This is a genomic window from Nesterenkonia sp. NBAIMH1, from assembly GCF_007922635.1.
Classification (GTDB): Bacteria; Actinomycetota; Actinomycetes; order Actinomycetales; family Micrococcaceae; genus Nesterenkonia; species Nesterenkonia pannonica.
In genome coordinates this window covers 1,363,752-1,420,348 of the sequence record NZ_CP042335.1, presented here as the reverse complement: position 1 = coordinate 1,420,348, position 56,597 = coordinate 1,363,752, and the positions used below count along the sequence as shown (strand labels likewise).

General features: G+C 65.9%; 54 protein-coding genes and 2 tRNA genes (2 of these 56 cut by a window edge). 29 read left to right on the top strand and 27 right to left on the bottom strand.

The features are described from left to right. From FS388_RS06685 to FS388_RS06645, 9 genes are all read right to left on the bottom strand, one after another. Window positions 1–36, bottom strand: partial view of an ATP-grasp domain-containing protein gene (locus FS388_RS06685; RefSeq protein ID WP_168198631.1) — the 5' end (the start) only. The gene continues 963 nt to the left of window position 1, outside the view; the window shows 36 of its 999 coding nt (coding positions 1–36); its start codon is at window positions 34–36; its stop codon lies beyond the left edge, outside the window. 167 nt (window positions 37–203) lie between these two features. Continuing rightward, a complete protein-coding gene (locus FS388_RS06680) occupies window positions 204–809 on the bottom strand; it encodes a metallophosphoesterase family protein (protein WP_146340713.1) in 606 nt (201 codons plus the stop codon). A 201-nt stretch (window positions 810–1,010) separates the two neighbouring features. Then, entirely contained in the window at window positions 1,011–1,952 is a 942-nt protein-coding gene (gene mutM / locus FS388_RS06675) for a bifunctional DNA-formamidopyrimidine glycosylase/DNA-(apurinic or apyrimidinic site) lyase (RefSeq protein WP_146340712.1), read from the bottom strand. An 85-nt stretch (window positions 1,953–2,037) separates the two neighbouring features. Next, the gene (locus FS388_RS06670; protein ID WP_146340711.1) at window positions 2,038–2,574 is read right to left on the bottom strand and encodes a YceI family protein; all 537 of its coding nucleotides are present in this window, start codon (window positions 2,572–2,574) and stop codon (window positions 2,038–2,040) included. Window positions 2,575–2,731: 157 nt separating this feature from the next. After that, window positions 2,732–3,763, bottom strand: a complete 1,032-nt coding sequence (locus FS388_RS06665; RefSeq protein ID WP_146340710.1) for a LacI family DNA-binding transcriptional regulator — start codon at window positions 3,761–3,763, stop codon at window positions 2,732–2,734. A 5-nt stretch (window positions 3,764–3,768) separates the two neighbouring features. Next, window positions 3,769–5,217: a GH1 family beta-glucosidase gene (locus FS388_RS06660; protein WP_146340709.1), complete on the bottom strand. Its 1,449-nt coding sequence runs from the start codon at window positions 5,215–5,217 to the stop codon at window positions 3,769–3,771. Further along, a complete protein-coding gene (locus tag FS388_RS06655; RefSeq protein WP_146340708.1) occupies window positions 5,214–6,125 on the bottom strand; it encodes a carbohydrate ABC transporter permease in 912 nt (303 codons plus the stop codon). Before FS388_RS06655 ends, FS388_RS06660 begins: the two co-directional genes overlap by 4 nt. After that, window positions 6,122–7,093, bottom strand: coding sequence for a carbohydrate ABC transporter permease (locus FS388_RS06650; protein WP_146340707.1), 972 nt, complete (start codon window positions 7,091–7,093; stop codon window positions 6,122–6,124). The genes FS388_RS06655 and FS388_RS06650 overlap by 4 nt, the downstream gene beginning before the upstream one ends. A gap of 4 nt (window positions 7,094–7,097) precedes the next feature. Then, window positions 7,098–8,405, bottom strand: a complete 1,308-nt coding sequence (locus FS388_RS06645) for an ABC transporter substrate-binding protein (protein WP_246836136.1) — start codon at window positions 8,403–8,405, stop codon at window positions 7,098–7,100. A gap of 259 nt (window positions 8,406–8,664) precedes the next feature. On the opposite strand from FS388_RS06645, the gene FS388_RS06640 reads away from it, so the two are divergent. The 9 genes from FS388_RS06640 to FS388_RS06600 are packed head-to-tail and all read left to right on the top strand — an operon-like array spanning window position 8,665 to window position 20,429. Next, on the top strand, window positions 8,665–9,438 hold the full coding sequence (locus FS388_RS06640) for a DUF3662 and FHA domain-containing protein (RefSeq protein ID WP_146340706.1): 774 nt from the start codon (window positions 8,665–8,667) through the stop codon (window positions 9,436–9,438). A 13-nt stretch (window positions 9,439–9,451) separates the two neighbouring features. Beyond that, window positions 9,452–9,946 (top strand): FHA domain-containing protein, encoded by a 495-nt coding sequence (locus tag FS388_RS06635; RefSeq protein ID WP_146340705.1) that lies wholly within the window; start codon window positions 9,452–9,454, stop codon window positions 9,944–9,946. Then, entirely contained in the window at window positions 9,946–11,517 is a 1,572-nt protein-coding gene (locus FS388_RS06630; RefSeq protein WP_146340704.1) for a PP2C family serine/threonine-protein phosphatase, read from the top strand. The genes FS388_RS06635 and FS388_RS06630 overlap by 1 nt, the downstream gene beginning before the upstream one ends. Next, the gene (locus FS388_RS06625) at window positions 11,517–12,965 is read left to right on the top strand and encodes an FtsW/RodA/SpoVE family cell cycle protein (protein ID WP_146340703.1); all 1,449 of its coding nucleotides are present in this window, start codon (window positions 11,517–11,519) and stop codon (window positions 12,963–12,965) included. Before FS388_RS06630 ends, FS388_RS06625 begins: the two co-directional genes overlap by 1 nt. Then, window positions 12,962–14,419 carry a penicillin-binding transpeptidase domain-containing protein gene (locus tag FS388_RS06620; protein ID WP_146340702.1) on the top strand — a complete coding sequence of 486 codons (1,458 nt, stop codon included), beginning with the start codon at window positions 12,962–12,964 and terminating at the stop codon, window positions 14,417–14,419. The genes FS388_RS06625 and FS388_RS06620 overlap by 4 nt, the downstream gene beginning before the upstream one ends. Then, a complete protein-coding gene (locus tag FS388_RS06615) occupies window positions 14,416–16,143 on the top strand; it encodes a protein kinase (protein ID WP_146340701.1) in 1,728 nt (575 codons plus the stop codon). Before FS388_RS06620 ends, FS388_RS06615 begins: the two co-directional genes overlap by 4 nt. 33 nt (window positions 16,144–16,176) lie before the next feature. Next, window positions 16,177–18,369 carry a protein kinase gene (locus tag FS388_RS06610; RefSeq protein WP_146340700.1) on the top strand — a complete coding sequence of 731 codons (2,193 nt, stop codon included), beginning with the start codon at window positions 16,177–16,179 and terminating at the stop codon, window positions 18,367–18,369. 6 nt (window positions 18,370–18,375) lie between these two features. Next, a complete protein-coding gene (locus tag FS388_RS06605) occupies window positions 18,376–19,704 on the top strand; it encodes a Mur ligase family protein (protein WP_246836135.1) in 1,329 nt (442 codons plus the stop codon). Continuing rightward, a complete protein-coding gene (locus tag FS388_RS06600; RefSeq protein WP_146340699.1) occupies window positions 19,701–20,429 on the top strand; it encodes a type 1 glutamine amidotransferase in 729 nt (242 codons plus the stop codon). Before FS388_RS06605 ends, FS388_RS06600 begins: the two co-directional genes overlap by 4 nt. A gap of 4 nt (window positions 20,430–20,433) precedes the next feature. Here the strand turns inward: FS388_RS06600 and FS388_RS13250 are convergent, their stop codons facing one another. Then, window positions 20,434–20,763 carry a cell division protein CrgA gene (locus FS388_RS13250; protein WP_246836134.1) on the bottom strand — a complete coding sequence of 110 codons (330 nt, stop codon included), beginning with the start codon at window positions 20,761–20,763 and terminating at the stop codon, window positions 20,434–20,436. A gap of 76 nt (window positions 20,764–20,839) precedes the next feature. On the opposite strand from FS388_RS13250, the gene FS388_RS06590 reads away from it, so the two are divergent. Genes FS388_RS06590 through FS388_RS06585 form a run of 3 tightly spaced genes read left to right on the top strand, consistent with a single transcriptional unit; the run spans window position 20,840 to window position 22,472 of the window. Continuing rightward, window positions 20,840–21,679, top strand: a complete 840-nt coding sequence (locus tag FS388_RS06590; RefSeq protein WP_168198630.1) for a class E sortase — start codon at window positions 20,840–20,842, stop codon at window positions 21,677–21,679. Next, window positions 21,679–21,846 (top strand): hypothetical protein, encoded by a 168-nt coding sequence (locus FS388_RS13050; protein WP_168198629.1) that lies wholly within the window; start codon window positions 21,679–21,681, stop codon window positions 21,844–21,846. Before FS388_RS06590 ends, FS388_RS13050 begins: the two co-directional genes overlap by 1 nt. Then, on the top strand, window positions 21,837–22,472 hold the full coding sequence (locus FS388_RS06585) for an aminodeoxychorismate/anthranilate synthase component II (protein WP_146341903.1): 636 nt from the start codon (window positions 21,837–21,839) through the stop codon (window positions 22,470–22,472). The genes FS388_RS13050 and FS388_RS06585 overlap by 10 nt, the downstream gene beginning before the upstream one ends. Before the next feature lie 81 nt (window positions 22,473–22,553). Here the strand turns inward: FS388_RS06585 and FS388_RS06580 are convergent, their stop codons facing one another. Then, window positions 22,554–23,330 (bottom strand): hypothetical protein, encoded by a 777-nt coding sequence (locus FS388_RS06580; RefSeq protein WP_146340697.1) that lies wholly within the window; start codon window positions 23,328–23,330, stop codon window positions 22,554–22,556. A 147-nt stretch (window positions 23,331–23,477) separates the two neighbouring features. Between FS388_RS06580 and FS388_RS06575 the strand changes: the two genes are divergently transcribed. The 3 genes from FS388_RS06575 (at window position 23,478) to FS388_RS06565 (ending at window position 26,213) form a co-directional block, all read left to right on the top strand. Next, window positions 23,478–24,011, top strand: coding sequence for a peptidylprolyl isomerase (locus FS388_RS06575; protein WP_146340696.1), 534 nt, complete (start codon window positions 23,478–23,480; stop codon window positions 24,009–24,011). A gap of 170 nt (window positions 24,012–24,181) precedes the next feature. Then, complete coding sequence (locus FS388_RS06570) at window positions 24,182–24,925, top strand: rhomboid family intramembrane serine protease (RefSeq protein ID WP_146340695.1); 744 nt, start codon at window positions 24,182–24,184, stop codon at window positions 24,923–24,925. Window positions 24,926–24,980: 55 nt separating this feature from the next. Continuing rightward, entirely contained in the window at window positions 24,981–26,213 is a 1,233-nt protein-coding gene (locus FS388_RS06565) for a pirin family protein (protein ID WP_146340694.1), read from the top strand. Between the two features lie 143 nt (window positions 26,214–26,356). Here FS388_RS06565 and FS388_RS06560 read toward each other — a convergent pair whose 3' ends face one another. Further along, window positions 26,357–27,862, bottom strand: coding sequence for an acetyl-CoA hydrolase/transferase family protein (locus FS388_RS06560; RefSeq protein WP_146340693.1), 1,506 nt, complete (start codon window positions 27,860–27,862; stop codon window positions 26,357–26,359). A gap of 169 nt (window positions 27,863–28,031) precedes the next feature. Next, entirely contained in the window at window positions 28,032–29,153 is a 1,122-nt protein-coding gene (locus FS388_RS06555) for a DNA alkylation repair protein (protein ID WP_146340692.1), read from the bottom strand. 51 nt (window positions 29,154–29,204) lie between these two features. On the opposite strand from FS388_RS06555, the gene FS388_RS06550 reads away from it, so the two are divergent. Then, on the top strand, window positions 29,205–29,603 hold the full coding sequence (locus FS388_RS06550; protein ID WP_146340691.1) for a GNAT family N-acetyltransferase: 399 nt from the start codon (window positions 29,205–29,207) through the stop codon (window positions 29,601–29,603). A 16-nt stretch (window positions 29,604–29,619) separates the two neighbouring features. On the opposite strand, the gene FS388_RS06545 is transcribed toward FS388_RS06550, so the two are convergent. Further along, window positions 29,620–29,991: a DUF1801 domain-containing protein gene (locus tag FS388_RS06545; RefSeq protein WP_146340690.1), complete on the bottom strand. Its 372-nt coding sequence runs from the start codon at window positions 29,989–29,991 to the stop codon at window positions 29,620–29,622. A gap of 375 nt (window positions 29,992–30,366) precedes the next feature. Here FS388_RS06545 and FS388_RS06540 point away from each other — a divergent pair, with 375 nt between their 5' ends. Beyond that, the gene (locus FS388_RS06540) at window positions 30,367–31,890 is read left to right on the top strand and encodes a SulP family inorganic anion transporter (RefSeq protein ID WP_146340689.1); all 1,524 of its coding nucleotides are present in this window, start codon (window positions 30,367–30,369) and stop codon (window positions 31,888–31,890) included. Here the strand turns inward: FS388_RS06540 and FS388_RS06535 are convergent, their stop codons facing one another. Continuing rightward, complete coding sequence (locus FS388_RS06535) at window positions 31,891–32,397, bottom strand: CinA family protein (protein WP_146340688.1); 507 nt, start codon at window positions 32,395–32,397, stop codon at window positions 31,891–31,893. Window positions 32,398–32,587: 190 nt separating this feature from the next. Between FS388_RS06535 and FS388_RS06530 the strand changes: the two genes are divergently transcribed. The 9 genes from FS388_RS06530 (at window position 32,588) to FS388_RS06495 (ending at window position 42,050) form a co-directional block, all read left to right on the top strand. Continuing rightward, window positions 32,588–34,372, top strand: coding sequence for a bifunctional sugar phosphate isomerase/epimerase/4-hydroxyphenylpyruvate dioxygenase family protein (locus FS388_RS06530; protein ID WP_146340687.1), 1,785 nt, complete (start codon window positions 32,588–32,590; stop codon window positions 34,370–34,372). 114 nt (window positions 34,373–34,486) lie between these two features. Further along, window positions 34,487–35,065 (top strand): TRAP transporter small permease, encoded by a 579-nt coding sequence (locus tag FS388_RS06525; protein ID WP_146340686.1) that lies wholly within the window; start codon window positions 34,487–34,489, stop codon window positions 35,063–35,065. After that, a complete protein-coding gene (locus FS388_RS06520) occupies window positions 35,062–36,336 on the top strand; it encodes a TRAP transporter large permease (RefSeq protein WP_146340685.1) in 1,275 nt (424 codons plus the stop codon). Before FS388_RS06525 ends, FS388_RS06520 begins: the two co-directional genes overlap by 4 nt. Further along, the gene (locus FS388_RS06515) at window positions 36,333–37,235 is read left to right on the top strand and encodes a shikimate dehydrogenase (protein WP_146340684.1); all 903 of its coding nucleotides are present in this window, start codon (window positions 36,333–36,335) and stop codon (window positions 37,233–37,235) included. The genes FS388_RS06520 and FS388_RS06515 overlap by 4 nt, the downstream gene beginning before the upstream one ends. A gap of 17 nt (window positions 37,236–37,252) precedes the next feature. Next, window positions 37,253–38,293: a DctP family TRAP transporter solute-binding subunit gene (locus FS388_RS06510; protein WP_146340683.1), complete on the top strand. Its 1,041-nt coding sequence runs from the start codon at window positions 37,253–37,255 to the stop codon at window positions 38,291–38,293. A 78-nt stretch (window positions 38,294–38,371) separates the two neighbouring features. Further along, window positions 38,372–39,004, top strand: coding sequence for a TetR/AcrR family transcriptional regulator (locus FS388_RS06505; RefSeq protein ID WP_146340682.1), 633 nt, complete (start codon window positions 38,372–38,374; stop codon window positions 39,002–39,004). A gap of 259 nt (window positions 39,005–39,263) precedes the next feature. After that, on the top strand, window positions 39,264–40,976 hold the full coding sequence (locus FS388_RS06500; RefSeq protein ID WP_146340681.1) for a sodium:solute symporter family protein: 1,713 nt from the start codon (window positions 39,264–39,266) through the stop codon (window positions 40,974–40,976). Between the two features lie 2 nt (window positions 40,977–40,978). Beyond that, window positions 40,979–41,110, top strand: a complete 132-nt coding sequence (locus FS388_RS13135; RefSeq protein ID WP_210410160.1) for a putative transporter small subunit — start codon at window positions 40,979–40,981, stop codon at window positions 41,108–41,110. A gap of 133 nt (window positions 41,111–41,243) precedes the next feature. After that, entirely contained in the window at window positions 41,244–42,050 is an 807-nt protein-coding gene (locus tag FS388_RS06495) for a tryptophan-rich sensory protein (RefSeq protein WP_146340680.1), read from the top strand. Window positions 42,051–42,084: 34 nt separating this feature from the next. Here FS388_RS06495 and FS388_RS06490 read toward each other — a convergent pair whose 3' ends face one another. After that, a complete protein-coding gene (locus tag FS388_RS06490) occupies window positions 42,085–43,008 on the bottom strand; it encodes an EamA family transporter (RefSeq protein WP_146340679.1) in 924 nt (307 codons plus the stop codon). A 71-nt stretch (window positions 43,009–43,079) separates the two neighbouring features. Between FS388_RS06490 and FS388_RS06485 the strand changes: the two genes are divergently transcribed. Further along, window positions 43,080–44,009, top strand: a complete 930-nt coding sequence (locus FS388_RS06485; RefSeq protein WP_146340678.1) for a LysR family transcriptional regulator — start codon at window positions 43,080–43,082, stop codon at window positions 44,007–44,009. 114 nt (window positions 44,010–44,123) lie between these two features. Here the strand turns inward: FS388_RS06485 and FS388_RS06480 are convergent, their stop codons facing one another. Further along, a complete protein-coding gene (locus tag FS388_RS06480; protein ID WP_146340677.1) occupies window positions 44,124–44,561 on the bottom strand; it encodes a hypothetical protein in 438 nt (145 codons plus the stop codon). Between the two features lie 702 nt (window positions 44,562–45,263). On the opposite strand from FS388_RS06480, the gene FS388_RS13440 reads away from it, so the two are divergent. Together FS388_RS13440 and FS388_RS06470 are read left to right on the top strand one after the other, a co-directional pair. Continuing rightward, window positions 45,264–45,878, top strand: coding sequence for a CGNR zinc finger domain-containing protein (locus FS388_RS13440; protein WP_146340676.1), 615 nt, complete (start codon window positions 45,264–45,266; stop codon window positions 45,876–45,878). Then, complete coding sequence (locus FS388_RS06470; RefSeq protein ID WP_146340675.1) at window positions 45,875–46,270, top strand: RidA family protein; 396 nt, start codon at window positions 45,875–45,877, stop codon at window positions 46,268–46,270. The genes FS388_RS13440 and FS388_RS06470 overlap by 4 nt, the downstream gene beginning before the upstream one ends. A 350-nt stretch (window positions 46,271–46,620) precedes the next feature. On the opposite strand, the gene FS388_RS06460 is transcribed toward FS388_RS06470, so the two are convergent. The 10 genes from FS388_RS06460 to dnaA all read right to left on the bottom strand — a co-directional run. Next, window positions 46,621–46,693: transfer RNA gene (locus FS388_RS06460), tRNA-Ala, on the bottom strand. 29 nt (window positions 46,694–46,722) lie between these two features. Further along, window positions 46,723–46,833 carry a DLW-39 family protein gene (locus FS388_RS13130; RefSeq protein ID WP_246836133.1) on the bottom strand — a complete coding sequence of 37 codons (111 nt, stop codon included), beginning with the start codon at window positions 46,831–46,833 and terminating at the stop codon, window positions 46,723–46,725. 16 nt (window positions 46,834–46,849) lie between these two features. Further along, window positions 46,850–46,923 (bottom strand) — tRNA-Ile (locus tag FS388_RS06455). Window positions 46,924–47,015: 92 nt separating this feature from the next. Continuing rightward, window positions 47,016–47,645 carry a DUF3566 domain-containing protein gene (locus FS388_RS06450; RefSeq protein ID WP_146340674.1) on the bottom strand — a complete coding sequence of 210 codons (630 nt, stop codon included), beginning with the start codon at window positions 47,643–47,645 and terminating at the stop codon, window positions 47,016–47,018. A gap of 60 nt (window positions 47,646–47,705) precedes the next feature. Continuing rightward, window positions 47,706–50,318 (bottom strand): DNA gyrase subunit A, encoded by a 2,613-nt coding sequence (gene gyrA, locus FS388_RS06445; protein WP_146340673.1) that lies wholly within the window; start codon window positions 50,316–50,318, stop codon window positions 47,706–47,708. 45 nt (window positions 50,319–50,363) lie between these two features. Further along, window positions 50,364–52,454 carry a DNA topoisomerase (ATP-hydrolyzing) subunit B gene (gyrB, locus tag FS388_RS06440; RefSeq protein ID WP_146340672.1) on the bottom strand — a complete coding sequence of 697 codons (2,091 nt, stop codon included), beginning with the start codon at window positions 52,452–52,454 and terminating at the stop codon, window positions 50,364–50,366. Window positions 52,455–52,664: 210 nt separating this feature from the next. Continuing rightward, window positions 52,665–53,267, bottom strand: coding sequence for a DUF721 domain-containing protein (locus FS388_RS06435; RefSeq protein ID WP_146340671.1), 603 nt, complete (start codon window positions 53,265–53,267; stop codon window positions 52,665–52,667). Next, a complete protein-coding gene (recF, locus tag FS388_RS06430; RefSeq protein WP_146340670.1) occupies window positions 53,260–54,432 on the bottom strand; it encodes a DNA replication/repair protein RecF in 1,173 nt (390 codons plus the stop codon). The genes FS388_RS06435 and recF overlap by 8 nt, the downstream gene beginning before the upstream one ends. A gap of 14 nt (window positions 54,433–54,446) precedes the next feature. After that, window positions 54,447–55,574, bottom strand: coding sequence for a DNA polymerase III subunit beta (dnaN, locus tag FS388_RS06425; protein ID WP_146340669.1), 1,128 nt, complete (start codon window positions 55,572–55,574; stop codon window positions 54,447–54,449). Window positions 55,575–56,176: 602 nt separating this feature from the next. Further along, a protein-coding gene (gene dnaA / locus FS388_RS06420) for a chromosomal replication initiator protein DnaA (RefSeq protein WP_146340668.1) crosses the window boundary here: on the bottom strand, window positions 56,177–56,597 show its 3' portion. It continues 1,112 nt past the right edge of the window; the window shows 421 of its 1,533 coding nt (coding positions 1,113–1,533); its start codon lies off the right edge, out of view — the gene reads right to left on this strand; it ends in the stop codon at window positions 56,177–56,179.

Here is a 56,597-nt window from a genome sequence, read left to right as displayed (position 1 = left end):
GCTGCTGGGGCCGCTGGTGATGTTCAGCTGCTCCAAGTGCTTACGTGTCTCCGATAAATTCACCAAGCACCCTTTCGCCCTGTCCGCTGCCGTATGCAGGTTCTGCGCCGGCAGAGACCCCCAGATTCGCCCTACAGTCTAGACGGCTCTGCGCCCCGAGCCCTGCGGCAGCGGCGCGCAGCGGTGCGCACCATTGGGCGGTGTCACTCCTGCTCACGGATGAAGCGGTGAAGATCCTCCGCGGAAATCGGCTGGAAATCCCACATATCCACCCCCACGTTCACCTGCAGCGTTCCGCCCGGCGAACGGCTCACCGTCCAGTCATCGTGCACGTGCCCGCAGATCAGCGTCTGACCCAGATCACGCAGCCGGAACTGGGCATGACGGTCCTCCTCCGAGTGCGAATCCCCCGCATAGGGGAAGTGATTCAGCAGCACCGGCAGGCCACCCTCACCGGGCGTCACTTCGGGCAGCGTCGTCTGCGCCTGGGAGACCACCGCGTCGAACCCCGCATCCAGGTACCGGCGCACGTTCAGGTGGCCGTCCCGCTCCACCGGTGAGCACAGATCATGGTTTCCCGAGATCAGATACTTGGTGCCATTCATCCGGGACAAGTAGCCCAAGCCCTGTGCGCGGTCCTTCATGGCGTAGTCCCCCAGCACCCACACCTCATCACCCGGGCCCACCGTGCTGTTCCACCGGTCGATCATCGCCTCGTCCATCTCTGCCACATCCTCGAACGGACGGTCGCAGTACTTAATGATGTTTGCGTGCCCAAAATGGTGATCCGAGGTGAAGAACGTGGTCATGCACCCAGGCTACCGAGGGGCACTGGACCTCATTCATTAGCACTTAGAGTCCATACCAAGTGTCGAGACGTGCGCGGAACCTGCACTACTTCTGGAACACGTTCTACGCTACCTTTTGAACACTCCAAAGAGGTTTCGCGCGACTCTCTGACCTGCGCGTTTCCGTGTTTGCACACGTTTCGTTACCGCGTTTGCACACGCTCACCAGCGAGCGTTTTGAGGCACTGGCTGACAGGTCGGGCAGAAGTAGCTGCTGCGGCCCATGAACTTCTCCCTGCGGATCGGGGTCATGCACCGCGGGCAGCGTCTGCCCTCCTGGCCGTAGGCGCTCAGCGAGCGGTCGAAGTATCCGCTCGCGCCGTTCACATTCACGTACAGGGCGTCGAAGCTGGTGCCGCCGGCGGCGAGCGCGTCCCCCATCACGTCCTGCAGGCTCGTCAGCAGCAGGGACGCCTGGGCGCGGGTCATCGTCTCCGTGCGACGGGCGTAGTGGAGCCGCGAGCGCCACAGGGCCTCGTCGGCGTAGATGTTGCCCACCCCCGAGACCATCGCCTGGTCCAGCAGGGCGCGCTTCAGGCCCGTACGCCGCCCCCGCAGGATGCGGAAAAACCGTTCGGCCGTCATCGCCGCCTCCAACGGGTCAGGGGCGATGTGTGCCGCCGCCGCCGGCACCCGCCGACTCTCCACGTCGTCGACTCCGTGCACCACAGAGTCCGGCACCAGCGGGCTGATCTGCATTCCTCCGAAGATCCGCTGATCCACGAAGCGCAGCTGATCAGCAACCGCCCCCTCAGCCTCCGTCCGCTGCGTCCCCGCACCGAGGTGCAGGGTGACCTTCAGGTGCTTCTCCAAGGGCGCATCGGCGGCCTCCATCAGCACCTGGCCGCTCATTCCTAGGTGGATCATCAGCGCACGGCCCGGCACCTCATCGGGCCCGCCGGCCAGAGGGATCCAGAGGAACTTGCCTCGCCGCTCCGGTGCGAGGAGCGTTCGTCCGATCAGCTCCCGACGGAAATGCTCAGGGCCCTCCGCATATCGGCGCAGACTCCGGGCGTCATGGATCTCTGCGCCCGTGACGGTGCGACCAGCCGCCCACGACTCCACACCCCGTCGGACCACTTCTACTTCAGGCAGCTCAGGCACCCGCAAAGCCTACCGAGACACACTGAGGGCCCGGGCACTGCCGGTTCGGCAGCACCCGGGCCCTCAGTGGGGAAAGGGGTAAGAATCAGCCCTGGTGGACGAAGGCGACCTCGATGTCGAGGGTGACCTTGTCGCCGACCAGCACGCCGCCGGCCTCAAGCGCGGCGTTCCAGTTCAGGCCGAAGTCGTTGCGGGAGATGACGGCGGATGCGGAGAAGCCGGCGCGGGTGGCGCCGAACGGGTCCACAGCCTGGCCGCCGAACTCGACCTCGAAGGTCACCTCGCGGGAGACGCCGCGAATGGTGAGGTCACCGGTCATGTCGAAGGTGTCGCCGGCGGGGCGGATGCCCTTGGTGACGAAGGTCAGCTCGGGGTACTGCTCAGCGTTCAGGAAGTCCTCGCCACGGACGTGGGCGTCGCGGTCCTCGTTCTTCGAGTTGAAGGACTCGGCGCGCACGTGAGCGTCGACCTCGAAGGTGCCCTCCTGAGCAACCTCGAGGGTGCCGGTGGCCTCCTGGAACACGGCGCGCACCTTCGAGATGCCGGCGTGACGCACGGTCAGGCCGATCTCGGAGTGGGCTGCGTCCAAGCTCCAGGTGCCGGGGGTAAGTGTGATGGCCATGATGATCTCCTCAGGTCTGCGTGATTCGGACTCGCGGTCCGCTCAAAGTGCCAGCACGCGCCGTAGACGACACGCACTGTCGAACTTAGACAACTAAGCTGTGCACCATCTTATTTCAAATTTGAAGATCTGTCACTCCCTTTCTCCCGCACCCCGCTCACCCCGACTCGCGAAGCACCAGATTCGTCGACAGCAGCCTCGACTCCGCCGTCTTCCCCGCCATCAGATCGGACAGCATCTCCACCGCATTGTGCGCCAGGCCCGCAGCGCGCCCCTCCACCGTCGTCAGCGGCGGGCGCGCGAGCCGGGCCACCTCAGAATCGTCATAGCCGATCACCGCGACCTGCTCCGGCACGCTCACCCCACGGATCTGGAGCTCCTGAAGAGCAGGCACCGCCATCAGGTCGCTGGCTACGAAGATCGCATCAAGGCCCGGGTCCCGCTCCAGCAGACGCACGGCACACTCCCCGCCCGATGCCGCCGTGAAGTCTCCGACCTCCACCAGATCATCCTCAAGCCCCGCCTCAGCCATCGCCCGCCGAAACCCCTCCAGACGGTCCGAGGCCGCAGCCATGTCCTGCGGACCGGCAATCGTCGCGATGCGGCGCCGCCCACCGTCCACCAGACGCCTGACCGCCATCTCGGCCCCCCGGACGTTGTCCACATCCACATAGGGCAGCCCCACATCCCCGGCGTACGGCCGTCCGATGTACACCGACGGGAGCCTCGTCTCACGCAGGACCTCAGAGATCCCGTCGTCGAGGTGGTGCGAGACGATGATCGCCCCATCCGTGTATCCGCCGCGCAGATACCGCTCGATCTTCTCCCGCTTGCCCGGAGGGGCGACCGCCAGGAGGACCTGCACCGGCGAATCCGCCAGCTTCGTATAGACCGCACCCAGAATCGCGGAGAAGAACGGGTCCGTGAAGATCCGGTCCTCGGCCTCCGGCACCACCACCGCGATCGAATCGGCCTCCCGCCGGACCAGGGACCGCGCCGCACGATTCGGCCGGTACCCAAGGCTGAGAATCGCTGCCTCCACCGACTCCCGAGCAGGCAGACCCACCCGAGGGTCCTGATTGACCACCCGGGAGGCCGTGGCTCGAGAGACCCCGGCCTGCCGGGCCACATCCTCCAGCGTGGGCTGCCTGGATGCCTGCCCGGCAGACTGGGTGTGAGTGCTTGGCATGCTTCCTAGTTCACCACACCGCTGGAGGCTACTCCCGAGTACCAGCGCGCGGACGCCTTGGGGGTCCGCTGCTGCGTCTCATAGTCCACACGGACGATCCCGAACCGCTTCTCGTAGCCCAGCGCCCACTCGAAATTGTCCAGCAGAGACCACACGAAGTATCCCCGCACATCAGCGCCGGCTTCGACGGCCTCATGCACTGCGCCCAAGTGCCGCCGGATGTAGTCGACACGGTCAGCGTCGTCCACATACCCGTCGGCGTCCGCGACGTCGTCGAACGCCGCCCCGTTCTCCGTGACATACATGGCCACACCCGCAGGCCCGGTGTACTCACGGTGCAGGCGCACCAGCAGATCGCGCAGCGCCTCCGGGAAGATCTCCCAGCCCATCGCCGTCTGCGGCAGACCGCGACGCACCGGCCGCACATGCTCGGATCCCACATTCGGGCTCGGCTGCCCGCCGACCCTCGCCTGCGCCGCCGCAGCCGAGGCCTCCTCAGGCTCCGGGCCGGTCAGGAGCTCACCGGTGTAGAAGTTCACGCCGAGCACATCAATGGGCGCCGAGATGATCTCCAGATCGCCCTGCTGCACCAGCCCCTCCGGCCACAGCCCCTCCTGGTCCCGCAGCACATCCTCTGGGTAGGCGCCGTGCAGGATGGGCTCGATGAAGAACCGGTTGAAGGACCCGTCCAGACGACGAGCCGCATCCGCATCGCCGCGGCTCTGCTCATCGGCGGGACGGTAGTCGGTGAAGTTCAGCGTCAGGCCCAGCTCCAGCCCCTCGTCCCGCTCGCGCAGGGCCCGGACCGCCAGCCCATGGGCCAGCAGCAGGTGGTGGGCCGCCACCAGCGCATCAGGGCCGTGGGTCCGGCCCGGGGCGTGCACCCCCGCGGCGTATCCGAGGAACGCGGCGCACCACGGCTCATTGAGCGTCGTCCAATGCCGCACCCGGTCCCCCAGTGCCTCATGCAGGACCCGCGCATACTCCTCGAACGCGTAGGCCGTCTGCCTGTTCGTCCACCCGCCCTCATCCTCCAGCGCCTGCGGAAGATCCCAGTGGAACTGAGTCAGCCACGGCATGATCCCTGCTGCCAGCAGCTCATCGACCAGGTCCGAGTAGAACTTCAGCCCCTCCGGGTTCACCGTCCGCCCGTCAGGCATCACCCGGGACCAGGAGACGGAGAACCGGTAGACCTGCAGGTTCAGGGACTTCATCAGCGCCACATCGTCGCGGTAGCGGCGGTAGTGGTCGCAGGCGTCGTCCCCCGTGTGGCCGCCGATGACCTTGCCCGGCGTCTTGGAGAATGTGTCCCAGATCGAGGGGCCGCGGCCTCCGGCGTCGTGCGAGCCCTCCACCTGGTATGAGGCGGTGGCCGACCCCCATAGGAAGGACGCGGGGAAGGTGACCTCGCCCGCAGGTGAGACCGCGTCGAGGGGTTGGGTTGAGGTGGTCATGCTTTCACAGCTCCTTGCATAATTCCGGACACGAGCTGGCGACCCGTGAAGGCGAAGAGGATGAGCAGCGGCACCGTCGCCAGGGTGGCGCCCGTGAGGACCAGCGAATAGTCCACGAAGTGGGCCGCCTGCAGCTGCTGCAGGGCCACCGGAAGCGTGGGGTTCTGAGGCCCCAGCACGATGAACGGCCAGAAGAAGTTCGTCCAGTTCAGGACGAACGTGAAGAGGAACAGCATCGCCGCGGCAGGACGCGCCGCCGGCAGGCACACATGGATGAACGTCCTGATCATGGAGCAGCCGTCCATAGTGGCCGCCTCGATCAGCTCATCCGGGATGGCCTGGCGCAGGTACTGGGTCATCCAGAACACCCCGAACGCCGTCACCAGCGCCGGCACGATCACAGCCATCAGCTCACCCGTCCACCCCAGGGCAGCCATCACCTGGTAGAGCGGAACGACGCCGAGCTGCGTGGGCACAGCCATGGTCGCGATCACGAACACCAGCAGAGGGCCCGACCCGCGGAACTTCAGCTTCGCGAACGCGTAGCCCGCCAGCGTGGAGAACAGCACCACGGACAGCGCCGTCGTCGTGGAGACGATGATGGAGTTCGCCGTGGCACGCCAGAACGGAACCGTGTCCATGACCGTGGCCGCGTTGCTGAAGAAGTTGCCGCCGAACCACCCGGGGAAGCTCGTCTCCGCCAAGATCGTGGAGTGGTGCGAGCCGATGAGCACGCTCCACCACAGCGGAAACAGGCTGCCCAGGATCACCGCGGTCAGGCACCCGTAGACGATGAAGCCGGGCCGCCGCTGCGCTCCGCCGGGAGACGAACGGCGCCGCCGTCCCAGGGTGCGTCTCGCGTCGGCCTCCCGGTCCACCGGAGCAATAGGGGCTGCGTCAGTCGTCATGGGGATCCTCTCCTTAAGAGACGCTTCAGCAGCGACGGTCGCGCTGCCCTCCCCGCCTCGCCGTCAGCGATGCGGCGGGTGATGGTGAAGTTGATGATGCCGATCGCCACGATCAGCAGGAACAGCAGCACCGCCACGGCGCTGGCCGTCCCGAAGTCGGAGCGGGTCCAGCCCAGCTCATACAGATACAAGGTCATGGTCCGCCACTGACCGTCGGTGCCTCCGCGGCCGTACTGGTCGTACATGCGCGGCTCATCGAAGATCTGCAGGCCCCCGATGGTGGAGGTGATCACCACGAAGATGATCGTGGGCCGCAGCATCGGCACGGTGACCGACAGGAACTGACGGACCTTGCCCGCGCCGTCGAGCTCCGCCTGCTCGTACAGGTCCCGCGGGATCGCCTGCATCGCGGCCAGGAAGATCAGCGCGTTGTACCCGGTCCAGCGGAAGTTGACCATGCTCGCGATGGCCAGATGGCTGGGCAGCACATCCGACTGCCAGCCGATGGACCCCAGCCCGATCGCCTCCAGCACCGAGTTCACTAGGCCGAAGCGCTGGCTGAACAGGTTCGAAAAGATCAGGGCCACCGCCACCGGGGTGACCACATAGGGCAGCAGCACGCCCATCCGCCAGAACGTCCGGGCCCGGAGGTGCGTATCCAGCATGTAGGCGATGATGATCGCCAGCACCACCTGCGGCCCGGTGGAGAGGACGAAGATGCTCAGGGTGTTGCGCAGCGACACCCAGAACGCCGACTGCCCCAGCACCTGGACGAAGTTCTCCAGCCCGATGAACTCGCCCTGGCCCATGATGAGGTCCCAGTCGTGCATGGCGACCCAGCCGGTGTAGACCAGGGGGAAGAGCCCCACCACCGCGAAGAGGATGAAGAACGGACTGATGTAGAGGTACGGAGAGTACTTCCGGTCCCAGGCCGAGACCCGGGACCGGAGCGGAGCAGGCGCACTCATCCGACTACTTCATCGCCTCGATGTCGTTGACGAACTTGTCCCACGACGACTCGGGGTCGTCGATGCCGTCGACGTCGACGCGGCCCAGGGCATCCTGGATGGCCACGTTGATCAGCAGGTAGTTGGGGCCCTTGTACGGCTGGACCTCGATGGCCTCGGCCCGGTTCGCCAGGATCTGGCCCACCGGGGCGTCGTTGAAGAACTCGTCCTCATCCTCCTGAATCTCCTCGGACTCCAGGGCCTCGACGGTGGACGGGAACGCCCCGATCGCGTCGAAGGCCTTCACCTGCTGCTCGGGGGCCGTCAGCCACGCGGCAAGCTCCTTGGCGGCCTCAATGTTCTCCCCCTGGGTGGGGACCGTCAGGTAGGAGCCTCCCCAGTTGCCTCCGCCGCCGGGGAAGACGTCGGCGACGTCCCAGCCCTCCACACCCGCAGCATTGCCCTCGATGACGCCGAGCATCCAGCCCGGGCAGAGCATGGTGGCGAAGCCGTCGCGCTGGAAGGCGTCGGACCAGTCGCCCGACCACTGGGAGAGCCCGGCGGAGAGCTCATCCTCCACACTGGCCTCGAGGAGCTGGTCATAGAGGCTCCGGACCTCATCGTTGGTGTCGGCGATGATCTCCCCGTCCTCGGTCTCGTAGGGGACCTCGACCTGGTTGATCATTCCCTGCCAGACGTTGTCCGAGCCGGAGAACCAGGGGACGTCCGTGGCCTCCACGAACTCCTGGCCCACCTCGAAGTACGTGTCCCAGTCGCCGTCGATGAGCTCAGCGACCTCGTCACGATCCGTGGGGAGGCCGGCCTCCTCGAACAGGTCCGAGCGGTAGCAGAGCGCCTGCGGGCCGCTGTCGGTGCCGTATCCGATGAGCCGGCCGTCGTCGTCCTGGCCCTCCTCGTACTTCCAGTCCAGCCACCGGTCCTCCAGCTCGGGGTCGCCGAGGTCCTCGAACCGGTCGGCGTACTGCTTGAACTCCACCAGCCAGTCCAGCTCGACGGCCTCAATGTCGCTGGCGCCCGAATCGGCGCCGAGGGAGTTCCGCAGAGAGTCGCGGGCGTTCTCCGCGGTGTCGACCTTGTTGTGCTCGATCCGTATGCCGGTCTCCTCCTCGTATTCGTCGAAGAGATCCTCGTAGCCGAATTCGTTGAATGTGGTGACGCTCAGGCTCTCGGGAGCTTCTGCCTCCTCGGGCTGGCTCTCGGCGGCGTCCCCTCCGCAGGCGCTGAGGCCCAGGGCCAGGACGGCCAAAGCCCCGGTCAGGCGGACGGGAGTCCCATAGCGGGACAAGGGGTGAACAGCTTCTGTGGTGCTCACGATCTCTCCTTAGATCTCAGGGAGGCGATATCAGCAGCCTCGATGCTGCGAGAGCGCTCTCACGATGTGATGAGAGTAGCATTTTTGTGGCGTCCGTCACACCCTTGGCGCAAACACTTCAGGCGACGTCAAGCCCGGGCTGATGGTCTCTTGGGGCGAATGACACCCCGGGACGTAGAATGTTCCGCGACACTGCCCGCAGTGCGCCGTTCTTCTCCACAGCATCTCGGCGTACGCATGACACCCGAAGGAGGCAGCTGTGGGATTGCTCGACTCACTGGAGCGCGGCATCGAAAAAGCCGTCCGCAGCGCCTTCTCGCCGCATGGAGGGAGCCTCGGCCCCGTGGAGATCGCAACAGCCGTCCGCCGGCACATGGACCGCGAGTCCACCCAAGCACCCAACGGCGCCACCCTGGTGCCGAACCTCTACAAGATCCGCCTCTCCGAAACCGACTTCCAAGAGGCCAAGAAGTACGGCTCCGCCCTGGCGGAGGAGCTGTGCCAGGAGATCATCCGCCACGCAGACTCCCAGAGCTATACGCTCTTGGGTTCGGTCAGGGCGACGTTCGTGAAGAACACCGAGCTCAAGCGCGGCCAGATGAGCATCGAGACCACCACCGACGCCGGAGCAGCCCCGGAAGCTCCCGCAGCGCCGAAGGCCGCGGCTCAGCCGACACCAGCCGCAGGCCCCGAGGCCACCGCCGCCCTGCCCACCAGCATGGCTGCTGCCGGAGCCCAGGCCGCCACGACCACAGCCATCCTCGAGCACGCCGGAAACACCTACCCCCTGGGGGAGGACACCATCATCGGGCGCTCCTCCTCAGCGGACATCACCATCACCGACACCGGGGTCTCCCGCCAGCACCTCGAGATCTTCGAGCACGAAGGCCGCTGGTACGCCCGCGACCTTGGCTCCACCAACGGCTCCTCCGTCGAAGGTCAGAAGCTGAGCCCCTCCACCGGCGACGCCGAGCTCTACGACCAGGCCACCATCGCCATGGGCAACGCCCGCCTCAGATTCCGTCTGGGGTGACCCGGAGAAGCCTATGAGCGAACTTGCCATCACCGTCCTGCAGTTCGGCCTGCTGCTGCTGCTGTGGATCCTGATCCTCTCCATCATCGCCGCCCAGGGCCGCGACATGATGGTCTCCCGCCGCACCCGCGGCGGCGCCGCAAACGCTGCAGCCCCAGCCGGGCAGGCAGCCGGTGCCGAGCAGGCCACCGTCCAGCAGGCGCCGGCCCAGCGGCCCAAGCCGCGGCGGCTCGTCGTCTCCGAGGGCCCGCACGTGGGCACCGAAGTCACCCTGGGCTCCTCACCCGTCATGCTCGGCCGCGCCCAGGAGTGCACCGTCGTCCTCGAGGACGACTACTCCTCCGGACGCCACGCACGCCTGTTCCCGCAGGGGTCCCGCTGGTTCATCGAGGACCTGGGATCCACCAACGGCACCTGGCTCGGCGACGAGCAGCTCACCCGCGCCTCCACCGTGGAGCCGGGGGACCGGATCCGCATCGGCAAGACCGTTCTGGAGCTGAGAACCTAGTGGCGCTGGTGTTCCGCTTCGCCGCACGCTCCGACGAGGGCGTGGTGCGCTCCAAGAACGACGACTCCGGATACGCCGGACGGTTCTTCGCCGTGGTGGCCGACGGGATGGGCGGCCATGCAGGCGGCGACGTCGCCTCCGCCTCCACGGTGCTGGACCTCGCGCACCTGGATACGCGCGGCTTCGCGGAGCCCGAGACCGTCCTTCCCGATGAGATCCAGACTGCCAACGCGTTCCTCTCCAAGCTCGTGCAGACCAACCCCAAGCTCACCGGGATGGGAACGACCATCACCGCGCTGCTGATCACCGACAACCGGCTGCAGTTCGCCCACGTGGGAGACTCCCGTGCCTACCGGCTGAAGAAGGGCCGCTTCCGGCAGATCAGCAAGGACCACACCTTCGTGCAGCGGCTGGTCGACGAAGGCCGCCTGGACCCGGAGGCCGCCGAGTATCACCCGCACAAGAACGTGCTGATGCGGGTGCTCGGCGACGTCGACGCCTCCCCCGAGCTGGACATCACCAGCTTCCCCCTCGAGGCCGGCGAGCGCTGGCTGCTGTGCTCGGACGGCCTCAACGCCATCGTGTCCGACCGGCTCATCGAGCAGAAGCTGCGGTCCACCCTGTCGCTGGAGCAGATCGTCGACGACCTCACCAAGCTCACCCTCGACGGCGGCGCCCCGGACAACGTCACGGTCCTGGCCCTGGAGGTGGTGGACGCCGATGAGGCCGACCTCGCCGACTCCGACTCCCTCCCCCTCTCCGAGGAGGCCGTGGCTGCGGCCGAGAGCCCCCACGAGTGGAAGGTCGATGCGCGGCAGACCATGGAGATGGAGCTCATCCCCGTGGTGAACAAAGAGGCCCTCACCGGCCACGACTACGACGACGCGGAGCTCTCCCCCCTGTCAGCCTCGATGGTCCGCTCCACCATCGGCGTCCGCCCGCACGTGCTCGTGGGTGCCGCGACCACCGCCACCGAGACCGGAACGATCACGCTGGTGCCCCGCAACGTCGACGAGCACCCGGTGCCCGTCCTGACGGGCCAGCCGCTCAAGCCGGTGCGGCACACCTACTCCGAGATGCTCGCCGGCTACGACCCGAACCAGACCGCGCCTATGACCCGAGCCTCCGACGACTCAGCGCCCGTGGACCCCGAGGACACTGACGAGCCCTCAGAGTCCGAGGGGGACTTCGGCCTGGAGCTGGACGACGAGGAGGTCGACTCCATCGCCCAGGCCCGGCGGCGCCACTCCTGGTTCCTTCCCGTCTTCGTGGCGCTGGTGACACTGCTCATCGGGATGATCGCCTTCATCGGCTACGTCTGGACGCAGCAGCAGTACTACGTGGGAGAGGACGACGGGGAGGTCGCCATCTACAACGGCGTCTCCCAGCAGCTGGGGCCCATCAGCCTCTCGGAGGTCAATGAGCATTCCGGCATCCCGCTGCAGGAGCTCAGCTTCTATGAGCGCGAGCGCCTGCGCTCCGGCATTCCGGCCGACGACCGACGCCACGCCGAGCAGATCGTCGAGACCCTGCGCGCCGACGCCGACCTGCCCGAGGACGGTGAGCAGTGATGCCCGCCCCGACTGAGACCTACCGGCCCCGCCGCAACATCGAGCTGCTCCTGCTGCTGATCGCACTGATCATCGGCGTCGGCGCACAGCTGCTCGTCGGCCTGAGCATGGACCAGAGCCTGGAGGACACCCACTACTGGGTGACCGGCGGCCTGTACGCGGCCATGGCCCTCGGCTTCCACGTGGTGCTGAGGCTCCGCGCCAAGTACGCCGACCCGTTCATCCTGCCGATCGTGGTGACGCTCAACGGGCTGGGGATCGCGATGATCCACCGGCTGGACCTCACACCGAACTACGCCGACGTGGCCACCCGCCAGCTGGGCTGGACCGCAGTGTCCATGCTCGCTGCGGTGCTGCTGCTGTGGTTCCTCAAAGACCACCGCAGACTGCGCCAAGTCACCTACATCTCGCTGCTCGCCAGTGTCGTGCTGCTGATGATGCCGATGCTGCCGGGCATCGGCATGGAGCTCAACGGCGCCAGAGTCTGGGTGAACCTGGGCATCGCCACCTTCCAGCCCGGCGAGCTGGCGAAGGTCACCCTCGCCATCTTCTTCGCCGGATTCCTGGCCAACAACCGTGACCTCATCCTGCTGGCGGGCAAGAAGATCGGGCCCCTGAGCCTGCCGCGGGTGCGGGATCTCGCACCGCTGTTCATCGCATGGCTGGCCGCCCTGGGCGTGCTGATCATGCAGAACGACCTCGGCACCGCTCTGATGTTCTTCGGGCTCTTCGTCGCGGTGATCTATGTGGCCACCTCGCGCATCTCCTGGATCCTGATCGGCGGCGGCTTCATCGTCGCCGGTGCGGCCCTGGCATTCATGTACGTGCCCCACGCCCAGCAGCGGCTGCAGATCTGGCTCGACCCCTTCAACCAGGAGATCTACGAGAGGCAGTACGGCGGCTCGCACCAGGTGGTCCAGGGCCTCTTCGGGCTGGCGAACGGCGGACTGACCGGCACAGGGCTCGGCTCCGGCTCGCCACAGATGGCACCCCTGGCCAACTCGGACATGATTCCGGCAGCCTTCGGCGAGGAGCTGGGCTTCATCGGCCTCGCCGCCATGCTGATGCTCTACCTGCTGCTCTTCAGCCGGTACATGCGCGCCGGCATCGGCACCCGCGACTCCTTCGGCAAGCTGCTCGCCGTGGGCCTCGCCGTGGTCCTGGTGCTGCAGGTCTTCGTCGTGGTCGGAGGCATCACCCGAGTGATCCCCATGTCCGGCCTGGTCTCGCCGTTCCTGGCAGCCGGCGGCTCAGCCCTGCTGGCCAACTGGCTCATCGTCGCTCTGATGCTCCTCATCAGCCACTCGGCGCGCCGGCCCGTCGTACTGGGCAGCATGGTCAACACCTCCGGTGAGGGCGCCTCCGGGACCGAGCACCCCCTGAAGTGGCGCGACACCGGCGAAACCCAGCCGGCCCGCGACGCCCAGGCCGCAGGAGGTGACCGATGAACCGCGCGATCCGCCACACCTGGATGGTCTCCATCGCCATGTTCATGACTCTCCTGGTGGCCCTGAGCCTGATCCAGGTGGTCCTCACCGAAGACCTCAACTCCCACCCGAACAACGCCCGGCAGACCATCCAGCAGGCCGGCGCACCCCGCGGACCCATCACCGTGGAGGGAACTCCGATCGTGGAATCGGTGGAGTCCGAGAACTCCGTGTACGACTACCAGCGGGTGTACAACGAGCCGGAGCTCTACGCCGGCATCACCGGCTTCTACTCGACGAGCGAAGGCGCCCCCGCCGGCATCGAGCAGGCCGAGAACGACTTCCTCACCGGGCAGTCCGACTCCCAGTTCATCGACCGAGTGACCACCCTGTTCACCGGCGACACCATGCACGGAGCCCAGGTGGAGCTGACTCTCGACCACTCGATGCAGCAGGCCGCCTACAACCTCATCCCCAACGATGCCCGCGGCTCCATCGTGGTCACAGAGATCGAGACCGGCGACGTGAAGGCGATGGCCTCGAAGCCCAGCTATGACCCGAACGAGCTGGCTGTGCACTCCAACTCCCAGTACACGGAGAACCGCTCGCGCATCATCGACCAGGCCGGCGTGGACCCCTACAGCTTCCGGCCCCTCAACTCACCGATCTTCCCCGGCTCGTCCTTCAAGCTCGTCACCGCAGCCGCCATGCTCGAATCGGGCGACTACGCGCCGGACGACGAGCTCGACAACCCGCCGGAGATCGACCTGCCGGACTCGTCCAACACGCTGCCCAACTTCCGGGACGGCGGCTGCGGGGCCCAGTCCCAGGCTGAGCTGAACTGGATCTTCGCGAACTCGTGCAACACGCCGTTCGCCGAGGCCGCCATGGACATCGGCCAGGGGAGCATGCTCGAGACGGCTGAGGCCTTCGGCTTCAACCAGCCCCTGCGCATTCCCAACCACGTCACCGCCTCGAACTTCCCGCAGGACGACATCGAGGATGCCTTCCTGGCACTGAGCTCCATCGGCCAGGACAACGTGACCGCCACCCCTCTGCAGATGAACATGGCAGCCGCCGCCGTCGCGAACGACGGAGCCATGATGCGCCCGCAGCTGGTCGACACCATCCGGGGCTCCGACCTCCAGATCCTCTCCCAGCCCGCTTCGGAGGTGTTGAATGATGCCATGAGCTCCTCCACCGCCGCAGACATCGCTGACATGATGGTGGAGACCGCCGAAACAGGCACCGGAGCAGCCGCATCCGCGCAGACCAGCCATGACATCGCCGTCAAGACCGGCACCGCGGAGACGGGGGAGGACGGCGAAGTGCACTCCTGGATCACCGGGTTCGCGCCGGCCGATGAGCCGCAGTACGCGATCACGGTGGCCTATGAGCGCACCAGCTACAGCGCCGGCTCCTCACTCACAGCAGGGAACTTCGCAGCGATGGTGGAAGAGGTGATGAGCCAGTGAGGCCAGCAGTCGGCATCACCATGGGGGGCCGTTACAAGCTCACCGAACGGATCGCCATCGGCGGTATGGGCGAGGTCTGGAAGGCCGACGACGAGATCCTCGGCCGCACCGTCGCCATCAAGATCCTCAAGGAGGAGTACACCGGCGACGAGGCGTTCCTGCGCCGCTTCCGTGCCGAGGCGCGTCACACGGCCCTGCTCAATCACCCCGGCATCGCCGACATCTACGACTACGGCGAGCAGGCCGGCTCCGGCTACCTGGTGATGGAGCTGGTTCCCGGCCGGCCGCTGAGCCTCATCCTCGAGAAGGAGAAGACCCTCCCCTGGGAGAAGACGCTCTCGATCCTCGCCCAGACCGGCCGCGCCCTCCAGGTCGCGCACGATCAGGGCCTGGTGCACCGGGATGTGAAGCCCGGCAACCTGCTCATCACCCCCACACGCCGGGTGAAGATCACCGACTTCGGCATTGCGCGCCTCGCCGACCAGGTCCCACTGACTGCCACCGGTCAGGTGATGGGAACCGTCCAGTACCTCTCCCCCGAGCAGGCCACCGGCCAGCACGCCACAGGCTCCTCGGACATCTACGCCCTCGGCGTGATCGGCTACGAAGCCCTGGTGGGCCACCGTCCCTTCACGGGCGAGTCCCAGATCGCCATCGCTCTCAAGCAGGTCAACGACCCGCCGCCGGCCCTGCCCGACTCCTTCCCGGAGCCGGTCCGCGCGCTCATCATGACGATGCTGGCCAAGGAGCCCGAGGAGCGGCCCGCCAACGCGACGAAGATGGCCGACGCCTCTGAGGCTCTCCTGCGGCACGACCTCACCGGAGCGCTCGAGGCAGTGCCGTCCATGCGTCGCCACATGGGCTCGGAGAACGACGACACCCAGATCCTTCCCGCCTACAGCGCGGCACAGGGCAGCGAGCCGGCCGCGGCCTCCGCCGGCGACGCGCCCTCGGCCAAGACCCCCGAACAGCCCGACGACCCCTCCGGACCCGGGCTGGCCCACGGCCTCTCCGCCAAAGACCCGGAGACAGGGGAGCGTCCCGCCTCACCGGGCCAGGAGGACGGGCCCGGCTGGAGATGGCCCGCCGCCATCCTCGTGCTCCTGGTGCTTCTGGCGCTCGCCGCGGCGATCTTCCTGCCGCAGCTCGCCTCAGGCGACTCCCCCGACGAGCAGCTGGCCACAGGTGAGCCCACCGAAGTGGAGACGGTCACCGCCGAGCCCGACCTGATCACCATCGACGAGGAGGCGCTGCTCGGAATGCCGGTGGAGGAGGCCGCCGCGCTGCTCGAGGACGAAGGCTTCGAGGTCGACACCGAAGAGGCTGCCTCCAACGAGCCCGCCGGCACCGTCATCCAAGTCATCCCCACCGGAGACCTGCCTGCCGGAAGTGCAGTGCACCTGCGCTACTCCGCCGGCCCACCGCCCGCGCCCACCACCCAGGCGCCCCCGCAGCAGGACGCCCCGGCGACCCAGGCACCGCCTCCGGCGCCGGCGCCCGCCCCTGAGAACGACGGCGGGGCGGAACAGCCTCCCGCGCCGCAGCCGCCCGCAGAAGCTCCCACCACGCAGCCGGACCCGACCCCCGAGGACGCTCCCAGCCCTGAGGAGGAGCCCGAGGAGGACGGCGATGCCGCCGAGGGCGAGGCCGAAGACCCAGCCCCTGAAGCCAACACCGACACCGGCCCGGACGCTCGCACCACCAGCTCCCAGGGCGCGGAATAGGTTCCATGCCCGTATGCGAGACTGAACTGATCCATGACTGAGACAGACCAGCGCGTGCTCAACGGCCGCTACCGCATCGAGACTCTCATCGGGCGCGGCGGCATGGCAGACGTGTACCGTGCCCACGACCTCTCCCTGCAGAGGTCCGTGGCGGTGAAGATGCTGCGCCCCGACCTGGCCCGGGACCCGCAGTTCATCACGCGGTTCAAGCGAGAGGCTCAGTCCTCGGCGTCCCTCAACCACCCCAACATCGTGGGCGTGTACGACACCGGCCAGACTGCCGTCGACTCCAACGGCGGCGTCCAGACCCCATTCATCATCATGGAGCACGTGGACGGGGTCACCCTCCGGCACGTGCTGCACGGCAGCCCCGGCGCCGAGAACGCTGAGGGCGCGCCGCCTCCTCCGCCCGGCAGCACCACCGATCACACCGACGACGTCCTCGCGCTCTCCGACCAGATCCCTTCGGAGGAGGATCAGCCGACCGAAGCGATCCCCGCACCTCTGCAGGAGAAGATCGACCACGCCCTCGGCAAGCCGCTGAATGAGGCCGAGGCGACCGGCTACATGTCCGGAATCCTCGCCGCCCTGGGCTACAGCCACGAGCGCGGCATCGTGCACCGGGACATCAAGCCCTCCAACGTCATGGTGACCAATGAGGGCGCCGTGAAGGTCATGGACTTCGGCATCGCACGCGCCATCGCCGACTCCGCAAGCACGATGACCCAGACCGCCTCCGTCGTCGGCACCGCCCAGTACCTGTCGCCCGAGCAGGCCCGCGGCGAGGTCGTCGACCACCGCAGCGACCTCTACTCCGCCGGATGCCTGCTCTTTGAGCTCCTGACCAACCGTCCCCCCTTCGTGGGCGAGTCTCCCGTCTCGGTGGCCTACCAGCACGTCAAGGAGCTGCCGCGTCCGGTCTCCGACTTCAACAGCAGGGTCACACCGGCTATGGAGTCGGTCGTGGCGAAGGCACTGGCCAAGGACCCCGTGCTGCGCTTCCAGCACGCCGAAGAGTTCCATGAGGCGCTGCAGAACGCGCTCCGGGGCATCCCAGCGGATGACTACGACGCCACAGGTGTGATCCCTGCTGCGGCCGGCGCCGTCGCAGGGGCCGGGAGTGACCGCAGCTTCGACGACCTGGTCGGCTCCTCAGCACCGGCGCTCTCCGCTCGGACCCCCGAGGACCCCGACATCGACGACTACGCCGACTACGGCTATGCCGAAGGCCGGCGGCGGCGGCGGAGCCTGCTCCTGCCCATCCTGGGCGCCGTGGTGCTGCTGGGGCTGGTCGTGGCGGGCATCTATCTGCTCACTCAGGCCGGAGGGGGCGACGGCGAAGAGGTCGCCGTCCCGGAGGTCGAGGGCCTGTCCCGCTCAGATGCGCTTGAGGAGCTCTCAGAGGCCTCCCTGAACCCACAGATCGAAACGCAGCCCCACGAGGAGATAGAGGCCGACTCGGCCATCGGGACCGACCCTGAGGCCGGCGAGATGGTCGAGGCGGAGTCCGACATCACCCTCCTCATCTCCGAAGGGACTGAAGAGGTGACGGTGCCTGATCTCATCGGCACCGACCAGGCCACCGCGACCGCCGAGCTGGAATCCCTCGGGCTTGAGGTGGGCGAGGTGACCGAGGAGAACCACAGCTCAGCCCCTGCCGACGAAGTGCTGGAAGTCAGCCCCGCCGAGGGCACCGAGGTCCAGACAGGCTCCGCCGTGGACCTCACCGTCTCCACTGGAGAGGTGCAGCTTCCCTCCGGACTCATCGGCGAATGGCGCCAGCCGGTCGAGACCTCGCTGAACGATGCGGGCATCTCCTGGAGCCTGAACTGGGTCATCATCGATGATCCGGGCGACTTCTTCGCCGGCCAGGTGATTGAGCTCGAAGTCGACGGCCAGTCCGTCAGCGACGGCGGAACCGTCCCCAACGATGCGACCGTGACCCTGGTGACCGTCAGCGGAGAGTCCTGGCCGGAGCCGGACCAAGATGAGCCTGACGACGACGATGGCGGCAACGGCAACGGCGGCGGGAACGATGATGACGATGACGACGCCGATGCGAATGGGAACGGCCCCGACGAAGACGATGAGGATGAGGACGCCGACGACGACGAGGACAACGGCGGAGACAACGGCAGCGGCGGCAATGGGAATGGCAGCGGAAACGGGAACAGCGAAAATGGCAACGGCGGCAACGGCAATGGCCAGAACGATGACGAGGAGTAGCAGCCGTTGAGCCTGCCGCATCCTCGCTCCCTCGCCTCCGTCGCTCTCGGCCGCGCCGCCCGCCTGGCCACCAGGTTCCGCGGCGGCTCCGGCTCAGCGTTCCCCGGCCTCGTCGTGGAGAGGGCCGATCCGCACTTCCTCGCCCGGACGCTCAAGCAGCTCCCGCGCGGGGTCGTCGTGGTCTCCGGAACGAACGGGAAGACCACCACCACCAAGATGGTGGTGGAGCTCCTGCGCGGTCAGGGGCTGCGCGTGGTGACCAACCGCTCGGGCTCAAACTTCACCCGCGGCGTCGTCGCGTCCCTGCTGGGCGAGGTCAACGCGTTCGGGAGGCTCCGCGCCGACATCGCAGTCCTTGAGCTCGATGAGGCCCACGCCGTCCACTTCGTCCGAGCGGTTCGTCCCCAGTACTCCCTGCTGCTGAACGTGATGCGCGATCAGCTCGACCGATTCGGGGAGATCGACACCACCGCCGGACTGCTGCGCACCATCGCCGAGCACACCTCCGACGGAGTGGTCCTCAACCGCGAGGATCACCGGGTCGCCGCCATCGCCGACAGCCTCCAGGGGCCGGAGGTGAGCTTCTTCGGGCTCGGGCCGGCCGTCAAGCACCACTTCCCCTCAGACGACGACCTGCACTCCGAGAGCGAGGCCGGCGCCGACGAGTCTCCGGATCACGCGAGCGTCAGCGCCGAAGCGCCTCTCATTCCCGCCGAGGTCGTGCTCTCGGAGCTGAGCCCCGGAGGCGGAACGTTCCTCGTCGGCGGAGACCGGATCAGCACCCAGCTGCGGGTCACCGGGGCGTACAACACCTACAACGCCGCCGCGGCGCTGGCGCTGGTCCGCCAGGCCCTCGGCCCGGACGTGGACTTCAGCAGGCTCATCGAGTCACTGGCCCAGGTGGCCCCCGCATTCGGACGCGGCGAATCGCTGACCGTCCACGGCCAGCCCCTGGACCTCGTCCTGGTCAAGAACCCCGCCGGCTTCAGGCTCGGGCTCTCCAGCTTCCCCCAGCAGGGCACCGCAACGATGATCTCCATCAATGACGACTACGCCGACGGTCGCGACATGTCCTGGCTGTGGGACGTCTCCTTCGAGGTCCTCGCGGACCACGGAGTGGCGGTCACATCGGGCGTTCGCGCCTACGACATGGCGCTGCGCCTGACCTACGACCAGGTCGACGTCGGCTCAGCCGAGCCGGATCTGAGCGTCGCCCTGGCGGCATTCATCGCCGAGAACCCGGACACCCCCAAACGGATCTACTGCACCTACACCGCCATGCTTGCCATACGACGGCAGCTGGCGGCCTACACCGAGGTGGAGGACTTCGCATGAGCCGAGACGTGCACGTCGTTCAGCTGTACCCGCGCGACATGAACATCTACGGGGACTACGGCAACGCCCTGACGCTGCAGCGGCGTCTGGAGTGGTACGGGTACGAGCCCGTGATCCACTCCTACAACCCGGGCGACGCGTTCCCCGAGCAGGCCGACATCCTCATCGGCGGCGGCGGGCAGGACTCCGGGCAGGACCGCATCCAGACCGACCTGCTCGGCATCGGGGACCGCCTGCACCGGCTTGCTGAGGACGACGTGCCGATGCTGATGATCTGCGGGCTCTACCAGCTCTTCGGACACTACTTCGAGACCCGCGAAGGGGCCCGGATTCCGGGCATCGGGCTGCTCGACGTGACCACCTACGGCACGGATCGCCGTCTGATCGGCAACATCGTCACCGAGTCGGAGGAGTTCGGGCGCATCGTCGGCTACGAGAACCACTCGGGCCAGACGTGGCTGGGCAGGGACGCGCAGCCGCTGGCCGCCGTCACCTCAGGGGCCGGGAACAACGACCAGGACGCCCATGAAGGGGCCCGGCACAGAAACGTGCTGGCCAGCTATCTGCACGGCTCGCTGCTGCCGAAGAACCCTGCGATCGCCGACTTCCTGATCGGCACAGCCGTGCGGCGGAAGTACGGCGCCGAACTCGGCGCCGTGGACCATCCCTCCGTGGAGACGCTCACGCAGCGCGCACGTGAGGCCGCCGTCGCTCGTCCCCGCTGAGCGGCTATTTCCACCGCATCAGCATGAAGAAGCCCGTCATGGCGATGCCGCCGCCGATGAGGATGTTCCATCCGCCCGCAGGCTGGATGGGACCCCCGCCGGGGATCAGATAGTAGAGGCATATCCACACCAGGCCCAGAAGCAGCATGCCCACAGCGGTGTACATGTACCACGCGGGAAGCGACTGCTCCTCCGGCTCAAGGTCCTTGAACGCATAGGTTTCGGCGCCGCGCAGAGGGGAGGCGCCGGCATCGTCCGGCCCGGCCTCCGCCTCGGCTGCCGCCCGTTTGGCGGGGTTGCCGCTTCTGCGGCTCTTCTTGGCGTCCTCGGCCACTGGAACTCCCTGCTGAGAATCTGCAATGATCTAGATGATTGTGTCCCGCCATTCTACGCAGATCGAGGCTGCCCCTATGAAGCATGCAGCGCCGTCGCCGCACCTGCCGGCTCAGCACCGGCCCCGTCGGCGACGCTCTGCGTTCTCCATGGTGGTCGGCGGTCTCGGCGAGGTGCTGATCACGGTCGGAGTGCTGGGCCTGCTCTTCGTGGCCTGGGAGCTCTGGTGGACAGGCTTGGACGCTGAGCGGGACCGCGAGGAGTCCGCCGAGGAGTACTACGCCGGGATCGAGACCTACCGCCCCGAGGAGCAGGAGGCGGACTTCGACGTCTGCTACACCCTGGAGGACGGCACAGAGATCGGGTGCGCCCCCTCGATGCATGACCGCGCCGACGGCGTCTCGACGATGGGGATGGCCTATGTGCCGCGCCTGGGCGAGGGCTGGGCCACACCCATCCGGCACGGAACGGGGCCCGAGCAGATCGACCGGGGCGCGCTGGGCCACTACGTCAGCACGCAGATGCCGGATGAGCCGGGCAACTTCGCGCTCGCGGGGCACCGGCAGACCAACGGCAACATGCTGGGCAACCAGGATGACCTGGAATCAGGCGACCGCATCTACATCGAGGTTGCCGAGGGCATCTTCGTCTACGAGGTCGCCGAGAGGGAGGTGGTGCTCCCCCATGAGACCCGCGTGCTGAACGCTGTGCCCTCCCAGCCCGACGCCGAGCCGGAGGCAGGAGTGCTGACGTTCACCACCTGCCACCCCCTGTTCTCGAACACCGAGCGGCTGATCCACCACGCCGAGATCACCGACTTCATCCCCTACGGCGAGCAGGCCCCCCAAGAGATCGACCACCACCTGCAGGCCTCCGGGTGGTACGCAGACCAGCAGCTGACGGCAGGTGAGAACTGATGTACGCGTGGCTGTTCCGCACAGCGCTCCCCGGACCCCTCTGGTTCAGAATCATCCTCGCCCTGCTCGTCGCCGCAGCCCTGGTTCTGCTCCTCATGGAGGCAGTGTTCCCGTGGCTGCACCAGCACAGCCCCCTCAACGACTCGACCCTGGAAGGATCAGCATGACGCGCATCCTGGTCATCGACAACTACGACAGCTTCGTCTACACGCTCGTCGGATACCTGCGTGAGCTGGGGGCGGAGGCTGACGTCATCCGCAACGACGACCACTCCTTGGAGGAGGTCACCCAACTCGCCGCAGAGTACGACGGCGTGCTCATCTCCCCGGGCCCCGGCACCCCCGCCGATGCGGGAGTGTCGGTGGACCTCATTCGCTGGTGCGCTGAGTCCAAGGCGCCGATGCTCGGCGTGTGCCTGGGCCACCAGGGCCTGGGCGAGGCCTTCGGGGCCACCGTCACCCACGCTGCTGAGCTGATGCACGGCAAGACCAGCGCGGTCACCCATACCGGGCATGCCTCGTTCGCCGGCCTGCCGGATACGTTCAAGGCGACGCGCTACCACTCGCTGGCCGTCTCTCCGGAGACCGTCCCTGAGGTCCTAGAGGTCACGGCGTCCACCGAGGATGGCGTGATCATGGGGCTGGCCCACCGGGATGCGCCCCTATGGGGCATGCAGTACCACCCCGAATCCGTGCTGACCGAGGGCGGGTACCGCATCCTCGGGAACTGGTTGGAGTCCATGGGCCTTGAAGGCGCGGCGGCTCAGGCCGCGGAGCTGAATCCGATCCGCTAGCTCCCCGGCGCCTCGGCGGACACAGAGAGAGGGCGGCCCCGCAGATGCGGAGCCGCCCTCTCTCTGCTCGCCTGGCTGCGACTACTCGGTAGCCGGCTTGGGCGAGGGGACCTCAGCCGCGTTGGGCTTGGTGTCCTGGTTGGTCTCGGCCTGCTGAGCAGCGGGAGCCGCGACAGGCTTCTGCGCCTCGGCCTCGGTGGTCTTCACCGGCTCGGGCTTCTTCCAGGGGTCCTCCACGGGCCTGGATGCGCGCCACGCGGCGACTCCGGCCGTCACTCCTGCGGCGACGACGCCGAAGACCAGCAGGGTCTTCTTCCTGCCGCCGGTCTTCGACTGCTTCTTCAGCTCCTTGGAAGCCTTCTTCGCAGCCTGCTCGGAGTTCTTCCGGAGCTTCTTGACGATCTTCTTGTCCCCGGTGGCCTTGATGAGGGCCTTCTCCACACGGGGGTCGATCTCCGCCTTGTGGATGAGCTTGGCCGTCTTGTCGGCATAGCCGGAAAGCTGACCGGCCGCTGCGGGCACATACTTGCTCCGCACGTCGGCCTTGGCACCCTCGTACTTGGACAGAACCTTCTGCAGGTCCTTCTTCGTGCTCTTGGGCAGCTTGTCGTACTGGGCGTAGACGCCGTCGCCTGCCAGTGCCGCCAACTTCTTCGCTTGGTGACCGGCCGCGTAGGCGCCGTCCTCCACTGCGTGCAGCGCGGTGACTGAGGCGTTCTGGACCTTCGGAGCGCTCTTGCGATACGTCCTCTCGGCCCAGTCCGCTGCGGCGCCGACCTTGGGCGCGCACCAGTCTGAGGCTGTCTCACCGCAGGCGAGCAGCTTGTGCTCCCAGCTTGACTTCTTCTTCTTCGCCATGCTTCCTCCAGGATCGGTTGCGCTCTACAGCCTACGTCGTCAACACAGCCAGTTGCTACGACAATGCGATCATGGGAGCAATTCCGGAGCAACTCCCCAGGTTCTGCACAGGCCCCATGCAGGCTCGCTCGTGCGAGAATGGCGGATATGAGCGCAATCGCAACGCACCAGGCAACTCTGAAGACGACGCAGGGCACCATCATCGTGGAGCTCTTCGGCAACCACGCCCCCAAGACTGTCAATAACTTTGTGGGACTGGCGACCGGTGAGATCACGTGGAAGCACCCTGAGAGCGGCGAGGAGAAGGTGAACACGCCCCTGTATGACGGCACCGTGTTCCACCGCATCATCAAAGACTTCATGATCCAGGGCGGCGACCCGCTCGGCCTCGGCGTGGGCGGTCCCGGCTACCAGTTCGAGGACGAGATCCACCCTGAGCTGGACTTCACCCAGCCCCACAAGCTGGCGATGGCCAATGCCGGCCCCGGAACGAACGGCTCGCAGTTCTTCATCACGTCAGTTCCGACGACGTGGCTGCAGGGCAAGCACACCATCTTCGGCGAAGTGCAGGACGAGGAGTCGAAGAAGGTCGTCGACTCCCTGAACTCCGTCGCCACAGACATGCGTGACCGTCCCAAGGAGGACGTGGTCATCCAGAGCGTCGAGATCACCGAGCTCTAGATTCTCTCCCCGTGAGCGTCCCGTCATACGGCAGCTCAGGGAACACGGCCGGTCCGGAGTGCTTCTACCACCCGGGCCGGCCGTCCTATATCCGCTGCCAGCGGTGTGATCGTCCGATCTGCACAGACTGTCAGGCCCCGGCGCCCGTGGGCTTCCACTGCCCGGGCTGCATGGATGAGGCCAGACGAAGCCGCCCGACTCAGCGCACCGAATTCGGCGCCCCCCTCCGTCCGGACGAGAAGCCGTACCTGACCTATGGGGTGATCGGGCTCTGCGTGGTGATGTACCTCCTGCAGTGGACGGGGCAGACGACGGGTCTGAACATCACCGGCTATCTCAGCTATGCGCCGGGGCACACCTCGCAGTGGATCCTCGAGCCGTGGAGGATGCTGACCTCCGCCGTCCTGCACTCCCCGGCCAACATCATGCACATCGGCTTCAACATGCTTGCCCTGTGGATCGTCGGTCGAGTCATCGAGCCCGCCATCGGGCGTCTTCGCTACGGAGCGCTGCTTCTGCTCTCAGCGCTGGGAGGCTCAGTGGCCGTGCAGTGGCTGACCGAGCCGCATATTCCCACCGTCGGCGCCTCCGGGGCTGTGTTCGGCCTCTTCGGTGCCCTGTTCATCCTCATGCGCTCCTCCGGGGCGGAGACCGGCGGGGTCATCGCCCTGGTGGCGGTGAATATGGTCCTGAGCTTCGCAGTTCCGAACATCTCCTGGCAGGGTCACCTCGGGGGGCTGGTCACTGGCGCGCTGGTGGCTCTGGTGATCGCACGAGCGCCCCGCCGAGGCCGCGGGCTGGTTCAGGGCGCAGGCCTGGCGGCCATAGCCGCGGGGCTGGTGCTGCTGGTCCTGATCGGCATCCCCTTGGTGAACCCTCCGCAGCCCGGGCAGAGCCCGATACTCGGTGTGTGAGCAGCCGATGACGACTGTCGTTAAAATTTGAAATATATGGGCGTAGAATCAGTGCATGAGCAACACTGAGACGCAGCCCAAGGAGCAGGTCTGCATCAATGGGCCCGAGGCGTACTACGACTCCCACGGCCGGGCTGACGAGGCCGGCGCGTCGCCCCGGGAGGGGGAGCTGAGCCCGGGCATCAGCGTCGAGCCCTCCGGCGTGCAGCTGCTGGAGCCTCGGGATGTGCCTCTCGGCGGGCCCCGTGCCATGAACGTCCGCCGCACCCTTCCCCAGCGGGCGCGTTCGCTGGTGGGCGCATGGTGCTTCTTGGACTTCTACGGCCCGGATGATCTGACCGAGGCCACGCCCATGCGCGTACCGCGCCATCCGCACACCGGGCTGGCCACATGCTCGTGGCTGTTCAGCGGGCGGGTTGACCACCTCGACTCGGCGGGCAATTGGGCGACCGTCCGCCCGGGGGAGGTCGCGCTGATGAACGCTGGACGCGGCATCAGCCACTCCGAGTTCTCCACATCGGACACCTCCGTGCTTCACGGCGCCCAGCTCTGGTACGCCTTCCCTGAAGAGCATCGCTTCGTCGAGCCCAGCCTCGAGACCCACCGGCCGGACCCGGTGACCGGCGACGGGTGGGAGGCCATCGTGTTCCTCGGCTCCCTCTTGGGAAGCACCTCGCCGGTGCACACCTACATTCCGCTCACCGGCGCCCAGCTGCGCTTGGAGCCCGGCACCAGTCTGAGCATCGATGTGCCTGCCGGGCACGAGCATGCGCTGCTTCCGGTTCAGGGCAGGGTGAGTTTCAACGGGTCGGAGGTCTCGGCCGACCACTTGGCCGTTGTCGACGCCGGCGCTGAGCAGCTGCGCATCACAGCGCACGACGAGCCTGTTCTGGCTCTGCTGATCGGTGGTGAGCCGCTGGGTGAGCAGATCGTGATGTGGTGGAACTTCGTCGGACGGTCCCATGAGGAGATCGCCGCCTACCGTGCCGCGTACCAGGCCGAAATGGGGTTCGAGGCACCGGACCCGCAGTCGCCGCTCTCCCATGCGGCACACGCGGCCTCTTCCTCTGTGGAGAGGGCGTCGCAGGCTGACGGTGTCGAGCAGGAGGTGGACGTCGAGGAGGGCGCCCTGGGCGAACCCGTGTCAGGGACGCTGCGCGATGAGCTGGCCGGCGCCCAGTACGTCGACGGCAGGCCTTTCCCTCAGTTCGGCGACTTTCCGCCGGGTCAGCATCCTCCGCTGCCGGCGCCGAACCTGCCGAATACGCGGATGAAGCCGCGCGGCTGATCACATGTCCACAGGGTTATCCCCAGTTGGGGGCGAATTACACACGTGTAGTTCTCCACACTGTGGATAAAGCCTGTGGATAAGCCGCTGGCCCGAACCCGCAGGGGGTCCGGGCCAGTCAGCCGTCTTCAGGGTGCTTCTGTCTACATGGTGCCGTTCTGCTGGAAGTTGGCGTGCCACGAGAGCGCCTCACCCATCAGGTGGGGCGTGTGCTGGCCCTTGCTGTTCGCCGCCATCGCACGGTCGAAGTAGTCCTGGAGCCGGTCCTTGTAATCGGGGTGCGCACACTTGTCGATGACGGTCTGTGCGCGCTTCCGAGGGGAAAGGCCGCGCAGGTCCGCGATGCCCTGCTCGGTGACGATCACCTGAGTGTCATGCTCGGTGTGGTCGATGTGGCTCGCGAACGGAACGATCGTCGAGATGGCCCCGTCCTTCGCCACCGAGGGGGAGACGAAGAAGTTCAGGTAGGCGTTGCGGGTGAAGTCCCCGGAGCCGCCGATGCCGTTGATGACGGAGGAGCCCATGACGTGGGTGGAGTTCACGTTGCCGTAGATGTCGGCCTCAACCATCGCGTTGATGGCGATGACGCCCAGCCGGCGGATGATCTCGGGGTGGTTCGAGACGTCCTGGTTGCGCAGCAGGATGCGGCCCTTGTAGTTCTCGATGTTGGCGTTGAAGTCTGCGGCCCGCTCCGCCGAGAGGGCGAAGCTGGTGGCGGATGCGGACTTCAGCTTGCCGGCATCGATGAGGTCCAGCATGCCGTCCTGGATGACCTCGGTGTAGGAGGTCAGTCCTTCGAACTCCGAGTTGGCGAGGTTCACCAGCACCGCGTTGGCGATGTTGCCGACGCCGGACTGGATGGGGAACAGGCTGTCCGGCAGCCGTCCCTGGTTGATCTCGTAGCGCAGGAAGTCGACGATGTGGTCGGCCTGAGCCTTGGAGACCTCATCGGCGGGCTTGAAGGGAGCGTTGCGGTCGGGCGCGTTGGTGTGAACCACGGCGACGACCTTCTCAGCGTCCACCTGCAGGTAGGGGGTGCCGATCTGCTGGAACGAGTCGTTGATGTTCAGCGGCTTCCGCTCGGGAGGCACACCGATGCCGGTGTAGACGTCGTGCATGCCCTCGTAGGCGGCGGGCTGCCATTCGTTGACCTCGATGATCACCTTGTCGGCGAGGTCCAGCCACATCTGGTTGTTGCCGACCGCAGAGGAGGGCACCAGCTGGCCGTTGGGGTGGATGGCTGCCACCTCGATCACGGCCACGTTGAGGTTGCCGAACCAGCCGAACTGCAGCTGCTGGGCCAGGTGGCTCAGGTGCGTGTCGACGTAGTCGGTCTGCCCGGTGTTGATGGCGTTGCGCAGAGCCGGGTCCGACTGGAAGGGCGAGCGCTTGCGGATCACACCGGCCTCAGCCATGACGCCGTCCGCGTCAGTGGCCGTGGAGGCACCGGTGTAGAGCTCGATTCCGAACTCCTTGCCGTTCTCCTGGGCATCTTTGCCCTTTTCGGCGAGGGCTGCTGGCAGGCCCTTGGGGTAGCCGGAGCCGGTGAAGCCAGACATTCCGACGATGTCGCCGTCGTTGATGAAGTTGGCTGCTTCCTCAGCGGAAGTGACCTTCTCGCTGAGAACAGGGCACGTAATACGTGTCATGGAGGTCTGCTCTTTCCTGAAGACGGAGGTGTGCTAGGCCATGCTTAGCGCCTGCAATCGTGTGATTCAGACCTCAATATCTTATGTGAAGCAGACCACTTTCACATAACGTCGGTGACGGCCCTGCGGCGAGCGGTCAAAGCTCTCGGTGAGCGGTGGAGGCTGGCCGTCAGGCCTCCTCGAGCACAAAAGTGACCTGCTCGGTGCGCTGTCCGTTGGCCTGCACTGACGCTGCGTGCGGTCCGGGATAGAGCGTGCGGGCATTGACGGGACGGAAGGAGCGGCGCTTGGTCAGCGTCACGCGGGCGCCGGGCTCGAGCATCACCCGCTTGAGCTTGAAGACCTTCGGACGGAGGCTGCCGTCCGCGCCGAGGAAGTGGACGGTGTAGTCGACGACCGCTTCACGACGCTCGTCGGAGACGTTGCGCACTTCCGCGGCGATGGTCAGCGTCTCACCGATGCGCAGGACCTCCGGTGAGACGGTGAGCGCCTCGACGACGACTGAGCGGTCGGGAGTCGCGTCCACCAGGGCCAGGGCTCCGGCGTCCCCGGCCTTGATCAGTGAGCGCAGTCCGTGCCGGACGACCCAGCGCGTCCGATCCGTGGGGCTCTGCTCCAGCCACTGCTTTGCCGCTGAGAGTGCGCGCGCTGGGTTGTCCTTGGAGATGTCGTTGAGACCGTTGGCGACGGACCGGCGCACATAGAGGGACGGGTCGTCGATCAGCTCGGTCAGAACCGCGAGAACCGGTTCGGGGTCCGCTTTGAAGGGCCTGTGGTGGGAAGCCCACGACAGACGCGGTCTGATGCCCTCGGAGGCGAGCCGCCGCACATGGAAGCTCTCTGACTGCGTCCATCGATGCACCTGCTGAAGCGTCAGCTCCTGATGCCCCGCCAGGTAGGGACGGATCGCGTACTCCGCAGTGTGGCGCCGGGTGATTGCGTCGAGCGCCGCCAGCGACGTCTCCGGGTGCTGAAGCCCATAGATCTCGACGAATCGTGCCACCGGCATGAGGAACCAGGCCGAGCTCATGGTTCCCTCGGCGTCGGGAAGCTCCGGGCCCAGGGAGCGCACGAGGACGTCGACAGCCTCCGGATACGACTCCGGAAGCCTGCTCCGGATCCCCTCTGCCAGGACCCGCACGCGGTCCTTGAGCTCGAGGGGACCTACCGCCTCGTCGACCTCGCGCACAAAGCCTTCCGCGTCGAAGGACGGGAGCACGGGCAGGATGCGCTCCGCGAGCTCCCGGGCGCAGTCACCGGTGAAGTGCCTCTTGAGGGTGCTGTCTGTCATGGAGGGCTCATTCTCGCTCTCAGGCATGGAGCTCGGAGTAGTGTGCGTTCTATGGACAGCGTAGAGGTTCGCTTCCGGCCTGCTGAGGAAACGGATCGCGGCTTCCTCGGGCGCATGTTCGAGCTGACGGAGACCGGCGAGCGCACCGCAGCAGGAGGCGCCTGGCTGCGCGCCTTCGCCGCTGACGAGCCGGGCTATGGGTTCGTCGAGGAGCGCTTTTCGGAGCTGGCCATCGCCCTGCTCCCCGAATTCACCGGCCGAGGGCTTGGGCCCTGGCTGCTTCGCGAGACTCTGCGGCATGCGGAAGCCATGGGCCTGCCCGGGGTGAGCCTCTCTGTGGAGGTGGGCAACGACCGAGCCCTGCAGACCTACGAGAGGAACGGGTTTCGCCACATGGGGCTCCACGCGTCCGGCGGCGCGCACACCATGCTCTGCACCCGGGAGGCCTGATCTCGGCCTGACCCGATCAGGAGGTCGGCTCGAATGCAGTCCGCACCACAGCAGCAACCTTCTCCAGCGTGGAGTCATCCAGCTCATCGAGGTACCAGGCGCATGGGCGGAGGGCGGTTCCGGATTCCCGCTCAACGTGCGCGTGCTCGGACAGGCCGAGCGTCATGACGCCGTCGTCGAGCCGGAAGAACACCACGACCGGCGTGCTCCGCCCAGTGGCATAGCCGGGCATGCCGTACCAGAGGCGAGGCTTGAGCTTTGGACCGGCGCTGATGATCGTCTCGTGAAGCCGCGCACCGATCCCCCCATACGGGGCCGGCATGCTGTGAATCTTGCTGAGGACAGCCTGCAGATCCTTCTCGGCTTTGTCCGTCTTGGGTGTGGACATGGCAATCAGCCCTTCTCTCGCGCCGCATTCGCGGCATGGTGAACACAACAGCCCCAGTCAGGGGCGGTTGCGCAATTTCCACCGCGGACGTGTCCTGACCCATGCCAGTCCTCTCCGCGAATGTGTCAGACGAGCACTTCGTCATCGACTGCGCGAGGGCGCTGGAAGCGCCGAGTCCAGAATATCAGGGGCACCCGAGGGTGAGAGATCAGTCACACAGCTTGCAACTCTACCCTTACGTGAGGGTAGTGTTGCTGGAGGTCGCGTGGTCCATGACCCGCTCGAACCGATTCCTTATGGCTGGCGCGCACTGCGGCGCGCACCCACAGATCCTGACCCGGGCACTGCCGTGCCCATGAGACCGAACGGAGATCCATGGCCGCTTCCACTGTCGCGCCGGACGCCGACATGACCCCCGAAGAGCGCCAGTCCGTTCTGCGCACGATCCGATCTCCGCGTCTGCTCAAGACCGAGATCCTGGCCGGGCTTGTCGTCGCCCTGGCGCTCATCCCGGAGGCCATCGCGTTCTCACTGATCGCCGGCGTCGACCCGCGCATCGGCCTTTTTGCATCCTTCACCATGGCGGTCTCCATCGCCTTCCTCGGAGGTCGGCCGGCGATGATCTCCGCGGCGACCGCAGCCACCGCGCTTGTCGTCGCACCTCTTGTGGAGAGCCACGGCCTGGACTATTTCATCGCCGCAGTGATTCTGGCCGGTGTCTTTCAGGTCATCATGGGGCTGATCGGCGTAGCCAAGATCATGCGATTCATCCCCCGCTCGGTGATGGTCGGCTTCGTCAACGCACTGGCCATTCTGATCTTCACCTCCCAGTTTCCCGATCTGATCGGGGTCCCGTGGCTGGTCTACCCGATGGTTGCCTTCGGGCTGGTCGTCATCTACCTTCTGCCCCGCATCACCAAGGTGGTGCCCCCGCCGTTGGTGGCGATCGTGCTGCTGACCGTGATCGGCGTGGTCTTCGCGCTCAATGTGCCCACCGTGGGGGACAAGGGTGAGCTGCCTCAGTCGATCCCCGAGCTGTTCATCCCCAACGTGCCGCTCACGGTGGAGACGTTCCAGATCATCGCTCCCTACGCACTGGGCATGGCTGCCGTCGGTCTCCTGGAATCCCTGATGACGGCCAAGCTGGTCGATGATGTCACCGACACTCGGTCCGGAAAAGTCCGTGAATCCTGGGGTCAGGGCGCTGCGAACATCATCAGCGGCTTCTTCGGCGGCATGGGCGGCTGCGCGATGGTCGGCCAGACCATGATCAACGTCAAAGCCTCCGGGGCGCGCACCCGCATATCGACCTTCTGCGCCGGACTCTTCGTGCTCATCCTCGCCGTCGCACTCGGCGACATCGTGGCGATGATTCCGATGGCCGCGTTGGTCGCGGTGATGATCTTCGTCTCTATCGCAACCTTCGACTGGCACAGCATCAAGCCTTCCACCCTGAAGATGATGCCCAAGTCTGAGACGTCGGTCATGGTCATCACCGTCGTAGCGACTGTGTGGACCCACAACCTCGCCATCGGCGTTGGTCTCGGCGTGCTGGCTGCGATGGTCCTCTTCGCTCGCCGAGTCGCCCACCTGGTCACTGTCGACCGCCGGATCGAGCGCCACTTCGACGAGGACATCGCAAAGTATGAGGTGGTGGGTGAGCTGTTCTTCGCCTCCTCAAACGACCTCTACACCCAGTTCAACTACGCCGAGGACCCCGAGCACGTCGTGATCGACATGTACAGCTCCCACGTCTGGGACGCGTCCACGGTGGCGTCATTGGACGCCGTCACCGAGAAGTACGCCAAATACGGCAAGCGCGTGGAGATCTCCGGCCTGAACCGAGCCAGCGCGGCACTCCATGAGCGCATGGCCGGAAAGCTCGGGGCCGGACACTGATCAGTTCCGCGTCCCTGTCGTGTGCTTCTTCAGCACGGAGCGCAGCAGGCGCAGTGCGTGGAGCTCTGTCTGGGCGAGGATCTCCAGCGGCTCGCCGGAGAAGTGGTGGAGCTCCGTCTCTATGGTGCCGGAGACGCCTGCGGCCAGCCACGTCGTCCCGGGGGCCTGGCCCTCCTGCTGATCGGGGCCGCCGGCGCCGCTCGCCGAGACTCCCGCGTCGGTGCCGAACAGGCTGGTGACCCCTTCGACCATGCTGACAACGGCCTCGCGCGAAATCACTGGTCCTTCCGGGACCCCCAGGACCCGGTGCTTGGCGTCCGAGTGGTAGGCCACCACTCCTCCGGCGAACCAGTCGCCGGAGCCCTTGGCGGCCGCACACTGATTGGCGATCTTGCCGCCGGTCAGCGATTCGGCCACGGCGACGGTCAGCTCCCGCTCGGCGAGGATCGCTCCGACGTCCGCGACGACCTCGGATGCTTCCGCCTCCAGGCGCTCCACGCTTTGCATGACCGTGACCTCCTATACGAGTTGAATCCCCGGGCTGGGCGCCGCACTTCGCGCGAGCGCGCAGAGGTGCGCGCCCAGTGCCAGCCTAACGACGTGGGCTCCCCGGTGATTCCCCGGTCCCGCACGAACCAGAAGCAGGCCAACGTGCTTCACATCACATTTCTAATGTAACAACTGGTACATTGCGTCCATGCGCACCTCGATCGCCACTGTCTGCCTCTCCGGGAGCCTCACGGAGAAGCTCCATGCCTGTGCTGCCGCAGGCTTCGACGGAGTGGAAGTCATGGATACAGACCTCACCGTCGCCTATGAGTCGCCGAAGGAGATACGGGCGCTCAGCGAACGCCTCGGCCTGGCCATCTATATGTTCCAGCCCCTCCGCGACATCGAGGGTGTCGAGCCGGAGCTGTTCGTCGACAATCTGCGGCGGGCAGAGGCCAAGTTCGAGCTGATGCGTCGTCTCGGGACCGACCTGGTCCTGGTCTGCAGCAACGCAGGCACAGCCACAGTGGACGATGACGCCGAGGCCGCCTCCCAGTTGGGCCGGCTCGCGGACCTCGCCGCCCAGTACGGCATCCGCATCGCCTACGAGGCCCTCGCATGGGGCCGGTTCGTCAACGACTACCGACATGCGTGGCGATTGGTCACGATGGCGGACCGGCCGAACCTGGGCACCTGCCTCGACAGCTTCCACATCCTGGCCCGAGGCCACGACCCGTCCCAGATCGAAGAGATCGACGGGGAGAAGATCTTCTTCCTGCAGCTGGCGGACGCACCTCTGCTCGATATGGACGTCCTCTCCTGGAGCAGGCACCATCGCCTCTTTCCCGGCGAGGGAGGGTTCCGGCTCACCGCACTGCTCGGCCACGTCCTGCGCGCCGGCTACACCGGCCCCATCTCCCTGGAGGTCTTCAACGACACCTACCGGCAGACCGACGTGCGGAGCACCGCGGCCCACGCCAAGCGCTCGCTGACCTCGCTGGCTGACCAAGCATCAGCCGCCCATGGGTGGGACGCGGACCGGCTGCCGGAGGTCCCCCAGCCCCAGTCCGTCGACTTCGCCGAGATCACGGGTGCTGACCTCACCGCTCTGGACGAGACCCTCCATCATCTGGGCTTCACCTTCCGGGGCACGCATCAGACCAAGCCGGTCCGCCTGTGGTCTTGGGGCGATGCGCGCATCATCCTCAACGAGCAGAGCCATGGAGCGGAGCCGCAGCTCAGCGGGATCGGGATGACGGTCCGCGACGTGGAGGCAGTGGTGGCTCGCGGGCTTGCCCTGGGGGCCGAGCGCGGATTCCGACGCACCTACACCGGCGAATACGACCTCAAGGCGCTGAAGGCGCCCGACGGCACCCACATCTACATGAACGATGTGCCGGCCGAGGACAGCTGGGTCCCCGAGTTCCGCGGGGGGCAGGCCGAGCAACGCTCGGATGCTCAGGTGGACCACATCAACCTCTCCTACCGGTGGCACGACTTCGAGGAGGCGGTCCTGTTCTTCCGCAGCGTCCTGGGCCTGGGCACGGACAAGGGCGAGAACGTGGCCGGACCCGAGGGGCTGGTGCGCAGCCAGGTGATGCATACCGCTGACAAGGCCCTGCGGCTGCCCCTGAACCTTGCACCGCCGACCGCAGCGATGCCTCCCCGGCACATCGCGGTGCGCTGCCGGGGGATCCTCGAGGTGGCTCAGCGCGCACGAGAGAATGGCCTGTCGTTCCTGAGCGTGCCCGACAACTACTACCGAGACCTCCACGCGCGAACAGGGCTCGATCCGGAGTTCCTCGGCAGGCTTCAGGATCTGGACCTGCTGTACGACGAGGACCACGACGGCGCCTTCATCCACTTCTACACGCGCACCTTCGGCGGCCTGTTCGTGGAGATGGTGGAACGGGTCGGCCAGTACGACGGGTACGGAGCCGTCAACGCACCCGTGCGCCTGGCAGCCCAGCGCGAGCCTCAGCACGCCGGCTGAGCGCCCCGCAGGACCCCGTCCGCTGGCCCAGGGTGACCTTTGACACCTTATGTACCAGACAGTACATTATGAATATCTTGTGATTCAGCCCACATTCGAAGCATCGGAGGTCCCGTGTCGGACTCACCCCAGACGTCTCCCCCGGACACGTCTCGCAGCCGTCCGCTGACGCGCAGGCTCCACGACGCCATCACACGCGTCGAGCTGGCCTTCGGCGCCGTCATGCTGCTCGTCATCCTCGTCCTGGTCTTCGCCCAGGCCGCCCAGCGGCACCTGCCGGTGACCGCCGCCGCATGGACCGGCGAAGTCTCCCGCTTCGGACTGGCGTGGCTGACGCTGGGACTGGCAGGAGTTCTGATCACCCTGCGCGGGCACATCACCCTCGAAGTGCTGGACATCGTGCCCAAGCCGCAGTTCGTGCGCTTCGTGCAGGCCTTCGCCCTGGTGGTCACAGCCGTCATCGCCGCCGGGCTGGCGCGAGAGGCCTTCGCCCTGGTCCAGAGCCAGGGGGCGCTGCGATCCCCCGTGCTGCGCATGCCGATGTCCTGGTTCTACCTCCCCGTGCTCCTGGGCATGGTCAGCACGGTCATCCGATCCGCGCTGGGGGCCTGGACGGTGCTGCGCCACGGGCCATACGTCTCCGCCTCAGCCGCCGATACGGCCTCGTCTCACAGCAAGGAGCAGATCGCATGAGCCTCCTCCTCCTCGGGGTCGGCATCGCCGTCCTGCTGCTGCTGAGGGTGCCGGTCGCGTTCGCCTTCCTCGGCCCGTCCCTGGCCTACATGCTGCTGACCGGCCAATCCACCGGCACCAGCCTGCGCCAGGTGACCGATGCGACGCAGAGCTTCCCTCTGCTCGCCGTCCCGCTGTTCGTCTTCCTCGGCTCTCTGGCGAACCACGCCGGACTCGCGGACAAGCTGTTCAGGTTCGCGCTGGCTGCTCTGGCCAAAGTGCGGGGAAATCTGGGGTACGTGACCGTGGGCGGCAGCGTCGGCTTCTCCTGGATGTCCGGGTCCGCGGTGGCCGACGCGGCCGCACTGGGCAAGGTCCAAATACCTGCCATGCTTCGCAACGGATACTCACGCCGCTTCGCCACAGGCCTCTCCGCCTCGTCGTCGCTGATCGCGCCCATCATGCCCCCGTCCATCCCCGCAGTCATCTACGCCGGCTTGGCCGCGGCCTCCACCGGCGCGCTCTTTGCCGCCTCTGTGGTGCCGGCGCTTCTGATGGCCGCAGGACTGTGCGTCGTGGTCTTCATCATGGTGCGGCGCCAGCCCAACCTCAAGGCCGGACGCTTCGACCGCGCCGAGCTGCTGGCGTCCGTCAAAGGGGTGCTCCTGCCGGCGCTCACCCCTGTGATCATCCTCGGAGGAATCCTCGGAGGCCTCTTCACACCCACCGAAGCAGCCGGCGTCGCCGTGGTCTACGTGCTCCTGATCGCCGTGGGCACGCGTTCGCTGAGCTGGAGCGGCTTTCGAGCATCAGTGCGCGAGACGGTCATCACCACCGCGGGCATCATGCTCATCGTGGCCGCCGCCGCGCTGCTGGGGCACATCCTTGCGCGGGAGCGTCTCCCCCAGATGCTCACCGAGCTGCTCTTCGGGCTCACCGAGTCGCCCATCGTGTTCCTGCTGCTGATCTCTCTGCTCATGCTGATCCTCGGCACGGTGGTGGACTCCACCGCGATCCTCGTGCTGGTGGTTCCCATCCTGCTCCCGATTGCGTCCCAGTACGGCATCGATCCGATCAATCTCGGCGTAGTCCTCATCATGTCGCTGATGATCGGCCTGCTGACTCCGCCGGTGGGCACTGCGCTCTTCGTGACCGCCGCCGTATCGGACACACGGGTGGGTGAGGTGTTCCGAGGCGCAGTCCCGTTCGCCCTTCCTGCTGTGGTGGTCCTGCTGCTGGTGATCCTCATTCCCGACGTCATTCTGTTCCTTCCGGAGGTCCTGGACCTATGAGCCCTGCCCTGCTTGATCGAAGCATCCTCGGGGGGCTCATCGGCTACGGCGTCCGGCCGTCGATGACGCCGCCCCTCCACGAGCTCGAAGGCCAGCGGCACGGCCTGCGCTACGTGTACCGCCCCATCGAGTTTCCCCCGTCCGAGGACGCCCCGGATCGCCTCGCGAGCATGCTCAAGATGTGCCGCGATCTGGGCTTCGACGGCCTGAACATCACGTTCCCGGCGAAGCAGATCGTCATCCCGCTGCTCGACGAGCTGGCGCCGGCCGCTCGCATGGTCGGGGCCGTGAACACCGTCACCTTTGCCGAAGACGGGCGCACCGTCGGCCACAACACGGACGTCACCGGATTCCGGGCCTCCCTCGAGGACTCGCTTCAGGGCCGCCCCTGCGGACGCTCTGTGCTCGTAGGAGCCGGCGGCGCAGGGTCCGCGGTCGCCCACGCGCTGGTCACCCACGGCGCCGAGCAGCTCACGATCGTCGATGTCGATCGGACAAAGTCTGAGGAGGTCGCCTCCAGCCTGAGGCGCGCCCACGGATTCGACGCCGCGGCGGCGACCCTCGAGGAGCTCCCCGCCCTCATCCGGGCTGCGGACGGCGTGGTGAACGCCACACCACTGGGAATGGCCCATCATCCGGGCACCCCCTTCGATCCCACGCTGCTCGACCAGCGGCACTGGGTGGCCGACGTGGTCTACCGCCCCGTCGACACGGAGCTCCTTCAGCATGCCGATGCTCGAGGAGCCTTCACCATCTCGGGCCTCGGCATGGCCATGCACCAGGCCGCAGAGGCTTTCGAAATCATCACAGGAGAGTCGGCCGACCGGGCAGCCATGCTCAACGACCTCCATGACATGGTCGCCGCCGAGGCGATCAGAGACCGTGCAACGACGCACTGACTGAAAGGAACGGGACAATGCGCCCCTCGCAGCACCCTCACAGCAGCACCCGCACCACCCGCCCGAAGCGCACCCTGGCCGGCGCAGCCGCGGTCATTCCGCTGCTGGCCCTCAGCGCCTGCGGCGACGACGCTGACTCCGACTCCGAGGCTGTCACGCTCACCCTGGCCCACAGCTACAACGAGGGCCAGCCCATGGTCGACTGCGGAGTCGCCACCATCGAGGATGAGGTCAACGGAGCCGACGCGGGCATCACCATCGATACCTACGGGTCGTCCTCACTCGGCGGGGACAGCGACCGGATCGCGGACGTCGCCTCCGGGGACATCGACATCGACATCCAAGGGGCCTCGGCGCTCGGGGCGGTCTACGAGCCCATCAGCGTCTTCGACGCCGCATACGCCTTCGACGATGCGGAGCACCTGAGAGCCTTCATGGACAGCAGCGCCTCAGAGGACGTCATCGCTGACTTCCGCGACACCACGGGCATCCACACCCTGGGCGCGTGGTCCGCGGGATCCCGTCACTTCACCGCCAACGATCCCATCCGGGAGCCGGATGACCTCTCAGGGCTGCAGATTCGCTTCCCGGGATCGCCCCAGTACCTCATGAACGCTCAGGCCCTGGGCGCGAACGCGACGGAGGTCGCCTTCGAGGAGATCTACCTGTCCCTCCAGCAGGGCGCGGTCGACGGGCAGGAGAACCCCACCAACATCATCGCGGCCGACAACATCGACGAGGTGCAGGACTACGTGAGCCTCACCGCGCATCAGCAGAACACCAACCTCGTCATCATCGGCGAGGTGTGGGACGAGCTGAACGACGAGCAGCAGCAGGTCCTCACGGACTCCGTCGAAATGGCCGTAGACCAGGTCGCCGAGTGCATCGCCGATCAGGAGGAGGAGATCCTGGACGAATGGCGCAGCGAAGGCTCCCCTGAGGTCGTCGAGGATGTGGACCTCGACGCTTTCCGCGAGCAGGCGTTCGACTACTTCGAGGAGAACTTTGACGACGAGTCCCTGACCGTCTTCGAATCGATCCGGGGCGAAGCAGAGTAGAGAGCGAGCACACCGACGCGCTGCGGGCGCCCGGCGGCTCTGCCCCGGGCGTCCGCAGCATGCCAGTAAGGTGACGTCATGGTCCATGGCAACGAACGGCTTCGGGACGCGGAGCGGACACGCGCTGAGGTGCTGGCCGTTGCCACCGGCGTCTTCGCTGAGATGGGCTACTCAGGAGCCCGAGTGGATGAGATTGCTGACCGCACTCGGACCACCAAACGAATGATCTACTACTACTTCGGAGGCAAGGAGCAGCTGTACCTGGCCGTCCTGGAGAATGCGTACCGGGGGATACGGCAGGCTGAGCAGAGCCTCGACGTGGGTGACCTTCCGCCGGCCGATGCCCTGCGCCGGCTGGCTCACCTGACCTTCGACCACCACCTGGAGAACGTCGACTTCGTCCGCCTCGTGGCCATCGAGAACATCCACCGAGGCGAATCGATCCGCAAGATCAAGGCCGTCCAGGAGATGGGCCGCCCAGCTGTGGCGCTGCTGGAGGAGATCATTGGACGGGGGCACCGCGAGAAGGTCTTCCGCGAGAACGTCACCGCACTGGACACGCACCTGCTGATCAGCTCCTACTGCGTGTTCCAGATCGCCAACCAGCACACGTTCAGCCACCTCTTCGATGCTGATTTCGCCTCGCCGGAGCGCCGCAGCCAGATGCGCAGCCTCATCGGCGATGCCGTCCTCGCCTGGGCCCGCCTCTGATCGTGGGAAAAGTCCGCAGAGCGGCCTTTTCTGTGGCATAGATCACTTTTTCCGGCATTTCGGGCCGGCTGTCGTGTGCCGTCCTTCCGCATGATGGCAACGAAGCAGCGCCATGCGCCCTCTCTTCTGCAGTGCACCCGTGCACATGGGCAGCCCCTACTATGAGCCGGACGCGACCCTGGTAGTCGCGTGAGAACTGCCTGGATAAATACTGAAACGGCGGCTCAGGCTGCCTTGGGTACACATACGGAAGGAACGAATGGAAAACTCGTCGCCCATTCTGAGCACCCCGGCGGTGCTCCTGCTCCTCGGAGCGTTCTACGGCGTCACGCTCTATGTGGCGCTGCGGATCCGCAGAAAGAAGGAGAACGCGGACGCGTACATGACGGCCGGCAACAGCGTCGGCTTCGGCATCGCCGCCGCGAGCATGACGGCCACCTGGATCTGGGCCTCATCAATGTACGCCTCTGCCACCTCCGGCTACACCTACGGAATCTCCGGCCCCATCCACTACGGCCTCTGGGGCGCCTTCATGATCCTCTTCATCTACCCCTTCGGCCGCCGCATTAGGCAGGTCGCCCCGCGTGCCCACACACTGGCCGAGGTGATGCGCGCCCGTCACGGCAGCTCGAGTCAGCTGATGCTCGCCGGCTCCAACGTGGTGGGCAGCCTCATCTCCCTGATGAGCAACCTGGTGGCCGGCGGCGCGCTCATCGCCCTGTTCTCCCCGCTGTCCTTCGTGCAGGGCGTGCTCCTGGTCGCCACCGGTGTGCTGCTCTACACCTTCTGGTCCGGGTTCCGCGCCTCCGCCCTGACCGACTTCATGCAGGTGCTGGCCATGATGCTCCTGGTGGGCCTCATCATCCCGATCATCTTCTTCGCCGCAGGCTTCCCCGGCGCCTTCGAGGCCGGCTCGGAGAACCTGACGCCCCAGCAGTCCAACTTCTTCTCGTCCACGGCGTTCATGGAGCAGGGGGCGCCGTACATCGCGGCCGTGCTGGCCTACGCCATCGGCAACCAGACCATCGCGCAGCGCCTCTTCGCTGTGCGCGAGGACCTGATCAAGCCGACCTTCATCACCGCCACCATCGGCTACGGCGGCATGGTCATCGGCGTGGGCATGCTCGGAGTGCTGGCCCTCTACCTCGGCATGGAGCCGCTGGATGGGGACTCGAACAACATCATTCCGCAGATGGCGGCTGAGTATCTGCCCACCGTTCTGGTGGCGCTGTTCCTGATCATGATCGTCGGCGCGCTGTCCTCCACCGCCGACTCCGACCTCTCCGCACTGTCCTCCATCGTGATGGCGGACATCTACGGGCAGAACATCGCCTCCCGCCGCAAGGTCAACCCCAAGGTGATGCTGATGGTGGGCCGGGTGACCATGATTGTGGCCACCACCGCCGCGGTGGTGCTGGCGGGCATGCAGCTGGACATCCTCGACATGCTCGTCTTTGTGGGCGCTCTGTGGGGTGCGCTGGTCTTCCCGGTGATCGCCAGCTTCTACTGGCAGAAGATCACCAACGCCGGGTTCGTGGTGGCCGTCATCGTCGCCCTGGCCGTCTTCATTCCGGTCCGCTTCGAGTGGCTGCCCGATGCTCTCCCCATCACCCTTGCTGTGGACGTCCTCGCCGCCCTCGGTGCGGGTGTGATTCTGGGACTGATGGCCTTCGGCTTCTTCGGGATGCGCGTCGGCCAGATCACGGGCGTCGTGACCGCTGCGGCGACGCTGCCGTTCGCCATCGGCTCGCTGCATGAGTTCACCGTGCTGAGCGCCTCGTTGGTGGCCTATTCGGTGAGCACACTGATTGTGCTGGCCATGTGCCTGCCCAACAGCCGGACCTTCGACTTCGCTTCGATCAGGGACCGCGTCGGCAACTTCGACGAGGCCCCATCATCGATGGCCGCGGAGGAACGCCCTGAAGCGGCCCATGCGGCTTCCACTGCGAATGCACCCGGAAAGGAGGCTTGATCATGGAGACCCTGCTGATGACCATCTATGTCCTCATGTGGCCAGTAGTAGTTCTCGGCGTCTTCGCCGTACTCGTGCGCGGATTCGTCAAGGACTGGCGCCAAGCCCGCCAAGAGGGCCGCAGCATCATCTGACCGGCGCCTCTGCGTGCGTGTGGGCTCCTGGACTGACGACCGGTCCGGGAGCCCACACGCATGTTCGGCGCCCAGCCCCCGAAGAGGAGCCCTTAGTACGATCTTTCGACCGGCCGACGATCACAGGAGAAGTATGAGGACGAGCTCGAACGGGGTGCTGGCGGCAAGCCTGACGGCCCTCGCCGTGGTGGTTGCCACGATCGCCGCATTCTTCGGCAGCGGGGCGCTGGGGGGCACTCCGATCGACGAGGCCGCAGGAGGCGCGCTGTCTGCCGATGCCACTCCGCTGGCCCCCGCAGGCCCGGCGTTCAGCATCTGGAGCGTCATCTACACCGGGCTCGTGGCGTACGCGATCTATCAGCTGCTGCCGTCCCCGCGGCGCACCGCCCGGCACGTCTCGCTGCGGCCGTGGGCTGCGGCCTCGGCTCTGCTCAACGCGGCGTGGATCTGGGCAGTGCAGCTGGGAAGCGTCACGGCCAGCGTGGTGGTGATCATCCTGCTTCTTGCTGTCCTGGTGCGGATTCTTGTTCTGCTGGTGAGGACGCGCTCCGGCAGCTGGCTCGATCTTCTCGTGACCGACGGAACGTTCGGCCTGTACCTGGGGTGGGTGTGCGTCGCCACCGTGGCGAACATTGCCGCGTGGGTTGCAACGTGGGGGGTTGGCCAGTTTCCGGGCTGGGAGTGGGCCGCTGGGGCTGTCGCCTTCGTCGCAGCAGGCATAGGCATTGCTTTGGCCACGTGGGCTCGAGGACGCATCGCGCCGTCGTTGGCGATCGCCTGGGGATTGGGGTGGATCGCTGTTGGTCGTACAGGCGGCTCCCTGGAGTCGCCCGTGGTGGTTTGGAGCGCCGGCCTCGCCTCGGCTGCAGTGCTGATCGCAACGGCGGTGCTGCTCCGCATGCGACCCACATCCCGGGACACCAGGACGGTGACCGACTGAGGTCACAGTCCCATCCAACTGTCGCGTTCAGGAGTCAGGGCTCGGCTCGCTGCAGAGGTCTCCACCGGGAGGCTCCCCTGTGAGAGCGGCCTGCTGGCCATCGCATCGAGGACCATAGAACACCGCCGAGCACCAGAATGCCGCCGAACAGTTCCCACCAGGTGGGGACTTGGCCGAGCGCGGCCCAAGCGGCAAGTATGCCGACGACCGGAACCAGCATGGAGAAGGGCGCGACCACTCCGGCTGGGTGCCGCCGCATGAGCCATACCCAGATGCCGGAGCCGAGAATGGTGCCGAAGAGCATGGTGTAGACCAATCCGCCCCACCCGGGCAATGCCTGCATGCTCCACGACGCAGCGACAGCGCCCGCTATCTGCTCCGGCCCCTCGACCAGCAGGGAGACGGTGAAGAGGGGCAGCGGCGGCACCACGGTCATCCACATCACCAGGGCGAGGGGGCGGTCTGTCTGTGCCTGGCGGGACGCCAGGTTCCCCAATGCCCACCCGAAGGCGCCGAGGACCACCAGCAGGAATGGGGCCCAGCCGTCGATGCTTCCCCGAGAGAGGCCGACGATGAGCAGCCCGCTGACTGCGACTGCGATGCCCAGGGCCCGGCGTCCAGTGATGCTCTCCCGCAGGAGCAGCGCTCCCATCAGCACGGTGAAGGGCGCTGAGGCCTGCAGCACCAGTGAGGCCAGACCAGCGGGGAATCCGGCCGCCATTCCCAGATAGAGGCCGAAGAACTGCAGGGTCCCGAATCCGAGTCCGTAGCCCAGGAGGTACCTGACTCTGACCCCTGGCCAGGGGACGAACAGCAGAGCGGGGAGGGCCAGGAGCCCAAAGCGCAGCCCTGCCAGGAACAGGGGCGGGAAGTGCTCCAGGGAGAAATGAATGGCGATGAAGTTCAGGCCCCACATGGTGACCACAGTCAGAGCGAGCAGGATATGGCGAAGCGGCACCTCAGTATCATTGCGGAGGTGACTCAGTAGGTCTACTGATTGTTCGTTAAGTGTCTCTGTAGTCTTCCTACATGGAGGTTCGCCATCTTGAGCTGCTGAGGGACATCTCCCGGCGAGGAAGTCTGGCAGCGGTAGCCGCTGCTACTCACCGCACGCCCTCGGCGCTGTCGCAGCAGCTGCGCACTGCTGAGCGCGACATGGGAGCCAAGCTGGTGGAGCCGGATTCCAGAGGGATCCGCCTCACGGCAGCCGGCCAACTGCTGGCTGAGGGCGCTGAGGATATTCTTCAGCGGATCGCTGAGCTGCAGGCACGGTTGGATGAATCCTCCGGCGCTCCGCGCGGAACGGTCAGGATCGGCACGCTGCCCAGTGCGGGCGAGAGCCTGATTCCGCCCCTGTTCGCCGAGTTGGCCGACACCGAGATTCAGCTGGAGCTCGATGATTTCGATCTCGCTGAGGAAGATTTCGCCGCACAGGCTCTGGATGCTGACATCGTGATCGGCCACAGTGTGACGGGGGACGCGCCAGCAGGTGCCTCAGGTCTGGTCAGCACTCTGCTGATGCGAGAGCCGCTGGATATTGCTGTGCCTGAGAAGCACCCTTTGGCGGCCCTGAACAGTCTGAGCCCTGATGACGTCAGCCGCTTCGCGTGGATCGGGGTCCCAGCACGATACCCCTTCGATTCGATCCCGGTTGCTGTTGAGCAGGTGACCGGGCGCAGCATCAGGCGAACTGTCAGACTGCGGGACAACCGTTTGGTCCAATCACTGGTGGTCGCGGGGCAGGGGATTGCTCTGCTTCCACGGTTCACCACCCGCCCGCATCGCGGGATGGTTCTGCGGCCCCTCACCGGGATTCGCTCTGAACGGGCCATCGTGGCTCTGAGCCGCCCTGATCGGTATGCGCGATCAGCAGTCCAAGAGGTGACGGGCCGGCTCATCGGCATCGGCAGGCAGATTGCGTCAGGCGTCCCTCCCTCAGCAGCAGTCCCCACTGCTTGATGGTGCGGATCACATAGTTCATCGGCCTCGGGCGCCGGTATGGAGCCTCCCGACAGGGTCGCAGCTGCCCACCCAAAGATGCCCCGTGCCGCGCTCTCATTCTTGGCCAGTGGCTCAGGGCTGCGCCATGAGGAAGACGGCAGTATTCCCCCTTGCGGCTGCGGTCAGTATGCCTATCACCAGGATCAGCTGGAGGAGACCTGTCGCGAAGTAGAGTCCCTGCAGCCATGAGAACCCCTCAATGAGGACGGTTTCGACGAAGATCCAGATGACCATAGAGCACCCGGCTACAGCGACCCAAAGCGGAGCCGAGCTCTGGCGCGCGATGGTGAGCACTGCAGCCACCAGCTGGGTGCCGCCGACAATCACGACCAGAATGATGCCAGGCCAGAGAAAGGAGTCGAAGGAACTATTGGAGAGCATCGACGCTGGCATCCCGAGCCCCCCGGTGAGGACGATCGCAACACCCCCCGCAACAGCCGTGACTGCGTTGAAGAGTGTGACGCCAACGGTAATACGCCAAGCAAGCCTTATCAGCGCGAGGGTTTTCATCGTGACCTCGTATCCCTGGGAGTCAGTGGACTTTGCGAAACCAGCTCGCCTGGTCGGGGTCACTAGTCAACGCGCTTCAAGGCGTCTGCGAAAGGGTCAAAAGGCCCTCTGCTGCCTCCGAACTCCATAGTTCCACCGGAGTCTTTGGCCGAACGTCTCCGCTGTCGCGATAGCGCATGTCAGCGCATGCGGTGAGGAATCGACTCTTGCCGAGGGCACGTGTGACCTCTGGCCCGGGGAGTAAGTGCCGGAGCAGCGTGAGCGGAGTATGCGAGAACGACACTAGCCCTGTGCTTGTTGACGCGATCGCGCCCATACGCGAAAGAGCCCCTCTCCAACTAAAGAGAGGGGGGCTCTGATCGGGTGCTTCTATCTGTGGAGCCTGGGAGACTCGAACTCCTGACATCCTGCTTGCAAAGCATCTCCGGATCGCGCATTCCATTAGTCAGAGGAGGTTAGAAGAATGCTGTGGCGTACCTGGGGCGCACGGCTCAAATTAATCGCTTGTGCGACGCATTCCTCCGCGTCGAGAGGGATACTGCCGACCAAGTGAGTTACTACATGCTCGCTGCTGTCGCTGGCATGTTCGATCAACATGCAGCGTTGGCGCGTCCTCGTTGTGGAGATGACAAATGGGCATCACTCTGCGACTGCTCAACCTCTTAAAGGCTACCAACGGGTGTAACCGGTTAAGGTAGTTACATGATCCTCGATCCATCGAGTGGGCAGTGGTTCATTGCGCACGACGGGCAGCGCTGGTGGTTTGACTCGGGCTCTGTTGCTTTCGATTTTGCGTACACGGGCGGCTTCCCAGGCCCTGCAGATTGGGAGCACTGGCACGAGCCGGAGGATCTCGCGACGTGGTGGCGCGAGAGATTTGAGGCCGACGTCCCGGTAAGTGCATCGAACTATGGGCGAGCACGTGAGCTTCGGCATGCGATAGCTGAGTCGGTGTTCGCGGTCTCCCAGAACCATCGAGTTCCCGAAGAGGCTGTGTCTTTGATCAATGAGTGGGCGGCACGCCCAGATGTGCCGCCTCAGCTCTGCAAAGAGCCGCCAGTTACTTCCGATCGGCTGCTCGCCACGATTGCGCGGGCTGCCGTCAGTGCTCTCCGCAAGTCTGAACGGGTGCGCGTTTGCCGTGCTGGCGACTGTGCAGTGATGTACCTGGACACTTCACGTTCGGGGAATCGCGCGTGGTGCTCCATGCAACGATGTGGCAACCGCCACAAGATACGGGCACTGCGCGCACGTGGAGACACCTCCCGTGTAAGGACTGATTCTGAACACCCACCTCGACAGGAGATCAGCTCATGACGCTCACCCACATCAACCCCGCATCTCTGCACACCAACCCTGCCTTCTCTCAGGGTGTGCTGGTGACAGACGGTTCGCTGCTCCTCGTCGGAGGACAGAACGGCACCGATAAAGAGGGGCAACTCGTCTCCTCGGACTTGGGGGAACAGACGAAGCAGGCTCTCCGGAACGTTCTAGCGGTGCTCGCCGAGGCGGGCACAGACGCGAGCCACGTCGCCCGACTCGGTGTCTACCTTGCCGCTGGGGCTGACGCTGGGGCCGGCTACGCCTCAGCGTTCGACATCTGGGGTGCAAATCCGGCCGCGGTCACGGTCCTCACCGTTCACTCCTTCGCGCGGCCCGGCGTTCTGGTGGAGATCGAAGCGTTGGCTCTTGTACCGGAGACGCTATGACAATGAGAAGACCGGTCCAGCAGATGCCAGACGATATATCGGCAGTCCTCACCGAACGCCGGCTGCGCGATGCATATGACGATCGTCCGGCTTACCAGCGCAACGACTACCTCGCATGGGTTGGTGGGGGCAAAGCGCCCCGAGACGCGAGAGAAGCGAATCACGCAGATGCTGAACGAATTGCAGAAGGGCGGGATCTATATGGGGATGCGACACAGGCCATCCGACCGATGATTCGCGTGCTCCGGCGACAAGGATCACTGGCGTCGCACCATGGGGTGGCTCAGACCAGACACGAAAGAGCCCCTCTCCAACTAAAGAGAGGGGCTCTGATCGAGTGCTTCTATCTGTGGAGCCTAGGAGACTCGAACTCCTGACATCCTGCTTGCAAAGCAGGCGCTCTACCAACTGAGCTAAGGCCCCGTACTGGTGCTGGCATGAGCACCGGGTATTCAGTTTTGCTTATCCACCGTATCAGTAGCGTCAGCCCAGATACTGCGGTTCTTCTCATTCTTGCGCCACTCGCGGTAAGCGAGCGCGCCGGCTGCAGCCGCAGCTGCCACAATCAGTTTCTTCAAGTGGGCGTACGAGGACTTGAACCTCGGACCTCATCGTTATCAGCGATGCGCTCTAACCGCCTGAGCTATACGCCCCTTTTCCTCATTCGCCCTCTGGGCGACCACTACACGTTACACCAGCTCGGTCCGCGCCCACAAATTCTGCGGCCGCCAATCCAGGCGTGGGCTCAGTCGTCCGTCAGTGTGACGCCGACACCGCCGACCAGGGAGGCGCTGAAGTTGTACAGCACTGCGGCCAGCATGGACAGCAGCGTCAGCAGCACCACGTTCACCACCGAGATGATCGTCGCGAACGACGCCACCTGTCCCACACTCACAATCTCCTCGATCTGGAACCCGAGGCCTCCCGCCTCAGCGCCCAGAACCTGCTCGCCGAGCTCATTGACCCGGTCGAAGATGCCCGTGACATCCATAGCCGTCCAGATGGTCACAGCACAGACCACCATCATGATGCCCATGGCCACCGACAGCAGGAAGCTCATCTTCAGCACTGACCACGGGTCCACCCGTGACACCAGCAGGCGAGCCTTGCGCACCTTCGCCTTAGGCGTAGGCCGAACCAGCTGCGGCTGCGGACGCTGTCCAGGGCGCGGCTGGGGTCGTGCACCGCCCTGAGGGCGCGGGGCCGCACCAGACTGGGGCCGCGGTGCGGCCTGCGGACGGGCTCCAGCGGACTGGGGCCGCGGCGCCGGCTTCGTCGCGCTGGTCTCCTGGACGGAGGATGCCCGCGGGCGCGGGGCGGGGAACCGGCTCGTCGACGGGTTGTTGCCGCCGGTGCCGTCCGGGGTTTCGCTCACGGGAGACCTCCATCTTGAGTCCCATAGGTCATGATCGAGAGACCACGGTACTGCATAGTCCTAACGCTCCTGCCCAGCAGCTTCAGCCTGTCCCTGAGATTCTTCGCCGCCGTCCTCAGCGGCTTCGTCCTCAGCAGCCTCACCGGCCGCCTCAAGCGCGGCACCTGCGGCCTTGGCCACCTTCAGGATCCGGTCCTTCTTCCTGGGCTTGGCGAAGATCACACCCATAGTGTCTCGGCCTCGTGCCGGCACGCCGCTGGCGGGTGATCGGACCACGTTGCCGGAGGCCATGACCACAAGCACCTCGTCGTCCTCCTCGACCACCATGGCGCCGACCAGGTTGCCGCGCTCCTCAGCGAACTTGCCCACCTTGATGCCCAGTCCGCCGCGGCCCTGCACTCGATAGTCGTTCACGTCCGTGCGCTTGGCGAACCCGCCCTCGGTGACCGTCAGGACGAAGGAGCCGGCAGTGACCACATCGGCGGTCAGCAGCTCGTCGTCCTCGCGGAACTTCATGCCCGTCACACCGGAGGTGGCGCGGCCCATGGGCCGAAGGGCCTCGTCCGACGCGGTGAATCGCAGGGACTGACCCTTGCGGGAGACAAGCATCAGATCGTCCTCAGCGGCGACGAGCTTGGCCGAGACCAGCTCATCGTCCTCGCGAAGGTTGATGGCGATGACTCCCGCCTGGCGGGGAGTGTCGTAGTCGGTCAGCTTGGTCTTCTTGACCAGGCCGCCCTTCGTGGCGAGCACCAGGTAGTCCGCGTCGTCATAGTTCTTCAGCGTCAGCACACCGGCAATGTGCTCGTCAGGCTGGAAGGCGACGATGTTGGCCACGTGCTGGCCCTTGGAGTCACGCCCGGCCTCCACCAGCTCGTAGCACTTGGTCCGGTAGACCCGTCCCAGGTTCGTGAAGAACAGGATCCAGTTGTGCGTGGTGGTGACGAAGAAGTGCTCGACCACGTCGTCCGCCCGCAGCTGCGCTCCGCGCACCCCCACACCGCCGCGGTGCTGTGCGCGATAGTTGTCGATCCGGGTCCTCTTGACGTACCCGTCCCGGGTGACGGAGACCACCACGTCCTCTTCGGGGATGAGGTCCTCCATGGACATGTCGCCGTCGTACCCGCGCAGAATGTGGGTGCGCCGCTCGTCGCCGAACTTGTCGACGATGGCTTCGAGCTCCTCGCCGATGACCTGACGCTGCCGGTCCTCGCTCGCGAGGATCTCCTTGTATTCAGCGATGAGACGCATCAGCTCGTCGTACTCGTCCTGCAGGCGCTGGCGCTCCAGGCCGACCAGGCGGCGGAGCTGCATGTCGACGATGGCCGTCGCCTGCTCGTCGTCGATGTCGAGGAGCTGCTTCAGCCCCTCTCGGGCCTCCTCGACGTTGGCCGAGGCCCGGATGGTCTCGATGACCCGGTCGATCTCGTCCAGCGCCTTGAGCAGGCCCACCTTGATGTGCGCCTCCCGCTCAGCCTTGCCCAGGCGGAACTTCGTGCGACGGACGATGACCTCGATCTGGTGCATCACCCAGTGGTGGATGAACGCGTCCAGGCTCAGCGTCCGCGGCACACCGTCCACGAGGGCCAGCATGTTCGCGGAGAAGTTCTCCTGCAGGCTGGTGTGCTTGTAGAGGTTGTTCAGCACCACCTTTGCGACCGCGTCGCGCTTGAGCACCACAACCAGCCGCTGTCCGGTGCGGCCGGAGGACTCGTCGCGGATCTCCGCGATCCCGCCGACCTTGCCGTCGCGCACCAGGTCAGCGATCTTCTCCGCGAGCTTGTCAGGATTGACGTGGTACGGAAGCTCAGTGACCACCAGGCACGTGCGGCCCTGAAGCTCCTCGACGCTGACAACTGCCCGCATCGTGATGGAGCCGCGGCCGGTCCGGTAGGCGTCCTCGATCCCTCGGATGCCGAGAATCTGCGCGCCCGTGGGGAAGTCAGGCCCCTTGATGCGCTCCAGCAGCGCCTCCAGCAGCTCCTCGCGGCTGGCCTGCGGGTTCTGCAGGTACCAGTGCACACCGTCGGCGAGCTCGCGCAGGTTGTGCGGCGGAATGTTGGTGGCCATGCCGACCGCGATGCCGGAGGAGCCGTTGGCCAGCAGGTTGGGGATCCGGCTGGTCAGGACCACCGGCTCCTGCTGCTTGCCGTCGTAGTTGTCCTGGAAGTCCACGGTGTCTTCGTGGATGTCCCGGACCATCTCCATGGCCAGCTGCGCCATCTTGGTCTCGGTGTATCGAGGCGCCGCTGCCCCATCGTTGCCCGGCGAGCCGAAGTTCCCCTGACCGGCCGCCAGCGGGTAGCGCATCACCCAGTCCTGAATGAGCCGGACGAGCGCATCGTAGATCGCCATGTCGCCGTGCGGGTGGTAGGAGCCCATCACGTCGCCGACCACGCGGGCGCACTTGTTGAAGGAGCGGTCCGGGCGGAAGCCCCCGTCGTACATCGCGTACAGGACGCGGCGATGCACAGGCTTCAGCCCGTCCCGCACGTCCGGCAGGGCACGGCCGACGATGACGGCCATGGCGTAGTCCAGGTAGGACCGCTTCATCTCCGTCTGGAGATCCACCTGCTCGATGCGGTCCGTCTCGACGATGGTGCCCTCCAGGGGCGCCGCGGTTTCGCGCTGCTGCCCTGCTTCGTTCTGGGGGTTCTCTGGGGTGTCAGTCATATGTCTGTGTGCTCTTTCTTCAGCGCAGTCTCAGGAGGCCAGTGATCAGATGTCCAGGAACCGGACATCCTTGGCGTTCTGCTGGATGAACCCTCGGCGGGACTCCACGTCCTCGCCCATCAGCACGGAGAAGATCTCGTCCGCGGCCGCGGCGTCCTCCATGGAGACCTGCAGCAGCGTGCGGTTGTCGGGGTCCATCGTCGTCTCCCACAGCTCCGAGTAGTCCATCTCCCCGAGCCCCTTGTACCGCTGGATGCCCAGCTCCTTGGGCAGCTTGCGTCCGGCTGACCGGCCGGCGTCCAGCGCACGGTCGCGCTCAGCGTCGGTGAAGACATAGTCGGGGTCACCGTTGGACCACTTGATCTTGTACAGGGGCGGCTGGGCCAGAAACACGTGCCCGTGCTCGATGAGCGGGCGCATATAGCGGAACAGCAGAGTGAGCATCAGGGTGGTGATGTGCTGCCCGTCCACATCCGCATCGGCCATCAGCACGATCTTGTGGTACCTCAGCTTGGCGGCGGCGAACTCCTCGCCGATGCCCGTTCCGAAGGCGGTGATCATCGACTGGATCTCCTGGTTGCCCAGCGCCTTGTCCAGGCGAGCCCGCTCCACGTTGAGGATCTTGCCGCGCAGCGGAAGGATCGCCTGGGTGCGGGGGTTGCGGCCCCGCTTGGCGGAGCCGCCGGCGGAGTCGCCCTCGACGAGGTAGATCTCCGACTCGGAGGGATCCTTGGAGGAGCAGTCCGCCAGCTTCCCCGGCATGCCGAACGTCTCCAGCGGAGACTTGCGACGGGCATTCTCGCGAGCCTTGCGCGCTGCCATGCGCGCGGTGGCCGCGGACTGAGCTTTGGCGATGATCGACTTGCCGGCGGCGGGGTTGCGCTCCAGCCAGTCGCCCAGGTAATCCGTGACCACACGCTGAACGAAGCCGCGCGCCTCGGAGTTGCCCAGCTTCGTCTTCGTCTGGCCCTCGAACTGGGGTTCGGCGAGCTTCACGGAGATGACGGCGGTGAGCCCTTCCCGGATGTCTTCGCCGGTCAGGTTCTCATCCTTCTCCTTGATCAGGTTCTTCTCCCGGCCGTACCGGTTGATCAGGGAGGTCATCGCGGCGCGGAAGCCCTCTTCGTGGGTGCCGCCCTCGTGGGTGTTGATCGTGTTGGCGTAGGTGTGGACCGATTCCGAGTAGGTGAGCGTCCACTGCATCGCCACCTCGGCGGTGATGCCGCGCTCGTCGTTCTCCGACTCGAAGGCAATGACATCGTCGTGCACCATCTCAGCCCGCTTGGCCTTGTTGAGATGGTTCACGTAGTCGAGCAGTCCGTGGTCGTACTGGTAGACGACGACTCGTCCGGCGCCCTTGCCCTCCTGAACGGCCTCCTGCTGCTCGCCCGGCTCTGCGGCGGCAGCCTCCTCACCGGATTCGGACTGGGCGTGGGTCTCCCTCTCCACCACCTCGTCCTCGACCACGATGTTCTCTTCGATCCGACGCTCATCGCGGAGACTGATGCGCAGACCCTTGTTGAGGAACGCCATCTGCTGGAAGCGTGCACGGAGAGTCTCGAAGCTGAACACCGTGGAGTCGAAGATCTCAGCGTCCGGGTAGAAGACCTGGGTGGTGCCCCGGTCCTCAGTGGGGCCTTCGTTCGTCAGCTCCTTCATGACCTGACCGCCCTGCCCGAACGTGATCGCCCAGCGGCTGCCCTGACGGGCGACGCGGGTCTCCACGTGGGACGAGAGCGCGTTCACCACGGAAATGCCCACGCCGTGCAGGCCGCCCGAGACGGCGTATCCGCCTCCTCCGAACTTTCCGCCCGCGTGGAGCACCGTCATCACGACTTCGACGGTGGGCCTGCCCTCAGTGGGGTGCATGTCCACGGGGATCCCGCGGCCGTTGTCCTCCACACGCACGCCGCCGTCGTCCTGCAGGGTCACACTGATGTGATCGCAGTACCCCGCCAGCGCCTCATCGACAGAGTTGTCCACCACTTCGTAGACCAGGTGGTGGAGTCCCCGCTCGCCGGTGGAGCCGATGTACATGCCCGGCCGCTTCCGGACCGCCTCAAGGCCCTCCAGGACGGTGATGTCCGATGCTCCATAATTGCCTTGATCTTGCGGTGTCGTGGAATCCGCTGTCATGCGGGTGGATCGTCTCCTCGTAGCGGGCGGTCTATTGGCTTCATTCTACTGCCCGGATCCAAGTTTTCCCCATTCTGAGGGGAAGAACATGCCAGCAGATGCCGCTGAGCGGCCGCAGAAGGTATGCCAGAGAATCTCAGGGATCCTCTTACGGGGAACTGCTCACAGCAGACGGTCCCAGGACGGCATATGCGAAATGAGAGCTTTCGATCACCCGTAGGTGTCGCGCGGGCCGCGCCCTCCTCGGACGGACAGCCTGCCCCTCCTCCAGCTCGGCCCCGAGGGCCCGCGGATCTCCAGGCTCGTCACGATGCCGGGACCGAGCTCTCGGGTGAACACCTGCAGCAGCTGGGGCTGCATGAGCTTGAGGTTCGTCGCCCACGCCGTGGAGTCGCAGACCACCTTCACCACGCCGTCCTCGAAGCTCTCAGGCTGGCAGTGCTCGGCGATCGCCTCTCCGACAAGGGCCTCCCAGCGGCTGATGACCCCTCCGACGGCGACCGGGGCGCTCCAGCCCCGGCTGCGGATCAGGCCTTTGACCGCCTCGCCCAGCGGCTTCGGGTCCCGGAGACTGCCCACCCTCTGCCGTGACGGCGCCGAACGGGAGGTGCTGCGCGGATCCCCCGCGAGACCTTTGCCAGCCCCGGACGATGCGGCTCCGGAGCTCTTCGCCGGTGAGCGCGGAACGCCGCCCGCACGCCTGTCTCCGCGCTGCTCGGCGGATCTGCGGAAGCGCCGATACATCTGGGCTGCGGCGTCGATGCTGGCCTCATCCCCGTCCTGGCCCGGCTGGGGACTGCTCTGCTCACCCATAGCGGCTGACCCGGCTGATCTGCTGCTCCGACTCCACCCGATACGCATTCGCCAGCAGCTCCTCAGGCACGTCGTCGTCCACTGCGGCAGTGACGATGAGCTGGCCGGGAGCGGCAGAGGAGCCTTCACCCGCAGCGAGGTCGGCCAGCCGACGCCGGCGTCGTGCGTCGAGCTCCGCAAAGACATCGTCGAGGATCAGGATGGGTTCCGCGCCCTCGCTCGGGTCGTCCTCGAGCATGACCCGGTAGGACCCCAGCCGCAGCGCCAAAGCATAGGACCATGTTTCCCCATGGGAGGCGTATCCCTTCACCGGTGTGGTGTCCAGGGTGAAGTGGAGGTCATCACGATGGGGGCCCACCAGAGTGACCCCGCGGTCCCGCTCCGCGCTGCGGGCGCTGAGCAGGGCCTCCTGCATCCACTGGGCCAAGTCCTGCTCACCGGCCTCAGCGAGCTCGGCGGGCTCGCGCTCCAAAGAGCTGGTGTACTCCATGGACGCCGAGCGCACACTCTGCGACAGCTCCTGATAGGCCATGGCGGTGTGCGGCCGGAGGGCGGCCAGCATGTCCAGCCGTGCTCTCAGCAGGCGGGCCCCGGCAGTCGACAGCTGAGCGTCCCACACGGCCAGGGTGGAATCATGGGTGGCGGTGAAGCCTTCATGCCGGATGGACTTCATGAGCGCATTGCGCTGCTTCAGCGCCTTTTCGTAGTCCTGCCGCACGCCGGCGAGCCAGGGGCGCAGCTGCACGGCCAGGGAGTCCAGCAGCCGCCGGCGCACTTCCGGCGAGCCCTTGATGAGCTCCAGGTCCTCCGGGGCGAAGAGCACCGTCCGCAGGATCCCCAGAATCTCGGATGACCGAACCGGGCTGCCCCTGTTGATCCGGGCGCGGTTGGACCGACCCTGGTTGATCTCCAGCTCCAGGAACGCCTCGCGGCTGCCCCGGTGGGCGGCAGCTCTGATGATGGCCTGCTCATGACCGTGCCGGATCAGAGGGCCGTCATGGGGAACTCTGTGCGACGACAGAGTGGCCAGATAGCCCATCGCTTCGGCGATGTTGGTCTTCCCTACGCCGTTGTACCCGAGAAGGACATTGGGCCCAGGCTCCAGGGCCAGCTCCGCGTCCTCATAGCTGCGGTAGTTCTGGAGGATGAGCTGCGACACGCGCACTCTGGGCCTCCCGCCTACTGGTTGAGCAGACGCACCGGCATCAGCAGGTACCGGAATTCTGTCGAGTTCTCACTGTCCGGAGCCTCCTGCCCAGTGATCATGGCCGGCTTAGGCGCCGAGACGAAGGAGAACCGCAGGTACTCGGTGCTGATGACGTTCAGCCCCTCGTTGAGATACGCAGGGTTGAATCCCACGGTGATCGACTCACCGGTGAGCTGGGCGTCGATGCTCTCTGACGCTGAGGCATTGTCGTCGACGCCGGCGTCGAGAACCACCTGGTTGTCCTCAGTGAAGTGCAGACGCACATGTCCGTTGCGCTCCGAGACCAAGGACACGCGGCGAGACGCTTCGATGAGCTCGGCGGTGTTCACCACCGCATGGATCGGAGTGTCCTCGGGGAAGAGCTGGCGGATCTTGGGATAGTCGCCGTCGACCAGGACGCTGGTGGTGCGCCTGCTCCCGGAGGAGAACCCCACGAGAGCATCATCCTCGGAGAGCGAGATCTGAAGATCGCCGCCGCCCGCGAGGGACTTCGCGACGTCATTGAGGGTCTTTGCCTTGATGAGCACAGACGTCGAGACGTCCGGCTGCGAGGGCGTCCAGCGGATCTCACGCATCGCCAGGCGATACCGGTCAGTCGCGAGGAACGTAATGGTGTCGCCCTCGATCTCCAGCTTGACGGCCGTGAGGATGGGCAGCGTGTCATCCCGCGATGCGGCTGTGATGACCTGCGAGACCGCACGGGCGAAGACGCTGCCGTCGACGGTGCCTGCAGTCTGCGGCTGGCTGGGAAGCTCTGGGTATTCGTCCACCGGCATCGTGGCCAGAGTGAAGTTCGAGGAGCGGCAGGTGACCCTGACCTTCGAATCTTCGAGGGAGAAGCTTACGGGTGCGTTCGGGAACGACTTCACGATGTCGTTGAGCAGCCGTCCGGAGACGAGCACGGTTCCATCGGAGTCGATGTTCGCTTCGATGCTGAGCTGCGCCGAGACTTCGTAGTCGAAGCTCGAGATGGTGACGAGGCCGTTCTCCGCTCGGATCAGGAGTCCTGACAGCACCGGGGCAGGCGGCCGGGGAGACAGAGACCGTGCAGCCCAGGAGACAGCCTCCGAGAGGACATCACGGTCAACGGTGAACTGCACTGTGGAGGGTCTCCTTACGGGAATGAGCACGTCTGCTGAGTGAGCCTACCGGCAGGGAGCAGCTACCCGCTACCAGAGTCGGCACAAGATGAGCGCCGGCGAGGTGCTCAGAGCACTACATCTTGTTTGCGTTCCTGGCCGCAGTCCAACCGTGCGCTGTCGAAATGCAATAGAGAGATTTTATGAAGCAGTAGTAGTAACAGGTGTGGATTCTGTGGATAACTGCTCCTTTGCCGCGGCCTGGGCGGATCTCCCTGTGCAGTGACTGGTGGATGTGGAGCATGCGACGTGTGGATGCGCTGGGGAGAGATTTTAGGCCTGATGGGTGATATCCCCAGGGATGTGCACCTTATCCACAGGATTTTGGGAATGGTCCTCAGGTTTTCCACCCATTTATCCACAGGTGTGGGGAGGCGTGTGAGCGAGTTCCACGTCTGCTTGTGGAAATGTGGGAAAAACTGTGGATAAGGCGAAAGTCAAAACGTCTGGAGACCGCTGTCTGGGCTGAACTACATACGTGTGACATGTGCACAGACCCATCCGGGGGTCCAGTGGAGAACCCTCTGGAAGAGGTCGGCTCCATGCGGCTGCGCCTGCAGCGCCTATCTGCCCTGCTTGATCTTGTTGGTCAGCTCAGTGACCTGGTTGAAGACCGCTCGCCGTTCGGCCATGAGCTCTCGGATCTTGCGCTCGGCATAGATCACCGTGGTGTGGTCACGTCCGCCCAGGGCCTGGCCGATCTTCGGCAGCGACATCTCCGTGAGCTCGCGCAGCAGGTACATGGCGATCTGACGAGCCGTGACGAGGGTGCGATTGCGCGATTTCGACATCAGCTCCTCGACGGCGAAGTGGTAATACTCCGCTGTGGCGTTGATGATCTGCTCGGCAGTGATCTCGTGAGCGTGGTCGTCAGAGATGAGGTCCTGCATCACCTGTTCAGCCAGGTCCAGGTTCACATCCTGCCTATTGAGCGCGGCATAGGCCGTCACTCTGATGAGGGCACCCTCGAGCTCGCGGATGTTC

What these genes read in the sequence shown, in the direction of transcription:
- FS388_RS06680 (WP_146340713.1), bottom strand. Translation starts at nt 809, where the DNA reads ATGACCACGTTCTTCACCTCGGATCACCATTTTGGGCACGCAAACATC.
- FS388_RS06670 (WP_146340711.1), bottom strand. Translation starts at nt 2,574, where the DNA reads ATGGCCATCACACTTACCCCCGGCACCTGGAGCTTGGACGCAGCCCAC.
- FS388_RS06665 (WP_146340710.1), bottom strand. Translation starts at nt 3,763, where the DNA reads ATGCCAAGCACTCACACCCAGTCTGCCGGGCAGGCATCCAGGCAGCCC.
- FS388_RS06660 (WP_146340709.1), bottom strand. Translation starts at nt 5,217, where the DNA reads ATGACCACCTCAACCCAACCCCTCGACGCGGTCTCACCTGCGGGCGAG.
- FS388_RS06655 (WP_146340708.1), bottom strand. Translation starts at nt 6,125, where the DNA reads ATGACGACTGACGCAGCCCCTATTGCTCCGGTGGACCGGGAGGCCGAC.
- FS388_RS06650 (WP_146340707.1), bottom strand. Translation starts at nt 7,093, where the DNA reads ATGAGTGCGCCTGCTCCGCTCCGGTCCCGGGTCTCGGCCTGGGACCGG.
- FS388_RS06635 (WP_146340705.1), top strand. Translation starts at nt 9,452, where the DNA reads ATGAGCGAACTTGCCATCACCGTCCTGCAGTTCGGCCTGCTGCTGCTG.
- FS388_RS06625 (WP_146340703.1), top strand. Translation starts at nt 11,517, where the DNA reads ATGCCCGCCCCGACTGAGACCTACCGGCCCCGCCGCAACATCGAGCTG.
- FS388_RS06620 (WP_146340702.1), top strand. Translation starts at nt 12,962, where the DNA reads ATGAACCGCGCGATCCGCCACACCTGGATGGTCTCCATCGCCATGTTC.
- FS388_RS06610 (WP_146340700.1), top strand. Translation starts at nt 16,177, where the DNA reads ATGACTGAGACAGACCAGCGCGTGCTCAACGGCCGCTACCGCATCGAG.
- FS388_RS06600 (WP_146340699.1), top strand. Translation starts at nt 19,701, where the DNA reads ATGAGCCGAGACGTGCACGTCGTTCAGCTGTACCCGCGCGACATGAAC.
- FS388_RS06590 (WP_168198630.1), top strand. Translation starts at nt 20,840, where the DNA reads ATGAAGCATGCAGCGCCGTCGCCGCACCTGCCGGCTCAGCACCGGCCC.
- FS388_RS13050 (WP_168198629.1), top strand. Translation starts at nt 21,679, where the DNA reads ATGTACGCGTGGCTGTTCCGCACAGCGCTCCCCGGACCCCTCTGGTTC.
- FS388_RS06580 (WP_146340697.1), bottom strand. Translation starts at nt 23,330, where the DNA reads ATGGCGAAGAAGAAGAAGTCAAGCTGGGAGCACAAGCTGCTCGCCTGC.
- FS388_RS06575 (WP_146340696.1), top strand. Translation starts at nt 23,478, where the DNA reads ATGAGCGCAATCGCAACGCACCAGGCAACTCTGAAGACGACGCAGGGC.
- FS388_RS06570 (WP_146340695.1), top strand. Translation starts at nt 24,182, where the DNA reads ATGGATGAGGCCAGACGAAGCCGCCCGACTCAGCGCACCGAATTCGGC.
- FS388_RS06565 (WP_146340694.1), top strand. Translation starts at nt 24,981, where the DNA reads ATGAGCAACACTGAGACGCAGCCCAAGGAGCAGGTCTGCATCAATGGG.
- FS388_RS06560 (WP_146340693.1), bottom strand. Translation starts at nt 27,862, where the DNA reads ATGACACGTATTACGTGCCCTGTTCTCAGCGAGAAGGTCACTTCCGCT.
- FS388_RS06555 (WP_146340692.1), bottom strand. Translation starts at nt 29,153, where the DNA reads ATGACAGACAGCACCCTCAAGAGGCACTTCACCGGTGACTGCGCCCGG.
- FS388_RS06550 (WP_146340691.1), top strand. Translation starts at nt 29,205, where the DNA reads ATGGACAGCGTAGAGGTTCGCTTCCGGCCTGCTGAGGAAACGGATCGC.
- FS388_RS06545 (WP_146340690.1), bottom strand. Translation starts at nt 29,991, where the DNA reads ATGTCCACACCCAAGACGGACAAAGCCGAGAAGGATCTGCAGGCTGTC.
- FS388_RS06540 (WP_146340689.1), top strand. Translation starts at nt 30,367, where the DNA reads ATGGCCGCTTCCACTGTCGCGCCGGACGCCGACATGACCCCCGAAGAG.
- FS388_RS06535 (WP_146340688.1), bottom strand. Translation starts at nt 32,397, where the DNA reads ATGCAAAGCGTGGAGCGCCTGGAGGCGGAAGCATCCGAGGTCGTCGCG.
- FS388_RS06530 (WP_146340687.1), top strand. Translation starts at nt 32,588, where the DNA reads ATGCGCACCTCGATCGCCACTGTCTGCCTCTCCGGGAGCCTCACGGAG.
- FS388_RS06520 (WP_146340685.1), top strand. Translation starts at nt 35,062, where the DNA reads ATGAGCCTCCTCCTCCTCGGGGTCGGCATCGCCGTCCTGCTGCTGCTG.
- FS388_RS06515 (WP_146340684.1), top strand. Translation starts at nt 36,333, where the DNA reads ATGAGCCCTGCCCTGCTTGATCGAAGCATCCTCGGGGGGCTCATCGGC.
- FS388_RS06510 (WP_146340683.1), top strand. Translation starts at nt 37,253, where the DNA reads ATGCGCCCCTCGCAGCACCCTCACAGCAGCACCCGCACCACCCGCCCG.
- FS388_RS06505 (WP_146340682.1), top strand. Translation starts at nt 38,372, where the DNA reads ATGGTCCATGGCAACGAACGGCTTCGGGACGCGGAGCGGACACGCGCT.
- FS388_RS06500 (WP_146340681.1), top strand. Translation starts at nt 39,264, where the DNA reads ATGGAAAACTCGTCGCCCATTCTGAGCACCCCGGCGGTGCTCCTGCTC.
- FS388_RS13135 (WP_210410160.1), top strand. Translation starts at nt 40,979, where the DNA reads ATGGAGACCCTGCTGATGACCATCTATGTCCTCATGTGGCCAGTAGTA.
- FS388_RS06495 (WP_146340680.1), top strand. Translation starts at nt 41,244, where the DNA reads ATGAGGACGAGCTCGAACGGGGTGCTGGCGGCAAGCCTGACGGCCCTC.
- FS388_RS06485 (WP_146340678.1), top strand. Translation starts at nt 43,080, where the DNA reads ATGGAGGTTCGCCATCTTGAGCTGCTGAGGGACATCTCCCGGCGAGGA.
- FS388_RS06480 (WP_146340677.1), bottom strand. Translation starts at nt 44,561, where the DNA reads ATGAAAACCCTCGCGCTGATAAGGCTTGCTTGGCGTATTACCGTTGGC.
- FS388_RS13440 (WP_146340676.1), top strand. Translation starts at nt 45,264, where the DNA reads ATGATCCTCGATCCATCGAGTGGGCAGTGGTTCATTGCGCACGACGGG.
- FS388_RS06470 (WP_146340675.1), top strand. Translation starts at nt 45,875, where the DNA reads ATGACGCTCACCCACATCAACCCCGCATCTCTGCACACCAACCCTGCC.
- gyrA (WP_146340673.1), bottom strand. Translation starts at nt 50,318, where the DNA reads ATGACTGACACCCCAGAGAACCCCCAGAACGAAGCAGGGCAGCAGCGC.
- gyrB (WP_146340672.1), bottom strand. Translation starts at nt 52,454, where the DNA reads ATGACAGCGGATTCCACGACACCGCAAGATCAAGGCAATTATGGAGCA.
- FS388_RS06435 (WP_146340671.1), bottom strand. Translation starts at nt 53,267, where the DNA reads ATGGGTGAGCAGAGCAGTCCCCAGCCGGGCCAGGACGGGGATGAGGCC.